This window comes from Streptomyces solicavernae (assembly GCF_029968095.1).
Taxonomy (GTDB): Bacteria; Actinomycetota; Actinomycetes; order Streptomycetales; family Streptomycetaceae; genus Streptomyces; species Streptomyces solicavernae.
The window spans coordinates 57,672-115,040 of the sequence record NZ_JASCIR010000005.1; the positions used below are offsets into that span (position 1 = coordinate 57,672).

The following is a 57,369-nucleotide window of genomic DNA, read 5'->3' on the forward strand; positions in this document are numbered from 1 at the left end:
CCAGTGGACGGTCCTCGGCGAGCGCGACGGCCAGGGCGCCGCAGAAGGAGTCGCCCGCCCCGGTCGTGTCGGTCGGGGTCACCCGGAACGCGGGGATGTGCAGGCTCGACGTGCCTTCGAGGAGCAGCACGCCGTCGCCGCCGAGGGTGACGACGACCGCGCCCGCGCCGGTCAGCTTCCGTGCCGCGGCGACGATCTCGTCGACCGTACGGGCCTCGGCGGTGCCGGTGAGCGCGGCGAGCTCGGTGCGGTTCGGTACGAGCAGGTCCACCTGCGCGGGCGGCACCGCGCCCTCGACCGCCGGGGCCGGGTTGTAGAGGACCAGGCCGCCCGCGAGGCGGGCCGCGGCGTGGTTGGCCGAGTCCGGCACCTCCTGCTGCAGGACGGTGACCTTGGCCGCGCCGAGCGGGCCGACGGCGGCCTCGCAATCGGCGGCCATGAGGCGGGAGTTGGCGCCGGGGCTGACGATGATGGAGTTCTCGCCGTCCGGGTTCACGGCGATCAGCGCACGGCCGGTGGGCACACTCTCGGTACGCAGGATGTGGGTGGTGTCCACACCCTGCGTGCGGGCCGCGTCGACCAGGACGTCGGCGGCGTCGTCGTCGCCCACGCGCCCGACGAACGCGACCGCGCCGCCGAGCCGGGCGGCGGCCACGGCCTGGTTGGCGCCCTTGCCGCCGGGGTGCTGCACGATGTCCCCGCCGAGGACGGTCTCCCCGGGGACGGGGTGGTGCGGCACCGGGGCGATGAGGTCCAGGTTGAGACTTCCGACGACGGCGATCACTGCGCTTCCTCCGGCCTTGCGGTCATGTCCTTCACTGCGCCCACTTCGCTCACTTCGCCCACTTCGGTCACTTCGGCCACTTCGCTCACTTCGCTCGTACCGTGCCCACTCTGCTGCTGCGGCGCGCTGGAGTCCCGTACGACGAGGTCGGGGGCGAGCCGTATGGTGCGGTGCGGGCGGCTGCCGTGCTCGGGCGGGCGGCGGAGCAACCGGGCGGCCTCCGCGGCGAGTTCGGCCACCGGCTGGCGGACCGTCGTGATGCCGGGCGCGGACAGCGCGGCCATCGGGATGTCGTCAAAGCCGGTGACGGCGACCTGGCCCGGCACGTCCGCGCCGCGCTGCTGAAGCCGCTGCAGGGCGCCGACGGCGATCAGGTCGTTGGCGCAGACCAGCGCGTCCGGGCGCTCGTGCCACGCCTCGTCGACGGCGGCCCGGCCCCACTCCACCGAGAAGTCGCCGAGGAACACCCGGCCCGGCGCGTCCGGGTCGAGCGCGCCGGCCCCGGACTCGTACGCGAGGCGTCGCTCGGCGGCCGCGGAGGCGGTGCCGGCGGCGCCGAGGAAGCAGACGCGGCGGCGGCCCGTCGCGGCGAGGTGGTCGAGGACGAGGTCCATGCCCGTGGCGTTGTCGACGGCCACGGAGTCGGCGACGCCCGGGCCGCAGCCGCGGTCCATGAGGACCAGCGGAACCCGTGCGGCGGCCGCGGCGACGGCCTCGCGGCTGCGCCGCTCGTGGGCCGGGATGACGAGCAGGGCGTCGACGCGGCGGGCGAGCAGGTCGGCGATGTGCTCGGCCTCGGCGGCCGGGTCGTCGTCGCAGTCGGCGAGGAGGACGGCGCGGCCGTCGGCGTGCAGGGCGCGCGTCAACTCCCGTACGAGCGTGGGGTAGAAGGGGTTGGTGATCTGCGGCAGGACCAGGCCGACGGTGCCGGTGGCGCGGCTGCGGAGGGCGCGGGCGGCGTGGTTGGGGCGGTAGTCCAGCTGCTCGGCGGCGGCGCGGACGCGCTCGGCGGTCTCGGCGCCGACGGGGCGGGTGCCGGCCAGGACGCGGGAGACGGTGGCGACGGAGCAGCCCGATGCGCGGGCGACGTCGCGCAGCGTTGCATCGGTCATGCCCGGCTCCCGACCGTCCGTCCACACATCCCGGCTGTCCGTCCACACATCTCGGCCACCCGCTCGACCCCCATACCTTCCCCCATGCCTTCCCGCATGCTTTCCCCACACCCGCAAAGTTTCGGAAAACGTTATCAGCACCTGACCCCAACGACCACCGTTTCTCCAGCTCCGCTGACGTGCTCGATCGCGGATCGTCTCGGGAGGCCGCCTCCGGCTGCCATTGACATAATTCGGACGTCTGCTCATCCTCTCCGGAGAACGTTTTCCCAACGCCGCTCCCGCAGGCGGTTCGGCTGGACAAAGAGGTTCCGCGATGCCCCGAAAGATCATTCTCGACTGCGACCCCGGGCACGACGACGCCATCGCCATGCTGCTCGCGCACGGCAACCCGGACGTCGAGCTCGTCGCCGTCACCACCGTCGTCGGCAACCAGACCTTGGAGAAGGTCACCCGCAACGCCCTCTCGGTGGCCCGCATCGCGAACATCACCGGCGTCCCGTTCGCCGCCGGCTGCCCCCGTCCCCTCGTACGCGAGGTCGAGACGGCGCCGGACATCCACGGCGAGTCCGGCATCGACGGCCCCGTCATGCCCGAACCGGTCCTGGAGCTCGACGAGCGGCACGCCGTCGACCTCATCATCGACACGGTGATGAGCCACGAGCCCGGCGAGATCACCCTGGTCCCGACGGCCGGCCTCACCAACATCGCCCTCGCCGTACGCAAGGAGCCGCGCATCGCCGAGCGGGTCCGCGAGGTCGTCCTGATGGGCGGCGGCTACCACGAGGGCAACTGGAGCCCGGTCGCCGAGTTCAACATCAAGATCGACCCGGAGGCGGCGCACATCGTCTTCAACGAGCGCTGGCCGGTCACGATGGTCGGCCTCGACCTCACGCATCAGGCCCTGGCCACCCCCGAGGTGGCCGAGCGGATCGCGAAGGTCGGCACGAAGCCCGCGGAGTTCGTGGGCGAACTCCTGGACTTCTTCGGCCGGATGTACCTGGAGGCGCAGGGCTTCGCGCACCCGCCGGTGCACGACCCGTGCGCGGTCGCGTACGTCATCGACCCGGATGTGATGACGGTCCGCAAGGCGCCCGTCGACATCGAGCTGACCGGCACCCTCACGCTCGGTATGACCGTGACGGACTTCCGCGCCCCGGCCCCCGCCGACTGCCGTACGCAGGTCGCCGTGGACCTGGACCACCGGCGGTTCTGGAACCTGGTCGTGGACGCCCTGGAGCGGATCGGCGAGGTGACCGCATGAACACCGCCTCCTCGGCGACCGCGGATACAGGTACGGGCGGCGGGCGCGGCACCCGGATCGCCGTCCTGGTCACCGCGCTGCTCGCGGCGTGCTTCGCGTTCCAGCTGAACGCGAGCATGCTCAGCCCCGCCCTGAAGAACATCGAGGACTCGCTCGGCGCGACCTCCGCCGAGGTCGGCCTGACGCAGACGGCGTTCTTCACCTCGGCCGCGCTGTTCTCGCTGTTCCTGCCGCGCCTCGGTGACCTCGTCGGCCGCCGCAAGGTGCTCACCGGGATGATGGCCCTGATGGTCGTCGGCTGTGTGATCGCGGCGCTCGCGACCAACGTGCCGTTGCTGTTCGCCGGCCGCGTCGTGCAGGGCGTGTCCGGGCCGACCGTGCCGCTCTGCCTGATCATGCTGCGCCACGAGGTGCACGACCCGAAGCGGTACGGGCTGCTGCTCGGCGTCATCACGGCCGTCAACGGCGGCATCGCGGGCGTCGACTCGATCGCCGGCGGCTGGCTCGCCGACAACTTCGGCTTCCAGTCGGTGTTCTGGGTGATGGCCGTGGTCGCCGCCCTCGCCGCGCTCCTCGTGGCGACGCTCACCCCGGAGTCGGTGGCCTCGCGCGCCGACGTCGACGTGCCGCGGATGGACTGGCCGGGCGTGGCCCTGCTCGTCGTGTCGGTCGGCACCGCCCTGATCGCGCTCAACGAGGCGGGCAAGCTGGCCGCGGCGAACTGGGCTCTGGTGGCGGGCCTGTTCGTGGCGTCGGCGCTCGCCTTCGCCCTGTTCTGGCGTACGGAGGAGCGCAGCCCGCACCCGCTGGTCGCCACCCGGCACCTGCGGCGCCGCTCCACCTGGGCGCTGCTGCTCACCACCGTGCTCACCATGACCGGCGTGTTCGCCGTGATGAACGGCCTCATCCCGGCCTTCGCGCAGGACGCCGACGCCGGTTTCGGCATGACCGCCGAGGCCTCGGCCTGGTGGACGCTCACCCCGTACGCCCTCGCCGGCCTCGCCATGGGCCCGCTCGCCGGGCGCCTCGCCGCGACCTTCGGCTACGGGCGGATCCTGCGCATCGGCCTGATCGGCGCGGCGGCGATGGTGGGCCTGATGATCGTCACGCTGCAGGGCGACTCGAAGGCGCTGCTGCTCACCTCCTCGATCCTCATCGGCATCACGTACGCGGGCATCGGCAACATCGTCCTCAACGGCCTGGGCATCGTGCTCTCGCCCCGCGAGAACCCCGGCTTCCTGCCGGGCCTGAACGCGGGCGCGTTCAACCTGGGCGCGGGCCTCAGCTTCGCGGTCCTGTACGCGGTCCAGACGGCGACGAAGCCGGAGGACGCCACGTCGGCGGCGGGCTACACGGCGGGCATGATCGCGGGCGTCGCCCTGCTCGCGGCGGCGTTCCTGACGTCGTTCCTGATCCCGAAGCCGGTGGAGGCGGAGGCGCACTGAACGTCGTTCCCGATCCCGATCCCGAAGCCGGTGGAGGCGGAGGCGCACTGAGGCGGCGAGCCGTGGGGCGGGGGTGCGGGGTGGTGTGCGGATTCGGTGGGGGCCTGTCCGGCGCGCGGCCCTCAGGGGGGTCCCGTCCGGGAATCCGGCGCCGAGAGGCCCTCGCCGCGTTCGTCGCTGAGGGCGAGCCTGCGGAGCATCTCCAGGACGCGGTCGCGGGACTCGTCGGCGGCGTCGATGGCCTCGACGCAGGTCCAGTAGTGGACTTCGCCCTCGGCCGAGCAGGAGACGCCGACCAGGGCTATGCCCACCTCGCCGAGGAGTCCGCCGAGGCCGGTGAGGGTGGCTCTCGGGTCGTGGATCTCGGTGAGGCGGGCCGCGCGGATCGCCGCCGTGCCGGGGTGGGCGGCGGCGAGGACTCCGCAGCCGCGGCCGCTCACTTCGCTCAGGGCCAGGGCCTCGCCGCGCAGGGCCGGCGGCCCGCCCACCGCGAGGCGGCTGCCGATCGCCTGCGCGAGGGCCTTGGCCTGCCAGGCCTCCGTCAGCACGGACGCCGCGTCGCGCCCGCGCGCCAGCGCGCCTCTGCTCTCCCTGATGAGTTGCAACCCGTCCATCGCCGTCCCCGTCCGCCGTGGTACCGAGGCGCTGGTCCGCCCTGCCGAACTGCCGCTTTCCTCGGGCCCGTTGGGCCGGTGCGGGGCGCTTCGGTCGGTCAGTCCCAGTCACACTCTTCCAGTCCACTACCCAGAGTGAAGGTAATCAGACCAAAAGACCAGGGGAATACGGAAATCTCTGGACAGAATCTCGAATCCGGCTCTTTCGATCACTCCGAAGAGTAACGACGAGGGATCTTCGGCTCGGCCGAACCCACCGGAAAGCGCTGCTCGTTGCGCTCGATCTTCGCAGCCAGCGCGGCCTGCGCGTCGACCCCGAGGACCTCGCAGAACTGCAGCAGATACGCCAGTACGTCGGCCACCTCGTCTCTCACCCGGTGGGCGGACTCGGGGTCGTCCATCACCGCGGCCGACTGCTCGGGCGTCAACCACTGGAAGATCTCGACCAGTTCGGCCGCCTCCACACTGAGGGCGGAGGCCAGGTTCTTGGGGGTGTGGTACGGCTGCCAGTCGCGCGCCGCGGCGAACTCCGCGAGGCGGCGCTGCAGTTCCTTCAGGTCCGGGTCGGTCGTCACGCCCCAGGTCTACCACCCGGGCCGCGGCCCCGGTCAGCCGCGGGGGCGGCCTCCGTCAGCCACGGGGGGCGGTGACTCCGTCCTCCACGAGGCCCTGCACCTCGGTGCCGGGCGGGGTGAGGAGGAAGACGTTCCGGTCGACCCGGTGCATGCCGCTGCCGAGGCCCATGACGACGCCGCTGCTGAAGTCCAGTACGCGCTTGGCGACTTCGCTCTCCGCGCCGGAGAGGTCGAGCAGCACCGGGATCTCGGCCATCAGGGTCTCGGCGACCTCGCGGGCGTCGGCGAAGACGTTGACACGGTGGACGACGAACTGGCGGCGGCTGTCGTGCGCGGCCTCCGGCAGGGCGCGGTGGCCCGGCCAGGACGGCCACTCGGTGCTGCTGCGCAGCGGCACGACCTGGGCCAGCCCCTCCCACTGTTCGTCAGTGGCGTCGTGGCCGTAGCTGTTCATGCCCCACCCCGTCCGGGCTCGCACTGGTCGTCTGTACCGGCCAATTCTTACGCCAACTCACCCGTTCGGCCCAACTGCGACACGGGGGTGGGAGCTGCGGGCGCCTGGTGGCACGGCCCCGAAGCCGACCGCGGCTACTCCTTGCCCCGGCCAAGCAGCTGCAGCGCCCGCAGTCCCGCCTCGATGGCGAACCGGTGGGTGGGGTCCTCCAGTTGGACGCCGAAGTGGGACATCAGGTTGCGCATGCGGTAGCGGACCGTCTGCGCGTGGACGCCCAGGGTGTCGCCGATCTGTTCCGCCGTGCCGCGGGTGGTGAGCCAGGCGTGCAGGGTTTCGACGAGGCGGGTGCGGCGGGTGCCCGTGGCCTTGTCCAGGGGGGCGAGTTCACGGGTCGTCAGCTCGCTGACGAGGGCCGGGTCGGAGAGCAGCCACAGGGTGAGCAGATGGCCGGCGCAGTCCGTGTACGGGGCGTCGGGCACCGCCCCGTCGTCGATGAGCTGTTGCAGCTGGCGGGCCCAGCGCAGCGAGTCCGCGGCCTGCGCGGTCGGCACGGTGAGGCCGACGACGAGCGGGGCGGCGGCGGCCACGACTTCGAGGGAGGCCCGGCGTTCGGCGGTGAAGGGTCCGGGGAGGAGCAGGTGGGGCTGGGGGGCGCCGAGGTCGGCGAGGACGTCGGGGGCGAGGCCGGCCGCCACGTGGTCGGGGACAGGGTCCCGCAGGGCGACGAGCGTGACGTTCCCGGGCAGCGGCCAGCCGCCCTGCTCGCAGAGTTCGCCGATGGTGGAGTGGGTGAGCGGCGTGCCGGCGAGCAGCAGGTGCAGCAACCGTCTTCGGTGCACGTCGGCGGCCGAGCCGACCCGGGCCAGGGCCTCCGTGTAGCCCTCGCGGGAGAGCGCCGCCAGCTCGTCGACGTACGTGAACAGCGTGTCGGCGAAGGTGAGGAGCAGCGTCGGGGAGAGGTCGTAGCGGCGGCCCACGGACTTGGCGCGGCGCAGGGCGACGCGCGCGCCGAGCCGGTAGGCGCCCTGGAGGGTCTCGATGTCGCGGCCCTCGTACGCCTCGACGCGGCCGAAGGTGCGCAGGATCTCGTCGCGGGCGGCCGTGGACGAGGTGGGGTCGGCGATGCGGTCCACGAACGCGGTGAGGCTGCGCTCCACCCCGAGCCGGATCGATCCGGCGTTGGGGCCGTTCAGGAGCTGCGCGTACTCGGGGAAGGCACGGATGACGTCGACCCCGATCTCATGGACGAGGCTGGGCAGTTCGGGCCGCATGATGGCAGCGAACTCCCTGGGGAGGTGCTCCATGGAATCGTCCACGGCCGACGACTGAGCTGGCAGGGACATGAGTCGGTCCTTGCTGTCAGGGCTCCCGGTGGGGGGACGGCGCCCATGGGGCGTTGGGCAGGCCCCCTCGTACGCCGTCAGGTGCGAACCGATGGCAACGTGCTGACGCTAGAGCACCGGTCGAGTGGTGTACACCACACTCGCCGAGGTTTGGCTGTAATGCGCAGGTGGTGGAACGGGGCTCCCCCGTACGTCAGTTGCTCGGCAGGGTCAGACTGGGGAGGGGCGGGACCGCGGCCGGGCAGCCGGGGCGGCCGTTGCCCTCGGGTGAGCAGACGGTGGCCTGGTTCATGGCGATGCTGTTGTCCGGGCCGCTGATGGCCGCGGTGAACAGGGCGTCCAGGTCCTCGCCGCCGGTGCCGCAGCCGGAGAACTCCGGGATGTCGATCTTCGCGGTGAGCAGTCCGCCGAGGAGGACGTTGGTGTAACTGCCCGTTCCGTTCGGGCCGAAGGAGCCGCGGAGCGTCACGTGGTACGGCTTCGCGGTCCCGCACTTCGGGCCCACGTCAAGCCGGGTTCCGTTCACTTTCACGTCGTAGATGCGCAGCCGCTGGTCGAAGCTGGCGAAGGCGAAGTTCTCCGCGGCCTGCCCGCTGCCGATGGTGCCGGTGCCGATGCTGACGGGCCCGGTCTCGAACCGCACCTTCGCCGAGACCGGGGTGAACCCGAAGGCGAGGAAGGTGGATTCGGCGTCCGGCAGGTCGATCGTCGCGGCGGAACCGATGAGCGCGTAGCGCGGGGAGCCGATGGCGCTGAACACGTTGTGCTTGTTGGCCCAGACGTTCATGAGGGCCGGCTTCCGTTCCGGGTCGTTGATGACCATGGACCCGTCCAGCTTGCGGACCGTGCCGTAGCCGACGGCGTAGGCGCAGACCGGGAGGTGCACGCTGGTGGGCGGCCGCAGGACGGTGCCGGGGAGCGGGGGCGGTGCGTCGGAGAGGTCGATCTCGCCGTCCGGCCGCTCGGCGGGGCAGCCGTCCGGCCCGTCCTCGCGGCCCTGTTCCGGGGCGACCTCGATGCCGGCGCCGGGTTGTTCCGCGGGTCCGGTGCCGGGGTCGTCCGTCCCGGGCGCGCCGGTTCCGCCCGTGGCCTCGGCGGTCACCTCGGCGAGGAGGCCGTCCTGGCCGTCGGCGAGGGCGCAGGTGAGGGTAACGGGGGCGGCGGGGCTGGTGGGGTCGGTGGGGTTGGCGGAGGGGGTGGGGTTGGTGGGGTTGGTGGGGTTGGCGGAGGGGGTGGGGTTGGTGGGGTTGGTGGAGTCGGTGGGGTCCGCGGGGTCCGGGGGCTGCTTCTGCTGTTCGCCTGTCCGCGTCAACGGGGTTATTTTCAGGGTGAGTTCACCGGCTACGAGGACGACCCGGCCCGGCGACCCCACGGTGACGGCGGGCACCTGACCGGTGTGGTCGAGCCGCAGCTCCGCGTCGTCGCCGGGCACGCCGGCGGCTGCGGTGAGGGGTGACCAGCGGGTGTCGGCGCTCTCGCCGTTCTGCCGGACGCGCACGTCGAGGGCGGCCTCGCTCGCCAGTGCCGTCGTGCCCTCGGGGAGCGCGGGCGCGAGGTCGTCGTACGGCAGCGCGGCGGCCACGGCGACCGGGCCCGGGGCGATCGGCTCGCCGACCTTCGCGGTCCCGGGCGCCCGGGTCGTGACCTCGACCTCCGTCCGCACGCGCGCGGCGCCGGACGGGGCGCCCTCGGGCAGTACACAGTCGTACGCGAGCATGACCGGGGGGCGGGTCTCGTCGGCCTGGGAGCCGGTTCCCGAGACGAGTCCGGCGACCAGCGCGGCGGCCGCGGCCACCGCGAGGCGCCGGGTGCGGTGGGCGCTGCGGGCCTGCGGGGTCATCGGGCCCTGCCTTTCAGAGACGGCTCGGGGACGGCTCGGTACGGCTCGGGGGACGGCTCCGGGACGGCTGTCCGGGGGCGGGCAACCGGTCCGCCGCCGAGCCGGTCGCTCGGCGGCGGACGGGGGCGCGCACACGGCGGGGGACGGTCCGCGCCCGACGGTGCCGGACGGTCACGGCGAGGTGATCTCCTGCGGGGAGTCCAGCACGTAGTCGCCGACGAAGTCCGCGTGGTCGCCCGGGTTGATGAAGCCGAGGCAGTTCGCCCCGGCCTCCGCGGCGAGCGTACCGCCGCCGGTGACATGCAGGGTGTCGGTGCTGTTCTCGAACCAGCCGTTCACGCTGCCGGAGAACGTCGCGTTGCACGAGAAGCCCTCGATGCTGGCGCGGATCCCGGTGATGGTGCCGTCGGCGCGGTCGGCGCTGCTCATCCCGGTGACATTGATCTTCCACGGGTACGTGGTCTCGTCCGGGACGACCGTGAACTGGATGCCGCCCACCTGGCAGCCCTCGAAGCCGATGCTGCTGATGTCGCCGATGCCCTCGCCGGCCAGGCCGGACCCGCTCTTGAGCGTGCCCGACGCCACCGAACTGGCGCATTCGAGGACCGCGTTGGGCACGGTCAGGGTCGGCCCGGTGGCTGTGCCGGTGAAGGCACCGCCGGGCGTCACGGTGTACGTGGCCTGCGCGGTGGCCGAGGCCGAGCTGACGGTCATACCGAGTGCCGCGGCGAACGCGGCCGCGGTGACGGCGGTCGTTCTGAAGATCTTGCGCACGGTGATTCCTCCATGGGGTGTCTCGCAGGGGACTCGCACAGGAGAGGGAGAAGATTCGCCGGCCGCCGGCGGGACAGGCCTGCCGAACCGCGACGTTACGAGCAAGTAACCCAGCGCCGCAATGGGAGAAGGCCAAATTCCGCGACACCCCGAGAAGTCGTTGAATTGTTTGTCGACCGGCGCACAGTGGATCGCCGCGCCCTTGTCAGCCGGTGAGCGAATTCCCGTACCGCAGGAACAGGGCGCGGCGGACACTCACCAAGTGAGCGTCCTGGAAACGGATTTACTCACCGGCCGACAAACGGCCGAGTAATGTAATAACCGTCAGCAAGGCCATTGCCGTTTACGGTTTCCCGTGAGTAACGTCGCGGTCCTCTCCCCCTCGACTTGCGAAGGGAATTCCGCCATGCCTTCCCTCAGGCGTGCTCCCGTACGGGCCTCCGCCGTCGCGGCCGCGTCCGCCCTCGCCCTGCTCGGCGCCGCGCAGCCCGCCGCCGCGCAGCCCGCCGCCGCGGACGACGTGCAACTCAACGGCGTCTGGGCCCCGTTCACGCGCTGCCCGGTCGACGACCCGGTGATGCTCGCCGCCGACGGCGTGACCGACACCGCCCTGTGCATCTCGTCCCGCTCCGCGTCCGGCAGCATCACGATCGGCAGCAGGACCGTGCCGACCGGCGCGACGGACCTGCAGGCCGGGGTCGTCACCCACCCCGGCGGGAGGTCGACAGTGGTGCCGCCGCCAGGGGGCGCGCTCGTCGCCGACCCGGCCCAACTCCCGGGCGGGCTGCTCGGGTTGATGTGCCCCAGCGACATCCCGCTGGTCAGCGACATCTGCGCCCGGCTCACGGACAGCAGGCTCAACCGGGTCACCGCCACCGTGGAATCCGTGGGCCGCCCCACCGACTTCAACCTGCTCGCCGGGGTGATGGAGGGCCGGCCGATCCTGACGCTGCCGGTGCGGATCAAGCTGGACAACCCGTTCCTCGGCGAGAACTGCTACCTCGGCTCCGCGTCCGAGCCGATCGTGCTGCGCCCGCAGAACACCGCCGTCCCGGCCGTGCGCACCGACCGCTTCGCGGGCGACGGCACCCCGGACCCGGCAGGCCCGCTCAACCGGCTCTCGGCGAGCGGCGCCGACCAGCAGGACACGACGTACGCGGTGCCCGGCGCCGCAGGCTGCGGGCTGCTCGGCTCCCTCGACTGGGCGGTGAACCTCAAGACCGGGCTGCCCGCCGCCGCGGGCACCAACGCGGTGCGGATGACGGGCGCTTCGACCTCCGTCGCCGCGTTCACCTCGCCCGGCAGCGCAGCCCCCGAGCAGGGGAAGCGGCTTTCCGAGTACTGGCATTCCGCGGTGCGCTAGACCCACGCCGGAACGCCGCTCAGCAATTCCGGACAGCGCGTGACAGCGAAGGAGGTGAGCCGAGTTGGGGACCGAAGTGAGGGTCGAAGGACTGACGAAGTCGTTCGGTGCACAGCAGATCTGGCAGGACGTCACACTCACGCTGCCCGCGGGCGAGGTGAGCGTGCTGCTCGGCCCGTCCGGCACGGGAAAGACCGTATTCCTGAAATCACTCATCGGGCTCCTGAAACCCGAGCGGGGCCAGGTACTCGTCGACGGCGTCGACATGGTGAACAGCCGCGAGCGGGACGTCATGGAGGCCCGGAAGCTGTTCGGCCTGATGTTCCAGGACGGCGCCCTGTTCGGGTCGATGTCGCTGTTCGACAACATCGCGTTCCCGCTGCGCGAGCACACCGGCAAGAAGGAGTCCGAGATCCGCCGCATCGTCATGGAGCGGATCGACGTCGTCGGGCTGCTCGGCGCGGAGGGCAAGCTGCCCGGCGAGATCAGCGGCGGTATGCGCAAGCGGGCCGGGCTCGCCCGCGCGCTCGTCCTCGACCCGCAGATCATCCTGTGCGACGAGCCGGACTCCGGCCTCGACCCGGTGCGTACGGCGTTCCTCTCGCAGCTGCTCATCGACCTGAACACGCAGATCGACGCGACCATGCTGATCGTCACGCACAACCTCGACATCGCCGCGACCGTGCCCGACAACATGGGCATGCTCTACCGGCGCAACCTGGTGACGTTCGGCCCCCGCGAGGCGCTGCTCACCAGCGAGGACCCGGTGATCGCGCAATTCCTCACCGCCGGCAGGCACGGCCCGATCGGTATGTCGGAGGAGAAGGACGCGGCGACGCTGGCCGCCGAGGCCGCCAACTCCCCGCCGGGCGACGAGAGTTCCCGGCCGTCCCTGGTGCCGCAGCTCGCCCCCTCCCCCGGGCTCGGACCGCGCGCCGCCGTGGCCCGGCGCCGAGAGCGGGTGCTCGGCATGCTCGACCACCTGCCGCCCGCGGCCCGTACGGCGATCGAGGAGTCGTACGCCCTTGAACCGACCGCCGTCCTGCCGGGCGGGACGACGGGCGGCACGACGGTCGGCGCGCCGGTCGGGACGACGGACGGCACGACAGGCGGCTCGACAGGCGGCACGACGGGCAAGGGCGGTGCGCGGTGAGCCGGGGGCCTGCGGTGCTGCTCGCGCCGCTGCGGCAGACCGGGCAGCTTTTCGCACTCGGGCTCGCGGTGGCGCGGGCGGTGTTCCGGCGGCCGTTCCAGTTCCGGGAGTTCGTCGAGCAGTTCTGGTTCATCGCCGGGGTGACGATCCTGCCCGCGGCCCTGGTGTCCATCCCGTTCGGCGCGGTCATCGCGCTCCAGGTCGGCTCGCTCACCCAGCAGTTGGGGGCGCAGTCGTTCACCGGCGGGGCCAGCGTGCTCGCCGTGATCCAGCAGGCGAGCCCGCTGATCGTGGCGCTGCTGATCGCGGGCGCGGGCGGTTCGGCGATCTGTGCGGACCTGGGCTCGCGCAAGATCCGCGAGGAGCTGGACGCGATGACCGTCATGGGCGTCTCGCCGGTGCAGCGGCTCGTGGTGCCGCGCGTGCTGGCCACGATGTCGGTGGCGGTGCTGCTCAACGGCATGGTGTCGGTGGTGGGCACGCTCGGCGGGTACTTCTTCAACATCGTGCTGCAGAACGGCACCCCGGGCGCGTATCTGCAGAGCTTCTCGGCGCTCGCGCAGCTGCCCGACCTGTACGTCAGCGAGCTCAAGGCGCTGGTCTTCGGGTTCATCGCGGGCATCGTCGCCGCCTACCGGGGGCTCAATCCGCGCGGCGGGCCCAAGGGTGTGGGGGACGCGGTCAACCAGTCCGTGGTCATCACGTTCCTCCTGCTGTTCCTCGTCAACATGATCATGACCGGGATCTACCTCCAGATCGTTCCGCCGAAGGGAGGCTGAGCCGCGATGGCCTCACCGGTCACCGGAACACTCGCCTGGCTGGACCGCTGCGGCGATCAACTCCTGTTCTACATACGGGCGTTGGCGTGGATTCCGCGCACCCTGCGCCGCTACCTCAAGGAGGTGCAGCGGCTGCTCGCCGAGGTGGCGTTCGGCTCCGGCGGGCTCGGCGTGATCGGCGGCACCATCGGCGTGATGATCGCGATGACCGCCGCGACGGGCACGGTCGTCGGACTCCAGGGGTACGCGGCCCTGGACCAGATCGGCACCGCCGCGTTCACCGGGTTCGTCTCCGCGTACTTCAACACCCGCGAGATCGCCCCGCTGGTGGCCGGGCTTGCGCTGTCGGCGACCGTCGGCGCGGGCTTCACGGCGCAGCTCGGCGCGATGCGCATCAACGAGGAGGTCGACGCCCTGGAAGGGATGGGGGTGCGCTCCCTGCCGTATCTGGTGACGACGCGCATCATCGCGGGCGTCGTCGCGATCGTGCCGCTGTACGCGATCGGGCTGCTGTCGTCGTACTTCGCCTCGCGCCTGGTGACCGTCGTCTTCAACGGCCAGTCGCGGGGAACGTACGACCACTACTTCGGGCTGTTCCTGTCCCCCACGGACGTGCGGCTTTCCGTGCTGAAGGTGCTGATCTTCAGCGTCCTCGTCATCCTCGCGCACTGCTACCACGGCTATCGCGCGTCCGGCGGGCCCGCCGGGGTCGGGGTTGCGGTGGGCCGGTCGGTGCGGAACGCGATCGTGCTGATCGCCGTGACCGACTTCTTCCTGTCGCTCGCCGTGTGGGGCGCGACCACGACCGTGAAGGTGGCGGGCTGACGTGGGAGTACTGCGCCGCCGGCTGGCCGGACTGGTGTTCCTGCTGGTGCCGGCCCTGCTGATCTGGCTCGCGATCGCCGTCTACGAGAAGGAGTTCGTGGACTCCGACGAGGTGGTCGTCGAGACCGGCGACGTCGGCAATCAGATGCACCCGGGCGCCGAGGTGAAGCTCCGCGGGGTCGTCCTCGGCGAGGTCCGGGAGATCGAGGCGACCGGCTCCGGGGCCCGGCTGGTCCTGGCCCTGGAACCCGGCTCCCTGGACCGGGTGCCCGACGGGGTGCGCGCCCAGATGCTGCCGACCACCCTGTTCGGCGAACGCTTCGTGGCGCTCGTACCGCCGGACCGGCCCGGTACGGGCACCTTGCAGGCCGGGGCGGTCATCCCGCAGGACCGGTCCGCCAACGCGATCGAGCTGCAGGAGGTCCTGGACGACGTGCTGCCGATGCTCACCGCGGTGCAGCCGCAGAAGCTGTCGTCGACGCTGTCCGCGGTCTCCCGGGCCCTGGAGGGCCGCGGCGACACCCTCGGCGCGACGCTCACCACCCTCGACGCGCACCTGAAGAAGTTCAATCCCCGACTCCCCACCCTGAACGAGGACTTGAAGCAGCTGGTGAAGGTCTCCCACCTGTACGCGGACGCCGCGCCCGGCATCCTCGACGCGCTGCGGGACTTCACCACCACCAGCGGCACCCTCGCCGAGAAGGAGAGCGAGCTGGCCACCGCCTACGGGGCGACCACCGCCTTCGCGCAGGACATGGACGCGTTCCTGCGCGCCCACCGGGACAACATCATCCGGCTCGCCGCGACCTCCCGGCCGACCCTGGAGCTGCTCGCCGAGTACGCGCCGTCCTTCCCGTGCACACTGCGCACCCTCGCCGAGTTCGTGCCGCGCATGGACCGCGCCCTCGGCAAGGGCACGGACGAGCCGGGCCTGCACGTCGACGTGACGACGGTGCCCTCGCGCGGCGCGTACCGGCCGGGCCGGGACGACCCCGCGTACACCTCGGGCGGCGGGCCGCGCTGCTATCCGGTGCCGTACCTCGGCCTGCCCGCGAAGGCCCCGGCGGCCGCGACCGCGTCGGCCGCGCAGAGCCTCGGGCCCGCCAACTCGCCGCAGGAGAACGCCCTGGTGAACGAATTGCTCGCGCCCGCCGCGCAGACGCGGCCCGACGAACTGCCCAGCTGGTCGAGCCTGCTGGCGGGGCCGCTGTACCGGGGCACGGAGGTGAAGCTCAAGTGACCGGAAACACTCAACCGGCGGCGAGCGAAGGCGACTTCGGCGGCGAGGACGACCACGGCGGCGAAAACGACTTCGGCCATGTGCGGCGGCGGTCGCTCGCCGGTCCGCTCGTCAAGTCCCTGGCCTTCGTCGTCGTCACCGCGCTCGCCACGACGCTCCTCGGCCTCGGCATCGCCGGCGGCGGGGGCACCGGCTCCGGCGCCGCCACGTACCGGGCGCTGTTCACCGACGTCACGGGCCTGATCGACGGCGACGACGTACGGATATCCGGCGTGCGGGTCGGCGAGGTCACCGACGTGCGGGTGGTGGACCGGCGCACCGCCCGCGTCACGTTCACCGTCGAGCGGGGCCGGGAGCTGCCGGGCACGACGACGGCCGCGGTGAAGTACCTCAACATGGTCGGCCAGCGGTACGTCGCCCTCGGCCGCGGCACCGGGGCCGCGACGGGAAGCCTGGCGCCGGGCGCGACGATCCCGCTGGACCGGACCACGCCCGCGCTCGATCTGACGCTGCTGTTCAACGGGTTCAAGCCGCTGTTCGAGGGCCTGTCGCCGAAGGACGTCAACGAGCTGGCCGGGTCGATCGTGCAGGTCCTGCAGGGCGAGGGCGGCACCGTGAACAGCCTGATCGAGCACATCGGCTCGCTGTCGTCGACGGTCGCCGCGAAGGACAAGGTGATCGGGCAGGTGGTCGGCAACCTCACCGACGTACTGGACACCGTCAACGACCGCGAGGACCACTTCGACGACCTCGTGACCACGCTGCGCAAGCTGGTCGCCGGCTTCAACGACGACCGGAAACCGCTCGGCGAAGCGGTCGAGGCGATCGGCGACCTGTCCACGGTGACCGCCGGGTTCCTCAAGGACGCCCGGGGCCCGCTGAAGGACGACATCCGCGAACTCGGCCGTCTGTCACGGGAGTTGGAGAAGGGCACGCCGCAGATCGAGAACTTCCTCGACAAGTCCCCGGCCAAGCTGACGGCCCTGTCGCGGCTGTCGTCGTACGGGTCGTGGTTCAACCTCTACCTCTGCGAGGCGAAAGTGGGCGGGCTCGCCATGTCCGACGGATCGAGGCCGCCCACCGGGATCGCGGTCACGGAAGCGAGGTGCCGGTGATGCGCCGGCCCGGCCTGAGCGGCTTCCGGCCGAAGCCGGTCCAGGAGCGCAGTCCGGTGGTCGTGGCCGTGGTCGGCCTGGTCCTCCTCGCGCTGCTCGCGGTGGGCGCGTTCCATGCGGACCGGCTGCCGCTGGTGGGCGGCGGCGTCTCGTACAGCGCCGAGTTCAGCGAGGCCGCGGGGCTCGGCGGCGGGGACGAGGTGCGGATCGCGGGCGTGAAGGTCGGCGAGGTCAGCGAGGTCGCCCTCGACGGGGACCGGGTGCGGGTGACGTTCGCCGTCGAGGACGAGGACACCTGGATCGGCGACCGCACCACCGCGGCCATCGCCATCAAGACGGTCCTCGGCGCGAAGTACGTGGCCCTCGACCCGGTCGGTACCGCCCGCCAGGACCCCGGCAGCCGCATCCCGCTGTCGCGCACCACGTCCCCGTACGACGTCACCGAGGCGTTCAAGGATCTCAGCGGCACCATCGACGAGATCGACACGGAGCAGCTGGCGGAGAGCTTCGAGACGATCTCCGAGACCTTCGAGGACTCCCCGCCGGATGTGCGGGCCGCCGTGAAGGGCCTCTCCGACCTGTCCCGCACGGTCTCGTCCCGGGACACGGAGCTCGCTCAACTCCTCACGGCGAGCAAGAAGCTGACGAAGAGTCTGCAGAACAACAAGTCCGGTTTCGAGACGATCATCGAGGACGGCGGCGAGCTCCTTGGCGAGCTGAAGGGGCGGCGGGCCGCCATCAAGGCCCTGCTCACCGGCAGCCGCGACCTTGGCCGCCAGCTGTCCGGCCTGGTCGCCGACAACGACCGGCAGATCGGCCCGACCCTGAAGGCCCTCGACCGGGTCACCGCGGTCCTGGAACGGAACAAGGGCAAGCTCGACCGCACCCTGTCCCTCCTCGGCCCGTACTACCGGCTGATCGGCAACACCCTCGGCAACGGCCGCTGGTTCGACAGCTATCTGTGCGGCGTCGTCCCCCGGAACTACCTGCCCGAGTCGTCGCTGCCCGCGAGCAGCTGCCGGCCACCGAAGGACGGTTCGTACGGGACCGGCCCCGCCCCGAAGGGAGGCGAACGACGATGACCCGCCCGAGAGAGTCCCGTCCGAGAGAGTCCCGTCCGAAGACGCCCCGCCGCAGGCTGCCAGGGCCTGTCCGGCGACAGGCCCTCGTCGGCGCCCTCGCGCTCGCCGTGCTCGCCGCCGGCGCCCTGGTCGCGGTCCGCGCCCCGGGCTCCCGGGACATGCGCGTCACCGCGTACTTCGACCGTGCGGTTGGCATCTACGCCGGGTCCGACCTGCGGATTCTCGGCGTACGCGTCGGCGAGGTGGAGTCCGTGACGCCGGAGCCGACGCGGGTACGGGTGACGCTCGCCGTCGACGAGGGCGTGCGGGTCCCGGTGGGCGCGCGGGCGGTGGCGGTCGCGCCGAGCATCGTCGCCGACCGGTACGTGCAGCTCACCCCCGCCTACACCGGGGGCCCGGCCCTGAAGGACGGCGCGCGGCTGCCCGAGTCCCGCAACAGCACGCCCGCCGAGATCGACGAGATCTACGACAGCATCACCGAGCTGTCCCGCGCCCTCGGCCCCGGCGGCGCCAACGCCAAGGGCGCGCTCTCGGACCTCCTGGAGACGGGAGCGAAGAACCTCAAGGGCAACGGGGCCGCGATCGGCGAGAGCATCGAGCAGTTCGGGAAGGCCGCGAAGACCCTCAACGGCAGCAGCCGCGACCTGTTCACCACGCTCGCCCAGCTCCAGTCGTTCACCACGATGCTGAAGGAGAAGGACGGCGACGTGCGCACCGCGCAGGAGAACCTCGCCGACGTCACCGGCTACTTCGCCGAGAACAAGGACGACCTGGCGGGCGCCCTGGAAGAGCTCGGCAAGGCCCTCGCGAAGGTGAAGAAGTTCATCGAGGACCACCGGGGCTCCCTGAAGAAGAACGTGTCCCGGCTCGTGCCGATCACCCGCACCCTCGTCGACCAGCGCGCCTCCCTCGCCGAGGCCCTGGACACGGCGCCGCTCGCCGCCGGCAACGTGGTGTCCGCGTACAACCCGCGCACCCGCACCCTGGACGGCCGGGCGAACCTCAACGAGCTGAGCATGGGCGGGCCGCTGCTGCCGCTGCCCGCGACGGGCGGTGGCCGGTGAGCGGGGGCCGCCGCCGCAGGGCGGTCGTCGGGGCCGGGGGCTCGGCCGCCGTGATCGTGGCGTTCTGCCTGACGATCGGCGGGTTCTCGCTGCCCGTGCCGGAGTTCGGCGGCCTTGAGGACCTGCCGCTGCCCGGCGGGGCCGACCTCGGCGAGCACCCGTACACCGTCACCGCCGACATGGCGGACGTGCTCAGCCTGGTGCCGCACTCGGCGGTCAAGGTCAACGACGTGTCCGTGGGGCGGGTCACCGACGTCCGGCTCGCGCCCGGCGACAGCTGGACGGCCCGCGTCACGATGCGCGTCAACGGCGACGTGGAGCTGCCCGCCGACGCCTCGGCCCGGCTGGAACAGTCCAGCCTGCTCGGTGAGAAGTACGTCCAGCTCGTCGCGCCCCCGAAGAGCGGCGGCGGCACCCTGCGCGACGGGGACCGCATCCCGCTGTCCCGCACCGGGCGCAACACCGAGGTCGAGGAGGTCTTCGGGGCGCTGTCGCTGCTCCTCAACGGCGGCGGGCTGAACCAGCTCAAAACGATCACGAAGGAGCTCAACGCGGCCATCGGCGGGCGCGAACCGCAGGTCCGCTCGGCGCTGCGCCGCGTCGACACGCTAGTCACGAACCTGGACGAGCACCGCGGCGACATCACCGCCGCGCTCGACGGCGTCAACCGCCTCGCGGCGACCCTCTCGCACCGCAAGAAGGATGTGGGGACCGTGCTCACCGACCTCTCCCCCGGCCTCAAGACCCTGGAGAAGCAGCGGGGTTCGCTGCTGGCGATGCTGCGCGCCCTGGACCGCCTCCAGGGCGTCGCCGTCGACACGATCGACCGGAGCAAGGAGGACATGGTCGCCGACCTGAAGGCGATCGCCCCGACGCTCAGGGCCCTCGCGGACTCCGGCCGGGATCTGCCCGACTCGCTGCAGGTGCTGCTCACGTACCCGTTCACGGACGAGGTGCTGCGCGGCGTGAAGGGCGACTACCTGAACGTGTATCTGAACGTGGCGGCGGCGCCGGGAACGGTGCTCGTGCCTCCGTTGCAGGAGCCGTCTTCCGGCGCGTCTTCCGGGGCGTCTTCCGGGGCGTCTTCCGGCGCGTCTTCCGGCGCGGGGAAACCTGCCGCGAAGTCGTCCGCGAAGTCGTCCGCGCTCCCCCTGCCCTCCGTGCCGTCGCAGAAGGGCGGTGGCCGGTGATCACGCTCGCGGTCCGCCTCAAGAACCTCGCGTTCCTCGTGATCGCCGTGCTCGTCCTCACCCACCTCGGCATCCGCTACGCCGACCTGGGCCGGTTCGTCGGGGCCGCCGACTACTACACGGTCCGGGTCCATCTCCCGCGTACGGGCGGCCTGTTCCCGCACTCGGCGGTCACCTACCGGGGGGTGTCGGTGGGCCGGGTCGGGCCGATCGGGCTCACCGCGGACGGGGTCGTCGCCGAGTTGCGCATCGACCGGTCGGCGCCGCCCGTGCCGGACGACGTACGGGCGGTGGTGGCGAGCCTGTCGGCGGTCGGCGAGCAGTACATCGACCTGCGGCCGGAGCGGGACGAGGGCCCGTACCTCGGTGACGGCTCCCGCGTCGAGGCGGCCGCGACTCAGGTGCCGCGCCCGGTGACCGACGTGCTGACCAGCGTGGACGACCTCACCACGTCCGTGCCCCTGGACGATCTGCGCACCGTCGTCGACGAGTTCGGCAAGGCCTTCGAGGGCCGGGGCGACGACCTGGAGCTGCTGATGGACAACGGCACCGCGTTCGTGGAGGCCGCCGACCGGGCCCTGCCGAGCACCACCAAGCTGATGGAGGACGCCGCGGTCGTCCTGCGCACCCAGGCCGAGGAGGGCAAGGCGATCCGGGACTTCGCCTCGGGCGCGCAGGATCTCGCGGCCACCCTGAAGGGCTCGGACGCCGACCTGCGCAAGCTGATCATGGCCGCGCCCGAGGCGGCGACGCAGGTCAGCGGCCTGCTGCGGGACCTGGACCCGGAGCTGGGCGTGGTCCTCGCCAACCTCCTCACCACGTCCGAGATCGCCGTGACCCGGCAGCGCGGCACCGAGGAACTGCTCGTCAAGCTGCCGGCGGCGGTCGCGGCCGGGGCGAGCGCGGTCGACGGGAAGCGGGTCGACCTCGGCATGGCCCTCACGTTCTTCCAGCCGCTGCCGTGCACGTCCGGCTACGACGCCACCCGCTACCGTCTCGGCACCGACCTCTCCGCCGCCCCGCCCCTCAACCGTTCGGCCCGCTGCACGGCGGACCCGGCGAGCGGCGTCAACGTCCGCGGCTCCGGCAACGCCCCCTCGGGCGGCGGCGTGCCGGACCCGGCCCGCCCCGGCGCGCTGTCGCTGCCCACGGTGGACGACGGCGCGCGCGGCGGGTCCGCCGACGACATGGCGGGGCTGCTCGGCCTCGACTCCGGTTCCGGGGAGGGCAGATGAGTCCTGAGAGTTCCGGTACGCGCACCGCGCCGGGGTTGCGGGCGCGGCTGCTGTGGGGCGCGGTCCTGGTCTGCGCGCTCGCCCTGTGCGCGGCGGGCGCCTGGTCGTACGCGCGGGCGCGGGGCGACGCGGACCTCGCGTACGGGCGGGCGCGCGACACGGCGCTCGCGCAGGGGCGCACGGCGATCGCCGCGCTCTCCACGCTCGACGCGTCCACCGAGCGCCGCGCCCGCGCGGGCGTCGAACGCTGGCAGGCGGTCACGACGGGCCCGCTGCGCACGCGCCTCGGCAAGGAGAAGCCCGAGACCGGGCCGGTGTCCCGGGGTGTCGTCACGGATGCGGCGGTCACGGCGCTCGACGACCGGGCGGGCACGGCGAAGCTCATCGCCACGGTCCGCGTGGAGACGAAGGCCGAGGGCACCGGCTCCCCGTCGGCGGACCGGCGGCGCCTGGAGGCGGTCCTGGCGCGCACGGCCGACGGCACCTGGAAGGTCAAGTCGCTGAACGCGGTGCCGGTGACGGGGGTTGCGGGGGCTTCGGGGGCTTCGGGGGCTTCGGAGGCTTCGGAGGCCCCGCGGGCTTCGGGGGTGTCCGGATGAGGCGGTTCGCACGACGGTTCGCAGAGCGGTTCGCAGAGCGGTTCGCAAGGCGGTTCCATTTCCTCGCCACGGCGCTCGTCCTGCTCCTCGCCGTGTCCGGCGGCGTACTCCTGTACCAGGCGCGGGAGTTGCGCGCCGCGCCCGCCGTGAGCAACCGGGCCCTGACGGACGCGGCGGCCACCAGCCGGGTCAACGCGGACGTCGGCGTGGCGCTCGCGAAGGTGTTCTCGTACGAGCCGCAGGGCACCGAGGCCACGGAGCGCTCGGCGCGCGAGGCGCTGTCGGGACGGGCCGCACGCCAGTACCGGAAGCTGTTCGGGCAGGTCAGGGAGGGCGTACGGGACCAGGAGCTGTCGCTGTCCACGCAGGCCGTGCGGGTCGGGACGGTGAGCCTGCGGGGTGACACGGCGCAGCTCCTGGTGTTCCTCGACCAGACGGCCCGGCGCGGCAAGGGCAAGCCCGCGACGTCGGCGGCGCAGCTGTCGGTCACGGCGCGGCTGCGGAACGACGTGTGGCGGATCGTCGAGATCGAGGCGAGGTGAGTCAAGTGCCGTGGAAAAAAGCGAAGTTGAGCACTGATCAGGGGGCTGCGCGCAGGCGCAGGGCGCCACGGCCGCTGCTCGCCGCCGCCCTCGCCCTGACCCTCCTGGCGGGCGGGGCGGCCGGATGGGCGGGCGTGTCCTGGTACGGGGCGGCGCACGACGCGTCCGCGCGCTACTCCGCGACCCGCGACGAGGCGCTGGCGGCGGCCGAGCAGTCCGTGCAGAACCTCAGCACCCTCGACCACCGCCGCCTCGACTCGGGCCTCGACCTCTGGGAGGAGTCGACCACCGGCGAGCTGCACGCCCAACTCGTCGAGGGGCGCGAGGAGTTCGAGCGTCAGGTGCGCAAGGCGCGGACGGTCAGCACGGCGAAGGTGCTGTCCGGGGCGGTCACGGAGCTGGACGAGCGCGCGGGCCGGGCGCGGGTCATGGTCGCGCTGCGCGTGACGGTACGGGCGGAGGGCCGGAAGCCGGCGGACAAGAACAGCCGCATGCTCGGCGAGCTCACGCGCGCGGACGGCCGCTGGAAGCTGGCGGCCCTCACCCAGGCCCCGGTCGGCGACACCGCCGCGACGCCCTGACGACCGGCCGGGAGGCCCCGTATGTCCACGACCCGCCACCACATCAACCGCACCCGCCGCCTGGCGACGACCCGCCAGACCGTACGCACGCCGCCCCCGGGGCAGTCCAACCGGACCGTCACATCCCGTACGCCGAAGACGCGTCCGGTTCCCAGGCGCGGGCGCGGGCGCCTACTCCTCTCCGCCCTCGTCCTTCTCACCCTCGCCCTCGGCGCGTTCGCGGGCTGGGCGCGGGCGGAGACGCGCGCGCTGGCCGAGAACCCCGCGGCCCGGAACACCGCGCTCACCGACCCGGCCCGTACGAGCGAGGTGAAGGGCGCGGCGACGAAGGCGGTGAACGCGCTGTTCTCGTACGACCACGCCGCGCCGGAGCGGCACCGCAAGGCGGCGTCGGCGCTGCTCACCGGCAAGGCGGTCGAGCGGCACCGTGAGCTGCTCGCGCCGGTGCTGCGGCAGGCGAAGGACCAGAAGTCGGTGGTCACGACGAGCGTCACGGACAGCGCGGTGGAGCGCATCGACGGCGACCGCGCCCGGGTCCTCGTCTTCGCCGACCAGAGCAGCACCGGCACGGCGGCGAAGGCGAAGGGCGGCGCCAACTACGCGGGCGCGATGCTCGCCGTGGACCTGGTCGAGCGGGACGGGCGCTGGCTGGTCTCGGCGATCGACACGTTCACCGACTGACCCGCCCATTCTCCTGGCCGTACCTCCCATCCACGCCCGCGAAAGGGGCCTCCATGCCTTCCCGTACGCGTCGGTTGCGCCGTGTGTTGCGCGGTACGAGCCTGGCCGTGGCGGCGACGGCCGTCCTGAGCGCGTCCCAAGCACCGCAAGCGCTGAGGGAGTTGGGCGGTGACGGCGACGGCCGGGCGCGCTCGGCGGCCGACGGCGACCCGCACCCCGGCGTCGGCGCATCGCAGGGCGACGACTCGTACCACACGGAGCTGCCGCCGCTCGCGAAGCGCGAAGGGCCCGGCGGCGGCTCCCCGGCGCCCTCGGCCCGGACGCGCGCCGAGTCCGGGATTCCGGCGACGGTGCTCGCGGCGTACCGGCGCGCCGAGGCGTCCGTGGCCCGCACCGACCCGGCGTGCCGACTGCCGTGGCAACTCCTCGCGGCGATCGGCAAGGTGGAGTCGGGCCAGGCGCGCGGCGGCGACGTGGACGCGCGCGGCACGACCCGGCACCGGATCACCGGACCGCCCCTGAACGGCGACGGTTTCGCGCTGATCCGGGACACGGAGAACGGCGCTTGGGACGGCGACGCGGTGTACGACCGGGCGGTCGGGCCGATGCAGTTCCTGCCCGGCACGTGGCGCCGCTGGGGCGCGGACGGCAACGGCGACGGGCGCGCCGACCCGAACAACATCTTCGACGCCGCCCTGGCCGCCGGGCACTACCTGTGCGCGGGCCCGCGCGACCTCCGCGAGCACGCCGACCTGGAGCGGGCGATCCTCAGCTACAACCACTCCCGGGACTATCTCCGACTCGTGCTGCGCTGGCTGGAGTTCTACCGCGAGGGCGTGCACGCGGTGCCGGACGGCACGGGCGTACGGCCGAGGAGTCCGGGCGCGGGCTCCGACACCCCGGCGACGGCTCCGGTGGGCGGGGGCGGCGGGCGCGGTGGCATCGTGATCGGCCCCACCCCGGGCGGCGGCCCGACGACGACCCCGACGCCCCGCCCGACCCCGACGCCCCGCCCGACCCCGACGCCCCGCCCGAGCCCGAGTCCGAGCCCCGGTACGACGGGCGGCCCGTCCCCCGACCCCACGGACACCCCCGCCCCGACCACGCCCCCGCCGACGGACGGCGGAACCCCGACCGCCCCGTGCCCGACGGACGGCGAGTCCCCCACGCAACCTCCGCCGGAGACGCCGACGCCGACGCCCACGCAGACGCCGACCGAGACCCCGTCCGCACCCCCGCCCTCCCCGTCCCCGTGCGCCCCGCTGCCTACGGCCTGACCGGCTCGGAAACACCCTCCCGCACCATCGGCGGCTCCGTCGGCGCGGGCACGACCGGCCCGAACAGGACGCGTCCGGCCACGCGCGGGGCGAACAGGGACGTGAGCGGGGCGGTGAGGGTGAGGACGGAGCGGAAGGCGTCGCCGACGACGGGGTCGGTGCCGCACCGCTCGATGACCCGCCCCAGGTACCAGCCGGCGGGCCGGTCGAGCACGCCCGCCGCGACCGCGTTCCCGTCCGCGCCCGGCATCTTCCGGTCCGCGCCCGCCGAGATGTCCCAGGCCTGCCCGGAGGAGGCGAGCACGGCGCGCTGGACGCGGCGGGTGGTCGGGGTGCGGCGCGGGTCGGCGAGCGCGTCGCGCAGGGCGAGCGCGTTGCGCGCGGCGACGGACATGCCCTGCCCGTAGATCGGGTTGAACGTGCACAGCGCGTCGCCCGTCGCGAGGAACCCGGCGGGGCGACGGCCCGGCAGGTCGTACCGGCGGCGCACGTTGGCGGTGCGCCGGAAGCCGTACGCGGGGGTGAGCGGTTCGGCGTCGCGCAGCCAGCGGTGCACGACCGGGTGCGGGAGGAGCTTCGCGAACGCCGTGAACTCCTCGTCGTCCGTGGGCGGTTCGGCCCCGCGCAGGCCGGAGAGCGTGACCATGCAGGTGCCGTCCTCCAGCGGGGCTACGACGGCGCCGTACGGCTGCGTGGGGTCGGCCACGATGTTGAAACCGCGCGCGTGTTCGCCGAGGCGGCCGCTCCGGTCGCGGTAGACGCGGGAGGCGTAGGCGAGTCCGGTGTCGATGGTCTCCTCGTACGGCGCGTCCGCCCCGATCCCGGCCAGCCACTGCGGGGCCCGGCTGCCGCGCCCGGAGGCGTCCACGACGAGGTCGGCGGCCAATGGCTCGGCCCCCTCCGCCCCACGGGCACCGCGTTCCTGCCCGCCCGCGCCACGCTCCCGCAGCAGCACGCCGCGTACGCGTGCGGCATTCCCGAGCAGTCCGACGGCTTCGGCGCCCTCGACGACCTCGATCGCCGGGTTGGCCAACACCCTCTGCCGTACGAGGAGTTCGAGCTGCGGGCGGGTGCCGGTGTGGATGTACATGGACGCCGTCGTCCGCCGGAACCAGCGGCCGCCCTGCCACTGCACCATGTCCTCGGGCATGCCGACGCGCGGCGAGCCCGCGGCGCGGAGCTCGTCCATGAAGCCGGGAAGCAGCTCGTCGAGGGCGCGCTGGCCGCCGTCGACCAGGACGTGCGTGTGTCTGCTCTGCGGGACGCCGGGGCGCGGCACGGGTTCGCTGTGCAGCCGGTCTCTTTCCACGACGGTGACGCGGTCGGCGTGCTCCGTCAGCACGTGCGCGGCGAGGAGCCCGGCGAGGCTCCCTCCGACGACCACGGCCCGCTTCTGTCCCACCGGCTGGGTCACCGATGCTCACGCCCCTTCGTTCTGCCCGGGCCGAACGGTCCTCGGTCCTCGGCCTGTCTGTCGACTGCCAGGATCCCAGGTCCAGTTGGGTTCCGCTCCAGGCGCGACCGGTTCCGCCGGGGTTCGGGGCGAGTCCGCCGGGGTTCGGGGGCGCGTCCGCCGGTGCGGTCGGGCCCGGGTCCCGGGTGGAGCGCCCCGGAAACCCGGGCCGTCCGCTCAGGACAGCCTCTCGACGTCCCGTTCCGGACGGATCCACCCCACCGCGACCGCCCCGAACAGCACCATCACCGCCGCGGCGACGAGAAACGCCACCCGATACCCCTGCGCCGCCGTCGCCCCCGCGTCGATCAGACGCCCCGTCAGGAACGGCGCGACAAGGCCCGGCAGCGTCCCCGCCGCCGCCACGATGCCGAACACCGCGCCCCGCTGCCCGGCCGGAACCACCTCCGCCGCCGTCATGTAGTGCAGCGGAATCGCGACCGCCGACCCGCCGAAGGCCAGACCGACGAGTACGAGCCGTACCCCCGGCGCGGCCACGAACGGGAACGCCGCCATCGCGCACCCGGCCACCACGACCGCGACGCCCTGCGTCGCCCCCGTCGACCATCGGCTGCTCACCCCGCGGGACTTGAGCGCGTCCATCAGCGGCGACACGGACAGCAGCAGCACGAGCCCGAACGCCGAGATCACGCTGATCGCCGTAGCGGCGGCGGACGCCGACATGCCGAGCTGCGTCCGCAGGTACACGGGCAGCCAGGCATGGCTGACGGTGAGCGCCCAATGCGCCCCCAGCGCGCTGGCGATGCTCCCGAGCACGGTCCCGGTCAGCAGAACCCGCCGATACGGCAACCACCCCATCGCACCCCGGTCCACCGCACCCCCGTCCACCGCACCGTCACCCACCGCCCCGGCCGAGGGCGCCGAGGACTTCGAGGGCCGCGCCCCCTCCCCGTACGGCCCGTCCGTCCCGATGTGCCACCACAGGACGCCCCAGGCCGCGCTGACCACCGCGAGCGTCGCGTACGCGGAGCGCCAGCCGAAGGCCGTGATCAGCCAGGTGACCAGGGGCGCGGCGATCAGCGTGCCGAGGGCGGCGCCGCCGATCTGCAGGGCGGACGGCAGCCCGCGGCGCCCCGCCGGGAACCACTTGTACAGGGCGTGCATCGACATCGACGCCGCCGGCCCCTCCGCCGCCCCGAGCAGCACCCGGCTGGCGAGCAGCGTCCCGGCCGACGCGAACGCGAGCACGGGCAGTTGGGCGACGGCCCACATCAGCGTCATGCCGAACAGCAGCACGCGGCTGGACATCCGCGAGGAGAGGAACCCGACGACGAGCCCGGAGAGGCTGAACAGGAAGTAGAAGGAGCTGGAGATCAGGCCGTACGTGCTGTTGCTGAGGCCCAGTTCGTCCATGATCGGGACGGCGGCGAGGCCGAGTACGGACTTGTCCGCGTAGTTGACGACCATGAACGCGACGATCACGACGGTGACCAGCCAGGCCCGCCGCCGCTCGGCCTTGGAGCCGAGCCCGCCGACCGCCGCGGACGAGGCCCCGGAGCCGGCCGCGAGCAGGGCGGCCCCACTCCCCCCGGGCCCGCTCGCCCGCCCTCCTCCCCCACTTCCCGGCTCACTCACTCGCCCGCCCCCGGGCCCGCTCATACCAGCGCCTTGACGATCGCGTTCTTGTGGATCTCGGTCGTCCCGGTGACGATCCGGAACATCCGCAGGCTGCGGAAGATCTGCTCGACCTCGTGCCCGCGCGTGAGCCCCGCCTTGCCGTGGATCTGGACGGCCTGGTCGGCGACGCGGAAGCAGGCCTCGGAGGTGAACAGCTTGCACATATTGGCCTCGACGGCGATGTTCCCGCCCCGGTCGGCGCGGACCGCCGTCGCCGTCACCATGGAGCGCGCCGCGTACAGCTCGGTGGCCATGTCGGCCAGCTTGTGCTGGATCGCCTGCAGGGCGAGCAGCGGCTGCCCGAACGCGACGCGTTCCTTGGCGTACGCGACGGACAGGTCCCAGGCGCGGCGGGCGGCGCCGATCAGGGACGGGCAGTGCAGCAGCCGGTTGAGGGTGATGCGGCCGATGCCGATGCGCAGGCCCTGGCCGATCTCGCCGAGCAGGTTGGCGGCGGGCACCCGGCAGCCGTCGAGGACGATGTCGCCCTCCATCCGCTGCCCGGACATGGGAACTTCGCCGTCGAGGACGCGGCAGCCGGGGCTGTCCAGGTCGACGAGGAAGGCGCTGTAGGCCTCGTCGCTCCCGGCCATCCGCGCGACGACGATCGCGAAGTCCGCGAAGGGCGCGGCGGACGAGAACACCTTGTGGCCGTCGAGGACGTACGCGTCGCCGTCGGGGGTCGGCGTCGCGGTGGTGGTCATCCGGCGCACGTCGGAGCCCGCGTCCTGTTCCGTGATCGAGAAGCAGCAGGCGCGTTCACCGCGTACGACGGGCAGCAGATAGCGCTCCAGCTGCTCCTCGGTCGCGTACTTCACGATCGCGCCGACGCGCAGCGGCCCGCCCATGTCGCCGAGCACGGAGTGCGAGAGCGCGGCGCCGGAGGCCGTCAACTCCTCCTTGAGGGCGCAGAGTTCCGTGAGGCTCAGGTCCTGCCCGCCGAGCTCCGCGGGCAGGCTGACGCCGTAGAAGCCCAGCTCCCGGCTGCGCTTCCACACCTTTTCGAGGGTGGCCCGGTCGAGCGGGCTCTCCGGGGTGATGCCGTGCTGCCGCTCGTACGGGACGAGCTCGTCGGCGAGGTAGGCGCGGAGGCGTACGACCAGGTCCTGGAGGCGGGGGTTGTCGTCGTAGGAGGGTTCGAGGGTGTACGGCATGGGATGTTCCTCTTCGTTTTCGTTCGGGTGCGGGGTGGAGGGGGTTCAGTGGACGCGGCGGGCGGCGCCGTCCCAGTACGGTTCGCGGATCGCGCGGCGGTCGATCTTGCCGTTGGGGTTGTGCGGGAGGGCCGCGACGAAGTCGACGGAACGGGGCTTCTTCATGCGGGCCAGGCGCGCCGCGCAGAAGTCGACGACCTCCGCCTCGTCGAGCACGGCGCCCGCGCGCGGCACGACGACGGCCTTGACGGCCTCGCCCCACTGCTCGTCGGGGACGCCGACGACGGCGGCCTCGTACACGTCGGGGTGCTGGTGCAGGACGGACTCGACCTCGACGGCGTAGATGTTGAACCCGCCGGAGATGATCATGTCCTTCTTGCGGTCGACGATGAAGACATAGCCGTCGGGTCGGCGCCGGGCCAGGTCCCCGGTGCGGAACCAGCCGTCGCGGAACGACTCGGCGGTCAGCTCGGGCGCGCCCAGGTAGCCGGGGACGACGTCGGGTCCGCGGACGACGATCTCGCCGATCTCCCCGTCCGGTACGGGAGTTCCGGCGTCGTCGACGATCGCGACCTCGGCCTCGGCCTGTGCGCGGCCGCAGGAGAGCAGCAGTTCCTCGTCGTCGCCCTCGATGGCGCGGCGGTGGTCGTCGGTGGTGAGGAACAGGACGCCGGAGGTGGTCTCGCCGCAGCCGTAGCCCTGCGCGAGGACCGGCCCGAACAGCTCCCACGCCTCGCGGATGCGGCGGGGCGACATGGGCGCGGCCCCGTAGATGAGCCGCCGCAGGCTGGAGAGGTCATAGTCCCCGGCGTTCGGCAGCGCGAGCACGGTGTTGACCATGGTGGGCACGACGAACGCGTGCGTGGCGCGCTCGCGTTGGACGGTGGCGAGGAACTCCTCCGCGTCCCAGTGGGGCAGCACGATCGCGCAGCCGCCCGCGAAGAAGATCCCCATGAGCGGCATGCCGGAGGCGTGTGTGACGGGCCCGGCGAGTATCTGCCGGTCGCCGCTGCCGACGCGGGCCTCGGCGCTCATCACGGACTTCCGCATCAGAGCGAGGCGGTTGCCGTACGTCTGGGTCGCGGCCTTGAGTCGGCCGGTGGAGCCGGAGGTGAAGTGCAGGACGGCGATGTCGTCCTCCGCGCACTCCACGTCCACGGGCTCCGCCTCGTTACGAGACAGAGTGTCCAGGTATCCGGGGCCGAGGTCGCTCTCCCCGTCGTACCCGATGACCGTCTTCACGCCGCTGCCCGGCACCGCCTCGCGCGCCGCGTCCAGGTGGCCGGAGTCGAGCAGCAGGGCGGCGGCGTCGGACTCGCGCAGCAGGTGGGCGACCTCGGCGGCGCCGAGCCGTGCGTTGATCGGCACGCGGGTCAACCCGGCCTTGTAGAGCGCGATTTCGGTGACGACCAGCTCGATCCGGTTGGCGGCCAGGGTCGCGACGCGGCCTCCGGGTCCGACGCCGAGCTCGCGCAGGGCGACGGCGAGGCGGTCGCTCTGCTCGTCGAGTTCGGCGTAGCCGAGCCTGCTCGTGCCGCAGACGACGGCTTCGGCTTCGGGCTGGTGGCTGGCGGTGCGGCGCAGGTATCGACCCAGGTTCATCGCGGCTCTCCATCGATTTACATCGAGTTACCGAACAGACTGTCTTGTAACTAGCTTGGCGTGTGGCAACGTAAGGCCGGCGTTAGGGTCGGGTCAACGGCTCGTACAACGACTCGGTCAACGACCCCGGACAACGACCCCGGACAACGACCCGGTCAGCACGAGAAATCAGCGAAAGCGAAGAGGAATCAGGAATCGACGTGCAGAAGAAGCACGCAGCCGAAGCGGACCGGCCACAGGCGACGACCAGGCCCACCGTCGACCGCCGCGTACGCAGGACCCGCGCCGCCCTGCGCACGGCCCTGGTCGAACTCGTCCTGGAGAAGGGGTTCCACGCGATCACGGTCGAGGAGATCACCGACCGCGCGGACATCGGCAGGGCCACGTTCTACGCGCACTACCGCGACAAGGAGGACCTGCTGATCGGCATCGTGCGGGACCTCGCCCAGGACCGCGAACGCCTGCTGCCCGCCGTCGAACAGGCCAGGGAGCAGGGCTTCACGGGCCTGCCGGTGCTGTACATCTTCCAGCACGCCGAACAGGAGCGCCCCGTCTACCGGGTGATCCTCCGCGGCGAGGGCGACGGCCGCGCGCTGCGCGAGTTCACCGACCTGATCCGCGCCAAGGCGGAGGCCCTCTTCCGTGAACGCACCGAACAGCGCGGCGTGACACCCCGCGTCCCCCTGGACGTGGTGGCCCGCGCCTGGACCGGCGAGCTGATCGCCCTCCTGTCGTGGTGGGTCGAGTCGGACACGGGCTACTCGGCGGAGCAGATCACGGCCCACCTGCGGGACCTGTCGGTGTACGGGCGCGTGTGGGCGACGGGGCTTACGCCGGTGGACGCGCCGGGGGCGATGGATCTGTCTCGGTGAGGTGGGGACGGGGCAGCGTGGGCGGGGCCCGGCCAGCGCCCTGCCCGCCAGCCCTGCCCTGCCCTGCCCGCCAGCCCTGCCTTACGGGCCCGTCGACGGCCCGTCGAGGTCCAACCGGATCAGCCGGATCAGAGTGAGCGCCTCCGCGATCTCCACCCTCACGGTCGGTCGTACTCTGCCCAGACGGTCTTGCCCGGGCCGCCGCAGGTGCGCGGGTGCCGGCCCCAGCGGGTGGCGAGGCAGGCCACGAGGAGGAGACCCCGTCCGCCGGTTCCGAGCAGACCAGTGACATCGCTTGCGGGTTCCGGCAATTGATCGCCGCGGGTGTCGGTGACTTCGATCCGTACGGCGTCCGTGTGGGCGGCGAGCCGGAGGCGGAAGTCCCGGCCGGGAACGCGGCCGTGGAGCGCTGCGTTCGCTGCGAGCTCGGCCACGAGCAGAGTGAGGGCGTCGTGCTCGTCGGTGCCGTACGGGAAACCCCACGCGTGCAGCCGCTCGCCGCTGAGGCGACGGGCCAGCCGGGCGCCGCGCGGGGTGGAGGTGAACCGCATCTCGAACTGGGCTTCCAGGGTGCCGAGTTGAGCGGCCCGGACTTCCGTTGTGAGGTTGGTCGTCATGGCTCCACGGTGCGGCCCGGTGGCCTAGCGTGACTATGGGTGGCGCGCTGTCACGACGGCTCTGCACGCGGGGGCAGTGCGCGTTGTACGCGGTGGGAAGGGCGGGCGCGATGGAGCACGAGGAACAGGGCGGGGAGCTGGGCGAGCACCCTGAGGACGAGCCCGGCTCGGGTGTGGTGGTGGCGTTCGGGCGGCAGTTGAAGGCGCTGCGGTTGCGGGCGGGGCTCGACCGCGCGGAGTTCGGAAGGCGCGTGGGGTACGCGGCCCAGTCGGTGGCGTCGTTCGAGCAGGGGCGGAGGATTCCGCCGCCGGGGTTCATCGATCGGGCGGATGAAGTCCTGGATGCGCGGGGGGTGTTGACCGCGATGAAGGAGGAGGTGGGACGGGCTCAGTATCCGGCGTTCTTCCGGGATGCGGCACGCCTGGAGGCCGAAGCGGACGAATTGTTCTTGTACGCGGTGCAAGCCGTGCCCGGCCTCCTGCAGACCGAGGAGTACATGCGGGCCCTCCTCGCGATGCGTCGCCCACTGTTGGACGAGGACACGATCGAACAGCGAGTCACCGCTCGCATCAGCCGCCAAGACATCTTCAGCAGGTGGCCTGCACCGCTCATGAGCTTCGTTGTCGAGGAAGCAGTGCTCCGACGCCCGTTCGGAGGGAGGCCTGTGCTGCGCGGAGTACTTGAGCAGATCCTTCTGGTCAGCCACAAACGCAACGTCGAGATCCAGGCCATGCCGACCGATCGCGAGGACAACGCAGGCGTGGACGGGCCGTTCACCCTGATCACCCGCAAGAACGGCGACCAGTTCGCGTATCTGGAGGTGCAGGGCCGCAGCATCCTGCTCACCGACCGCAACGAGGTCCGTTCCGTGGCTGCGCGTTATGGGATCATCCGATCCCAGGCCCTCACGCCAGGCGAGACCACAGATTTCATCGAGAAGTTGCTGGGAGAGCTATGAACGCCGAACCCTTCCCGTCCGCTGCATCGGAACTCACCTGGCGCAAGAGCAGTTACAGCGGGGCCGAAGGCGGCGAATGCGTCGAGGTGGCCGCCACCGGCAGCGGGGTACACATCAGGGACTCCAAGCGAACCCTGGACAGCCCCATCCTCACCGTCGGACACGACGCATGGGCCGGGTTCATCGACCTGGCTTCGTCGCGACAGGCTTAGGGAGAGCGATGAACGCTGGACGCTCCTCGTCCACCACACCGGAACTCACCTGGCGCAAGAGCAGCTACAGCACGGGCGGAGGCGGCGAATGCGTGGAGGTCGCGACCACCGGCAGCGCCGTGCACATCAGGGACTCGAAGAGAGCCCTCGATGGCCCCGTCCTCACCGTTGGATACGACGCATGGGCCGGGTTCGTCGACCTGGCATCGACGCGGCAAGCCCAGGGAGAGCTATGAACGCCAAACATTCCCTGTCCACTACACCGGAACTCACCTGGCGAAAGAGCAGCTACAGCGGGGCCGAAGGCGGCCAATGTGTCGAGGTGGCCGCCACCCCCGATGCCGTGCACATCCGGGACTCCAAGAGGCCACTTACCCGCCCCACCCTGGCCGTTGGACGCGAAGCATGGGCCGGATTCGTCAACCTGGCCACCAAGTCGCCGCCGTAAAGCGAACGCACCGCGGGCCCGCGTACACCACCCGGTGTACGCGGGCCCGCGCACGACTCACTCCCCCTCGGCCAGCCCCGTCTCCCGCCGGATCATGCGCCAAGCAGCACGGCGCGCGCTGCGGTCGAGGTTGGACTTGAAGCTCTGGTCAGCACCGAAGTAACGCTTGCCGAGGCTGTCCACGGTGGAGACGTGATCCATCAAGGACGACCTTGCCCTTGCGGTCCGGCGACTTCCGGTTCGTGAGGATCCAGAACCCTTGTACAGCAGGTCCGAGCTGTCGAGCCGCTTGATCTGCTGCGCGAACTCGCACTTCTCCAGGACCTCGCGGGCGTTCTCCGAGAAGGCACCCACGTACACCTGAAGGTTCTTGGCCGCGTTCTTCGGGTCGTCGGCGATCTTCTTCAGGGTGAGGCCGGACCGGTTGTGACGGGCTGCGGCACCAGGCCCACCGGCACAGGCCGCACCCCGTCACCGCGGCTCCGCTCAAGCCCCGGCAGCCAGCAGCGCGAGGCCGCCCCATGCCCCACGCCCACTCACGCCCACTCACGGCCATCAGGGCCTGGACGAATCCATCGGGGTTAATTAGGTTAGCCTTACCTCACCGATCGGGGGAGGTCGCTTCGGTGGCCCCTCCCAGGGGAAAGGGCCGCCCCAGCGCCCCTCCCCCGCCCCAACCTGCCCCGCCCCGCAAGGAGTTCACCTTGAGCGCCGCCGCAGACCTCGAACTGCCCGAGCAGACCGCCGCGGAGCGCGTACGCTCCCTCCTCGCCCAGGCCGTCTCCCTGTCCCTGACCACGGACGGGCAGGACTACGACCTCATCGGCATGCACTCCGTCGGCAGCAAGGGGCAGATCACCCTGCACCCGCAGCCCGACACCCCGCTCGCCGCGCAGATCGCCGCGGCGCCCCGTGGCACGCTCGCCGCGCTCCTCGACTTCACCGACATCGCCCCGACCGCGCTCCGCGACCGCGTACGGGCCCGCGTCACGATCTCCGGCTGGCTGGCCCCGGCCGACGACGGCTCGCTCCGCCTCGACCTGGCCCGCGTCACCCTGCGCACGCCGACCGGCACGCACGAGGTGGGCCTGGACGAGTACGCCCTCGCGGAGGCCGACCCGCTCGCCGTCGAGGAAGCGGCGATGCTCACCCATCTCGCCGACGCGCACGACGACATGGTCGTCGACCTGCTCCTCCGCTCCGGCTCCCGCCTCCCCTACGGCGTCCAACGCACCCTCCCCCTCGCCGTGGACCGGTACGGCATCACGCTGCGCTGCGAGTACCGCGAGGGCCACTGCGACCTGCGCCTCCTCTTCCCGGCCACGGCCCGCGACGCGGTCCACGCGGGCGAACAGGTCAGGCGGCTGCTGACCCTGCCCCCGCCGTCCCCGAACTGCGACCACCGGCACCGCGGTTGGTCCTCGGTCAAGGGCTGAGGCCCGGTGCGCGCGCCGGCGCAGGCGACGACCGCGGAGAGCAACAAGTGACCGTTCCCACCACGGTCGTGGCCCTGATCAATCCCAACACCTCGCAGGCCACCACCGACATGATGGCCGCCGTCGCCCGCCGCACCCTGCGCCCCGACGACGGCTACGACGTACGCGGCCTCACCGTCGCCGAGGGCCCCGCGATGCTGGTGACCGAGGACCGGCTGCTCGCCTCGGCACCCCAGGTCGTACGGGCCGCGCAGCGGGCGCTCGCCGGGCCGGACGGCGCGCGCGTCGGGGCGTTCGTGGTGAGCGCGTTCGGCGACCCGGGCGTGCCGGCACTGCGCGCGCTCACGGACGTGCCGGTCGTCGGCATCGCCGAGGCCGCCATGGCCGAGGCCGCCGCGTCCGGCCGCCGCTTCGGCATCGCCACGACCACCCCGGACCTGACCGCCGCGATCGCCGAACGCGTCGACCGGCTCGGCTGGTCCGGCCAGTACACCGGCATCCGCCTCACCCCCGGCGATCCGCTCCGGCTCGCCGCGTCCCCGGACGAGATGACGGACCGTCTGGCGGCGGCTGTCGAGGCCTGCGTCACGGAGGACGGCGCCGAAGCGGTCGTCATCGGCGGCGGCCCGCTCGGCGAGTCCGCCGAGGCCCTCCGCGACCGTTTCCCGGTCCCGGTGATCGGCCCGATCCCGGCGGCGTGCGCGCGCGTACGGGCGTTGCTCGAAGGGGGAGGGCAGAACTCGCCATGAACAGGCCCCGACCAGCCCCGACCAACCCCGAATAGCCCTGAACAGGGTGGCCCCCGACGGCCCGCCCCCACGCACGCGGGGCGGGCCGTCGGGTCTGTGCGTCTCAGGCCGAAGCCGTGACCAGGCGGTCGAGTGCGCCGTCCTTGGCCTGGGCCACCAGGTCGGCGAACTGGTCCTCGCTCATCTGCACCTGCTGACCGAAGTCGTCGGTGATGCGCACGCGCTTGTCCGCGGGCGCGTCGGCGTCGACGAACAGCTGCGGGCAGCCGCAGTCGCATTTGCCGCAGAAGGTCGCGATCGGTTCCGGGGTCCTGTCGGGCATCAGTGCCACCTCGTCGTTTCGGGGTGTGGGGTGGATGTCTCGCGTACCGGCTGGTCGTACCGGCACGACAAAGACTGCCCAACTGCCCGCGCGGGCCAAACGGCTTGCGCTCCCGTGCGCCGGTCGAGCTCCGGCGTGCGACGCGCCGGACCCCTTACGCCGGAACGGGGTCCGGCGCGGGGAGGAGTTCCCGCGCCACCTGCTCCACCAGCAGCTCCCGCATGGTGCTCACCGTCATGCCGCGCACCCCGGTCAGGACCTGGATCGCCGCCCCGTCGGTGAGGGCGGTCAGCCGCAGCGCGACCACGTCCGGGTCAGCGTCCTCGCGGAAGACGCCCTGGCGCTGTCCGCGCCGCGCGATCCGGCGGACCGTGTCCTGCCAGCGGTCGTAGTACTCGTTGTGCGCCGGGCGGAACTCGGGGCGGATCGCCGCCTCCGCCCAGTACTGCAGCCAGATCGACCACTCGTCGCGGACCTGGCCGAGGCGCGGCAGCTGCAGGTCGATGAGTTTCAGCATCCGCGCGTGCGCGTCGTCGATGGCCCGCAGTTCCGTGCTCTGCCGCGCGAAGGCCCGGCTCACGCAGTACTTCAGGGCCTCCGCGAGGACGTCGTTCTTGCCGGGGAAGTGGTAGTGCACCGTGCCCGTGCTGGTGCCGCAGGCGCGCGCGATGTCCGCGATGCGTACGGAGTGGAAGCCGCGCTCGGCGATGAGCTGCCAGGTCGCCTCCAGAATGCGGCGCCGCCGGTCGTCGTCCCCCGCGCCGGGGCCGGGGCCGCTTCCGGCACCCGTGGCGTTCCCGGCACCTGTGGCGTTCCCATCGCCCGTGGCGTTCCCGGTGCCCGTGGCGTTCCCGGTGCTCCGCGTGGTCATCGAACCGCTCCGTTTCTCGTCCTGCGCCCTCTCCGCCGCACGGGCGGAGGTCATCATCGCAGAGCCGGGCGATCCGGCCGGAGTCTGACCGGTGCGTCAGTTCGCCTCCGCATGGTGGGGCATCCCCAATCCCCTTGGCAAGAGCGGAAATCAATCTCGCCTCACCCCTTGACGGCCGATGTGTTGCGGTGGCTGACTGACGCATCAGTCAATCGCAACATCGGTGGCCCGCAGACCCTCAGGAGGCGCTGTGCGCATCAACTCCCCCCTGCCGTACTCCCTGCCGTACTCCGGCGTCCTCAGGCCGGACGTGCACACCGGCCGCACGGCCCTGGTGACCGGCGGCGGCACCGGCATCGGCCGGGCAACGGCCCTGGCCCTGGCGGCGGCCGGCGCGCGGGTCCTGGTGTGCGGCCGACGGCCCGAACCGCTGGCCCAGGTCGTCGAGGAGATCGAGTCCTTCGGCGGCACGGCCCTCGCGATGCCGGCCGACATCCGGGACCCGGAGCAGGTCACCGCGGTGGTCGACCGGGCCCTCGACGCCTTCGGCCGGATCGACGTCCTGGTCAACAACGCAGGCGGCCAGTTCTCCGCCCCCGCCGAGGAGATCACCCCGAACGGCTGGCGCGCGGTGCACCGCCTGGCCGTCGACGCGACCTGGGCCGTGACCCGCGAGGTGGCCCGGCGCGCGATGATCCCGCAGGGCGGCGGCGCGGTGTTCTTCATCGCGTTCTCGCCGCGCCGCGGCATCCCCGGCTTCGCGCACGCCGCCGCGGCGCGGGCCGCGGTGGAGAACCTGGCGGCGGGCCTGAGCCTGGAGTGGAGCCGGTACGGCATCCGTACGGTGTGCGTGGCCCCCGGCACGATCGCCACCGACGGGCTCGACGGCAACTACTCCGCCGAGGACCGCGAGCGCTGGGCCCGTTCCGTGCCGCTCGGCCGCCTCGGCACCCCGGACGACGTGGCCGGCGTGCTGTCCTTCCTCGCCTCGCCGGGCGGCGCGTACGTCACGGGCACCACGGTCGTCGTGGACGGCGGCGCGGACGCGTGGGGCGCGGGCCATCCGGTGCCGGACCTCGCTAAGGAGCCGGAGCCGGGGACGGTGCCCGAGCCGGTGTGAGCCGCGCGGGCCTCGGGGTCCGCTTCCTCGCCGCTCCACCCGTCGCCCCTCCGGCCCGCACGCAGCACGCCGTACGCCGTACCCCCGCAGCCGTACGTCCGTAGGCCCGTAAGCCCGCACGCACCACCCAGCCCCACCCAGCCCTGCCCTGCCCTGCCCTGCCCTGCCCTGCCCTGCCCTGCCCCGCACCCGCCGCCCCCGGAGGCCCTCATGACCGTCGACGCAGCGCACCCGACACCGCCCCTTCCCGACCACCGGCCCCACCCGGGCCCCGGCACGCCCCGCGATCTGCGCGCCCTGTTCACGCCCAACGCCGTCGCCGTCGTCGGGGCCAGCAACGACACCTCCAAGTGGGGCAACTGGATCAGCGTGCAGGCGCTGCGGATGCGTGAGCGCCGGCCGGTGTTCCTGGTCAACCGGCGCGGTGAGCCCGTGCTCGGGCAGCCCGTGTACCCGTCGATGGCCGCGCTGCCCCAGCAGGTGGACCTCGCCGTGATCGCCGTACCGGCCGCCGGGTTCGAGGCCGCCGTCGACGACGCGCTCGGGGCCGGTGCCAAGGCCGTCGTGGCGATCACCGCCGGGTTCGCGGAGACCGGGCGGGAGGGCCGGGAGCTGCAGACGCGGCTCGCGGAACGTGTGCGCGCCGCCGGAGCCGTACTGCTCGGGCCCAACTGCCTCGGGGTGCTCGACAGCAGCAGCGGGCTCCACCTGTCGTCCAACGCGCTGCCGCCCGGACCCGTGGGCCTCATCTCGCAGAGCGGCAACATGGCCCTGGAACTCAGCCGCATCCTCGCCGAACGCGGCCTCGGCTTCTCCCGGTTCGCCTCCCTCGGCAACCAGGCCGACCTCACCGTCGCCGACCTGATCCGCGCCTACACCGTGCACCCCGAGACCGAGCTGATCGCCGTCTACAGCGAGGACTTCGGGGACGGCCGGGACTTCGTCGCCGCGGCCGCCGAGGCCAACGCCGTCGGCAAACCCGTCGTCCTGCTCACCATCGGGGCCAGCGCCGCCTCCGTACGCGGCGCCCAGTCCCACACGGGGGCCCTGGCCAGCGACAGCTCCGTCATCGATGCCGCCTGCCGGGCGGGCGGCATCGACCGGGTGGCCAGCCCGCGCCAGATGGCCGGACTGCTGGAATCCCTGCACCTGTTCGGCGCCGCCCCGGCCCGCCGTACCGCCGTGCTCGCCGACGGCGGCGGGCACGCCTCCGTCGCCAGCGACCTCGCCGAGGCGCACGGACTGACCGTCCCGGAGTTCTCCCCCGGCCTCGCCGCCGGCCTGCGCGCCGAGATCGGCCCGTCCGCGGGCGTCGGCAACCCCGTCGACCTCGCGGGCGCGGGCGAGCGGGACATCACCTCGTTCGCCCGCACCCTGCGCGTACTCCTCGACGCCCCCGAGGTCGAATCGGTCCTGGTCACCGGCTACTTCGGCGGATACGGCGAGTACGGGCCAGACCTTGCCGCCGCCGAACTCGCGGCCGCCGCCGAGATGGGCGAGCTTGTCCGGCACCGCGCCAAGCCGGTCGCCGTGCACACGATGTACCACCAGAGCGCCGCCGCCGAGGAGTTGCAGCGGCTCGGCGTCCCCGTGTTCCGGGCCGTGGAGGAGGCCGCGCGCAGCCTCGGCATGCTCGTCCGGCACGCCCCCGTCGCCCCGGCGATCCGCGAACTGCCCGCCCCCGCCGCACCGTTGACGGACGACGGCTACTGGACCGCCCGCGAACTGATGCGCACCGCGGGCGTCGACTTCCCGGCGGCCCGTCTCGTCGGCACGCCCGACGAGGCGGTCGAGGCGGCCCGCGCGATCGGCGGCCCTGTCGTCGTCAAGGCGCTCGGGCTGCTGCACAAGTCGGACGCGGGCGGCGTCGCCCTCGGCCTGAGCACCCCGGAGGCCGTGCACGCGGCCGTCGCCGACATGGCCGACCGTCTCGCCCCGCCCGGCTACTGCGTCGAGGCGATGGCCGACCTGAGCGAGGGCGTCGAACTCATCGTCGGCGTACGGCAGGACCCGCGCTTCGGGCCCGTCGCGATGGTCGGCCTCGGCGGGATCACCACCGAGGTGCTGCGCGACGTCGCCTTCGGCCTCGCCCCGCTCACCCCCGCCGCCGCCCGCCGGCTCCTGGACGAGCTGCACGCGAAGGCCCTGCTCTACGGGGTGCGCGGCCGTCCTGCGGTCGACCTGGACGCGGTCGCCCGTACCGTCGCCGCGATCACCGAGGCCGCCGCCGCGCACCCGGAGGTCGCCGAGCTGGAAGTCAACCCGCTGCTCGCCACCCCGCACGGCTGCCTCGGCCTGGACGCCCGGGTCGTCCTGGCCTGAGCCCCCACCCGAACCCGTATCCGTACGCCCGTACGCCCGTACGCCCGTAAGCCCGTAAGCCCGTAAACCTCAACTCAGGAGGACACCGTGGAGTTCGCCCTCACCCCCCGGCTCGCCGAGCTCAAGGAGCGCGCCGCCTCGCTCACCGGCAAGATCATGCCGTACGAGGACGCCTGCGAGAACGACAACGGCCTCTCGCCGGAAGCCCACGCCGCGATCCGCGAGGAGGTGCTCGCGCACGGTCTGCAGGCCGTCAACATGCCCGTCGAGTGGGGTGGCGCCGGGCTGTCCGTCCTGGAGCAGGTCGTCGTCCAGGACGAGCTCGGCAAGCTCACCAACGCCCTGTGGGACGCGGTCTGGCGGCCCGCCAACTGCCTGCGCGCCTGCACCCCGGAGCAGCGGGAGCGCTATCTGGTCCCGGACATCCTCGGCAACCGCCGCGACGCCGTCGCCATCACCGAGGAGCACGCGGGATCGGACCCGTCCCGGATCACCACGACCGCCACCCGGGACGGCGACGGGTACGTCATCAACGGCGAGAAGTGGTTCGTCACCGTCGGCGACGTCGCGGACTTCCTGATCGTCCTCGCCTACGTGCGACCGGACGACCAGCCGACGATGTTCCTCGTCGACAAGGACACCCCCGGCATCTCCGTGAAGCGCACCCCGCGCTACACCCACACCTTCGTGTACGAGCACCCGGAGTTCGTCTTCGAGGACGTCCGCGTCGGACCGGAGGCCGTGCTCGGGCGGATCGGCGAGGGCTACGACCTGACGCGCGACTGGTTCACCGAGGAGCGCCTGATGATCGCGGCCCGCACCATCGGCGCCGCGGAGCGCGCGCTGCGCCTCGCCGTCGACTGGGCCAAGGAGCGCGAGCAGGGCGGCGACCTCCTCATCAACCGCCAGATGATCCAGGCGTACATCGCCGACTCGGTCACCGAGATCGCCACCAACCGGGCGTTCACGCACCAGGTGGCCTGGGAGTTCGACCAGGGCGGCGACCGCAAGACGCTGCACGCCAAGGCGGCCACCGCGAAGCTCGCCGCGTCCGAGGCGTCCAACCGGATCGTGGACCGCTGCCTGCAGATCTTCGGCGGCCGCGGCTACATGCGGGAGAACGCGGTCGAGCGGCTGTGGCGCGAGCTGCGCGTCGACCGCATCTGGGAGGGCACCTCCGAGGTCCAGCGCCTGGTCATCGCGAACGAGACCGCCAAGCGCGGCCTGGACGACCTGCTGTCCTTCACCACCGGCTGACCCGCCCGTCCGACCTCGGGGCCGCCGCCCTTCTCGTACGGCGGCGTCCCCCGTCCCACGACCGGAGACGCCCCGCCATGGCTTCCACCACCACCGCACCCGCCGTGACCGACGGCACCGTCACCGTCCGACTCCTCGGTGAACAGCGGGACATCGCGCTGCTCACCCTCGACCGCCCGCGCAAGCTCAACGCGCTCTCCACGCACATGGAGGCCGCGCTCCTCGACGCCCTGCGCAGCAGTGATGTCACAGAGTGTCGTGCCGTCGTCGTCACCGGCACCGAGCGCGCCTTCTCGGCCGGTGCCGACACGGGCGAGCTGCGCGACATGACGCCGCAGGCGATCGCCGCGTACTACCGCGGGTCGGGCGCGGTGTACGAGGAGTTCGCGGCGCTCCCGCAGCCCACGGTCGCCGCGATCAGCGGCTACTGCATGGGCGGCGGCCTCGAACTCGCCCTCGCCGCCGACTTCCGGATCGCCGCACCCGGCGCCGTGTTCGCCCTGCCCGAGGTGGGCCTCGGCATCCTGCCCGGCTCCGGCGGCATCGCCCGTCTCGTACGCGAGGTCGGCCCGGCCCGCACCCGCGACCTGGTGCTGCGCGGCCGCCGCTTCGACGCTCAGGAGGCGTACGCCTGGGGCCTGTTGACCGAGGTCGCCGAAGGCCCCGGGGCCGTGACCGAGCGCGCCCTGGCCCTCGCCGCCGAGCTCACCGCCCACACGCCGCTCACCCTCGCCCTCGCCAAGCAGGTCGTGGACGCGGCGGCGGACGCCCCGAAGGAGACGGCGCTGCTCCTCGAACACCTCGCGTACGCGGCCCTCAACCGCACCGGCTGAGCCGCGCCGCACCGCACAACAGGGGGACCCAGCCACCGAACGCGACCACGACCACCGCACCGCCCGACGCCCGTCCGACGCCCGCCCGATGCCCGTCCGCCGCCCGCCCGATGCCCGTCCGCCGCCCAGGAGGTCCACCCCATGACAGTCGCCACATCGAGCACGGGGCAGTCCCCGCAGCAACCGGAACCCGGACCCACGTCCACGTCCACGGGCACGGGCAAGCGGCCCGTCGTCGAGACCCGGTCCATCGACTACGTACCGCTCGCCGAGCGCCACGGAAAAGTCTGGCACCTCTTCCCGGTGTGGTTCGCTGGCGACGCGCACCTGGCCACCGTCGCCACCGGCGCGATCGGCGTCGCCCTCGGCGGCAACCTCATCTGGACGGCGATCGCCATCGTCCTCGGCAACGCCCTCGGCACGTTCTTCATGGCGTTCCACTCCACGCAGGGGCCGCAGCTGGGACTGCCCCAAATGGTGCAGTCCCGGCCGCAGTTCGGCTTCGTGGGGGCGCTGCTCGTCTGGATCGTCGCGCTGGTCACGTACATCGGCTACACGGCGTTCAACCAGGTGCTCGTCGGCTCCACCATGGAGCACCTGGCCGGCACGCCCGCGGGCGTCAGCTACATCGCGTACGCGGCGATCGCCATCGTCCTGGCGATCGTCGGCTACGACTTCATCCACCGGGCGTCGCGCTGGCTGACGTATCTGATGACGGCGGGCCTCGTCGTCTTCTCCGTGGGTGTCCTGGTCGTGGCGCCGTTCTCCGCCGACCAGCTGGACCTCGGCGCCTTCGCGCTCGCCCCGTTCCTGATCCAGCTGTTCCACGCGGCGGTGTACCAGCTGTCCTGGTCGATCTACGTGTCCGACTACTCCCGCTATCTCCCGCCGACCGTGGGCGTGCGCTCCTCGTTCTGGTGGACGTATCTCGGCGCGGGTTTCGGCGGTACGTGGATGATGCTGGTCGGCGCGGTCGCGGCGGGGCTGTTCCCGAAGCTGGGGCTCGTGGAGCAGATCATCCACGCCGGTGACACCGTGCTCCCCGGCCTCGGCGTGACGCTGCTGCTGATGTCCGTCGCCCCGCTCATCACCATCGGCACCCTCAACTTCTACGGCGGCAGCCTGACCCTGCTGTCCTCCGTCGACTCGGTGAAGCGCATCCCGCTCACCCTGACGTCCCGGATCGTGACGCTGCTCGTCCTCGGCGTGGCCTCCACCGCCCTGGCGTTCAGCTCCAACGACGACTTCCTCACCACATTCGGGCACTTCCTGATCGTGCTCGGCATGCTGTTCACGCCGTGGACCGCCGTGAACCTGGTCGACTTCTACGTGGTGCGCCGCGGCCACTACTCGATCCGCGAGATCTTCAACCCCCAGGGAATCTACGGCCGTTGGAACTGGCGCGGCCTCACCGCGTACGGCGTCGGCTTCGTCGCCATGCTGCCGTTCGCGGTCATCGGCGACCTGCAGGGGCCGCTCGCCCACTGGGTGCGCGGCGCCGACGTCACGATGCTCGTCGGCCTCGCCGTGTCGGCCGTCCTGTACCTCGTCCTGTGCCGCTCCCTCGACATCGACGCCGAACGCGCGGCGGTCGAGGCGGCCGACGAGGGCCTGGAGCCGGGCCCCGTACACCCCAACTGACCGTGGACCGCAAGGAAGGAGCGAACCCCGTGGCGCACACAGCGTCGGACACCGTGGAACGCATCGGCGTCGTAGGAGCAGGACTGATGGGCGCGGGCATCGCGGAGGTGTGCGCCCGGGCGGGCCTGGACGTCCTGGTCGCCGAGGCCGGCCGGGACGCGGCCCGCGCCGCCCGCACCCGGATCGAGACGTCGCTGCGCCGCGCCGCCGGCCGCGGCAAACTCACCGCGGACGAGGCCGACGCCGCCCTCGCCCGCCTCCACCTCACCACCGACCTGGGCGACTTCGCCGACCGGGACCTGGTCGTCGAGGCGGTGGCCGAGCGGGAGGACGTGAAGACCTCGGTGTTCGCGACGCTCGACAAGGTGGTGGAGCGCGAGGACGCGGTGCTCGCCTCCAACACCTCCTCGATCCCCGTCATGCGGCTCGGCACGGCCACCACCCGCGCCGACCGGGTCATCGGCATCCACTTCTTCAACCCGGTCCCGGTGCTCCCGCTGGTCGAGCTGGTCCCGTCCCTCCTGACCGGCCCGGCCACGCAGGACCGCGCCCGCGCCTTCGCCGAGAACCGCCTCGGCAAGCGCGTGGTCCTGGCGGCGGACCGCGCGGGCTTCGTGGTCAACGCGCTGCTTGTCCCGTACCTCCTCGCGGCCGTACGCATGCTGGAATCCGGCACCGCCTCCGCCACGGACATCGACGACGGCATGGTGCAGGGCTGCGCCCACCCCCTGGGCCCCCTCGCCCTCGCGGACCTCATCGGCCTGGACACGGTCACCGCGATCGCCGAGTCCCTCTACGCGGAACACAAGGAACCCCTGTACGCCCCGCCGCCACTGCTGCTGCGCATGACGGAGGCGGGGTTGCTGGGGCGGAAGTCGGGGCGGGGGTTCTACCGGTACGGACCCAGCGGGACCGGCGTGAACAGGGGCGGTTCCTCGTCCGGTGTCAGCGCGGTCGGGCCGTAGAGCAAACCTCACGCGGTCCTCGTACCGCACGGCCCGGCGTTCCTGTCCTTCGCGTACCGCTTCGACACGGAGTACTCGGGTCTTTCGACGCCCCGGCGGGCATTCGGGCAGCCGAACGCCCGCCGGAGTCGGGAGCCGTGGAGACGGGACCCCTTACGTCAGAACGCCAGGGCCGCGCTCTTCGCGAGGACCGCGTTCAGGGTGCAGCCGTTGGCGAACGTCGCCGACCAGTCGACCCGTCTGCCTTCCCAGAGCCCCGTCGCGAAGACCGTCACGGGCGCCCACTGCTTGGTACACACGGCGTCCGTGGTGGGGCGCGCCAGGTCACCGAACCGGCCGTCGGCAGCCCGCAGTTCGGCGCAGGCCGCACGCGCGTCGGGGTGGGTGCCGGAGGGCCGCGGAGCGCAGGTGAGCGTGACCGAGCGCTCCACGGCGACCGTCGTGGCGTCGGCACCCCGGCCCATGGCCAGGACGAGGTCGGTCGGCGCGTAGAGCCCCTTTTCCCGGGCCGGTGCTGAGGGGCGGTCGGAGCGGTCCTGGGCCACAGCCGGTGCGGCCGTCGCGGTCAGCAGACAAGCGGCGGCGGTGGCGGCTGCGGCCACCGTCCCGAGTACATGGCGCATGAAGGTTCCCTCTCTCCTTGAACTCCGCGGGGTTCCCGCGGAGTTCTCTCGGACTTCCCGAACGGACGACGCGGGTGCTCGTCGCGGTGAGGAGTCTCGCCTGTGCGGAGAGTGAGCGCCAAGCGGGGCGTCGACTACCGGACGGCTCTGTTCGGTCAACGGTGACCAAGCGGCAAACTCCGCTGGCCAGCGCGGAGAGTCAGGCCCTGGGGTGCGCGCCCAGCATGCGGGTGCCACCCGGTGGTTTAACGCATAACGACGGCCTGACCTGGGCAGACAGAGGTTCACGTCTCAACCTCGTCAACCAGCGGTTACCGTCAACGACCGGAAATTGCTCCTGCGCTCGGTGAGGGCCGGCAGTTCGGGCTCAGCCCATGTGCGGATAGTCGATACCGACAGGGGCATTCCAGGTTTCCTTGATGGCCCGCGGGCTGGTCCAGCGCTGGATGTTCATCAGCGACCCGGCCTTGTCGTTGGTGCCGGAGGCCCGGCTGCCGCCGAAGGGCTGGCGGGACACGATCGAGCCGGTGGGCTTGTCGTTGACGTAGAAGTTGCCGGCCGCGCCGCGCAGCTTCCGGTGCGCCTGGTCGATCGCGCCGCGGTCCGTGGCGAACACCGCGCCGGTCAGCGCGTACGGGCTGGAGGAGTCGACCACGTCGAGGATCTCGGCGTACTTGGCGTCCTCGTAGACATGCACGGCGATGATCGGCCCGAAGTACTCGGTGGTGAACACCTCGTCGGCCGGGTCGTCGCACACCAGGACGGTGGGCTCGACGAAGTAGCCGGTCGAGTCGGAGCAGCCGCCGCCGGCGAGCACCTCGATGGAGCCGGTGCGTGCCGCGCGGTCCAGGGCGGCCTTGTGCTTGGCGAAGGCGCGGGCGTCGATGACGGCGCCGCCGAAGAAGGAGAAGTCGGCGACGTCGCCGTACCGGATGGAGCGGGTCAGGTCGGCCAGTTCGTCCCGCAGGCCGCCCTCCCAGAGCGAGCGCGGCGCGTACGCGCGGGACGCCGCGGAGCACTTCTGGCCCTGGTACTCGAAGGCGCCGCGGGCGAACGCGGTGGCCAGCGGTCCCGGGTGGGCCGAGGGGTGCACGACGATGAAGTCCTTGCCGCCGGTCTCGCCGACGATGCGCGGGTAGCTGCGGTAGCGGTCGAGGTTGTCGCCGATGGTGCGCCACAGCTTCTTGAACGTGGCGGTGGAGCCGGTGAAGTGCAGCCCGCCGAAGCCCGGGTCGGCGAGCGCCACCTCACTGACGGCCCGGCCGTCGCCGGTGACGAGGTTGATCACGCCGTCGGGCAGCCCGGCCGCCTCAAGGAGCCGCATCGTGAAGTGCGCGGCGAGCTGTTGCGAGGGGGTCGGCTTCCACACCACCGTGTTGCCCATCAGTGCGGGGGCGGTGGGCAGGTTGCCCGCGATGGCGGTGAAGTTGAACGGGGTGATCGCGGTGACGAAGCCGTCCAGGGGGCGGTAGTCCATACGGTTCCACTCACCGGGAACCGAGCGCGGCTGTTCGGCCATGATCTGCCGCGCGTAGTGCACGTTGAACCGCAGGAAGTCGATGAGTTCGCAGGCGGCGTCGATCTCGGCCTGCTGCACCGACTTGGACTGGCCCAGGATGGTGGCGGCGTTGATGGTGTCCCGCCACGGCCCGGAGAGCAGGTCGGCGGCGCGGAGCAGGATCGCGGCGCGGTCGTCGAACGACATGGCGGCCCAGTCGGGGGCGGCGTCCTTGGCCGCCTGCACGGCATCGGCCACGTCCCGGGAGGTGGCCTGGGCCGCGGTGCCGAGGACGTGACGGTGGTCGTGCGGCTGCACCACGTCGAACCGCTCGCCTTCGCCGCGCCGCTGCACGCCGCCGATGGTCTGCGTGAGGTCGATGCGCTCGGACTTCAGCTGCGCGATCCGCTCCTGCAGCGACTCCCGCTCCGCCGAGCCGGGCGCGTATCCCTTGATGGGCTCGTTGTGAGGCTCCGGTACCGAAGTGATGGCATCCATGAGGGTCCTCCTTGGGACGGTCGTCCGGGAGCGCCCGATCGCCTCGGTCATCGCGGTGGCCGAGGCTGAGGGGAGCACGTCGGCAGTGGCGAGCCGCTCGACGGTCCGCACCTGTCAGGACCAGCATGGCAGCCCCTGGCCAACCACGCCGGTGGCTCGTCGAGACCGGCGTCCGTCGACTCGGCGCCCCGGCACCCCGCCACCCCGGCACCCCGGCACCCCGGCGACGTACCCTGCGAAATGGTGCACAGGGGCTCGCCGAGCACGGGGACACTCCGCGTACGGCGCGGGGTCGGCCTCTTGCCGTCATCGTCGCCCCGGGCAACGTCAACGACGGCTTGCAGCTCGATCACCGCCGTTCAATGACCGCGTCGAACCTCGGCTCCGTACGCAGCAGTTCGGACTTCTCCCCTCACAACTCGCTCCTCGGCCAGTCCAGGAGTCGGGCGCCGATGACCGCGGTCTGCAGGGTGTAGCGGTGCAGTGGGTCGGCGGGGTTGGTGCCGGTGAGGTGGTGGATGCGCTCCAGGCGGTAGGTCAGCGCGCGCACGCTCAGCGAGAGGCTGCGCGCCGCCTGGGCCGCCACGCAGCCGGCGTCGAAGTACGCCGTCAGCGTGTCGAGGAGCGGCCCCGCTCCGCCGCGCGCTTCGCGCAGCGGTCCCAGGGCGCTGGTCACCAGGTCGGCCATGGCCTGGCGGTCACGGGTGAGCACGGGGTAGACCAGCTGGTCCGCGGAGTGCAGGACCGGTGCGTCGAGCCCCATGCGTGCGGCCAGATCGAGGGTGCTCAGCGCCTCCTCATAGGACTGCACGACGCCTCCCGCGCCCGCGTGCTGGCGGCCGATGGCCACCTGCCCGCCGTCGGTTGCGGCGTGCGCCTGCTTGGCGAAGTGGACCAGCACGTCCTTGTCGTCGCCCGGCGCGATGCAGATGAGGCGGCCTTCCTTGGTCGTCAACAGGATGCTGCGCTCTCCGAACCGGCCGTGCATGGCGTCGTCCACCCGACGGGCCACTGGGTCGGTCTCGCTGTACGCCCGGCTGCCCTGGGCGACGGCGACCGCGTGTTCGCGGGCCAGGCGGAGGCCGAATCGCTCGGCCCGCTCGGCGAGTCGGCCGAGCGAGCTGCGGCCGTGGAGCAGGTCGTCGATGAACTCGCGGCGGAAGGACTCCTCCTCGCGAACGGCAAGGCGCTGCGCCCGTTCGTAGCCTTCGGCCAGTGCGTCGACGACCTGTTCCACCGCCGCCAGCGCCCGGTCCGCCGAGTCCCACGCCTCCGTACGCGGCCATGCGGCGCGCATCTTCACGACGTGGTCGCGGATGGCGGAGCGCAGGCTCTGCCCTGCCGCGGCGGCGGCCTCTCCCACCGCGCGGCGGGAGTCCACCTCGTCGCGGGTCAGCCGACGCCCGGTGCGGGCGACTTCGGACACGAGCTCGGAGTACCCGTCGAGGCCCTGCTCCTGAGTGTTCTGCTTCGTCACCTGAGGCCCCCGCGCTTGCCGTCCGTGCACCGCCTGTGTGCCGCCGCGCCGGTCAACACGCCCCCTTGGTGTGCCGCCCCGACGGGTTGGCCAGGACGTTGCGCGGATCGGTGGCGCGGCTGATGGCCGACTCTACGGCGGCGAGCCGGTCGGCCACCAGGTCGAGCGCGGCCACCGCGTGGGTGACCGGATCGTCGCCACGGCCGCCGAGACGGGCCGCGCGGACATGGGCCGCCTTGATCTCGGCCCAGCGTGCCGCTCCCTGCGGGGTGAGCGTGGAGCGGAGCTCGGCGAGCTTGAGCAGGTTGCCCTCTGCGCCGGTGGTCAGGGTCTGGGCCTCGGCGGTGTAGTGGTCGTCGATGAGGGCGGCGAGCTCGGCGTCGTTCATCACCGGGTCGATACGTGCCGCGATCTTGTTCATGTCGCGGTACGAGCCCTGGAGCCGGAAGGGCGGTTCGGTCCGGGACTCGTCGGACTGTGCCGCCGAGGCGATGTAGGCGGCGTTGACCGCGAGGACCGTCGCCCGTGCGGTGAGCAGGTGACGCAGTACGGCGACGATGCGGTCGAGCTCGGCGTGCGCGTACGGATGACCCAACTGGTCGCGGCGCGCCGTGGGGTCGCCATCGGCAAGGCGGAGCAGCAGGTCCAGGTCGGCGCGGTCGCGTCCGGCGAGCGGGGCGAGGACGGGGTTGGCGGTCAGGGCGTTCTCGACGAAGCTGCTTGCGCACGCGTCCTCCTTGCCCGTCAGGACCTCGCCGAGGTTCCACACGTCGGCGCGGTTGGCGAGCATGTCGGGGATGCGGAAACGGGCGCCGGACTCGGTGTAGGGGTTGCCTGCCATGCAGACGGCGAAGCGTTTGCCGCGCAGGTCGTACGTGCGTGAGGCGCCGTTCCAGACGCCTTCCATGCGGCGTTGGGCGTCGCAGAGCGAGATGAACTTCTGCAGGAGTTCCGGCGAGGTGTGCTGGATGTCGTCGAGGTACAGCAGGACGTTGTTGCCCGCCTCCAGGGCGAAGTTGACCTTGTCGATCTCCAGGCGTGAGGTGGCGTTCGGGGCCTCGGCCGGGTCGAGCGAGGTGACGTCGTGCCCGAGGGAGGGGCCGCTGACCTTCACCAGGATCATGCCGAGCCGGTCGGCGACGTACTCCATGAGGGTCGTCTTGCCGTAGCCGGGCGGGGAGACCAGGAGCAACAGGCCGCCCGCGGACCCCAGTTGCTTGCTGAGGCTGTCGCCGATCAGGGGCAGGTAGACCTCGTCGATGAGCCGGTTGCGGACGAAGGCGGACATGACCTTGGGGCGGTATTCGTCGAGGCGCAGCCGGGCCCGTTCGGCGGCTGCGAGGTCCGTCCGGAGGGACTGGTAGGCGCGGAAGCCGGGGACGGTGGCGGTGCGGAACCGTCGGGTGCGGTCGAGGAGTTCGTCGATGCGTGCGGTGAGGGCGCGGCCCTCGATGCGCGGGTGGGCGCCGAGGAGCCCGTCGACGGTCGCGGTCAGCGGTGCGGCGCTGTCGTAGCGCGGCAGGTCGCGGCAGAGCTCGACGGCGACCGCCTCGTCCAGGTCGCCGCTCTCCCCCGTGGCCGTCAGGTAGGAGCTCAGCCAGGCTTCGGCAAGCTGGCGTCGGGCATGCGGGGCCGTGACGGCGTCGAGATCGTCCTCGTAGGCCGAACTGTCCGTGGCGTGACGGAACTTGTCGAGGAGCGTGCGGCTCGCCGTGGAGGTGACGAAGCCTTCGGGTCCGGTGGTGAGCTCGTCGAAGAGGTACGCGGCGGCGTCCCCGTCGCCGGTCCTGGCGGCGAGTTCGGCGCGGAAGTCGTCGATGGCGGGGGCGAGTCCGAAGGTGTCGCGGGCGCGGGCCAGGGACACGGCGCGGCGGGTGATGAGCGCGCGCTCGTCCGCCGTGGTGTCGTGCGCCCAGTGGAACTGGGCGGCGGCGCGGGCGCGCGGGGTGTACCGCAGCAGTCCGGCGTCACCGTGCAGGCGCAGCAGCGCGCGCAGGACGAGCGTCGCGTCGTGGTCGTGGACACCGCGTTCGTACCCCTCGTCGTACGCGGTCTCGGCAGCCGCCCGCACGAAGGCGGGCAGGTCGTCCACGGCGAGCAGGGCCTCGGCGCCGTGTTCGTCCAGGAGGCGGGCGGCGAGGTGTTCTCCGCGGTAGACCTGCGGGTTCTCGGAGGGCAGGGGCTGGTTCCAGTAGGGGCGCAGCTCGGCGAAGGCCGGGTCGGTGATGGGTGCGCGGTAGTCGGTGCCCGTCAGGGCGAAGGCCATGCCGTCGCCGTGCGGGACGATGGTGAGGTCGAGGGGCTGGGTGTTCACGGCGAACCGGTGGCGGCCGAGCCGGAGCGTGTCACCGCCGTCGGCGTACAGCTCGGTGCGGTCGCGCAGGGAGCGGGCGGCCTCCTGGCGGGCCGCGCCGATGCGGGCCTCCAGTTCCTCCGCCCGTACCTGGTCGCCGAGTTCGCGGAGTTCGTCGACGGTGCGGCGGACCTTGCCGACCATCGGGTCGGAGGCGAAGTAGGTGTTGATCTCGTCGACGGAGGCGAGGCCGGCGAGGCGTCGGGTGACGGTGTCCAGGACACGGCCCGCTGAGGTCGCCAGGCGTTCGGCGTGCCGGGCGCGGGTGTCGGCGAGCGACTGCTTGCGGGCGGCGAGCGCCTCGTACAGCTCGGTACGCCTGGTGTCGATCTCGCCGAGGAACGCGTCCGATTCGGCGAACCTGGCGTCCAGGTTCTCCAGTTGGAGCAGGAGGCGGGCCAGCTGTTCGTCGCAGCTCTCCGGCGTGGTCGCGGCGGCGAGCGCGCCGGTGACGGCCTGGCTGAGCAGGGCGAGTTCCGCCGCGAATTCGGCCCGGTCCTCGTGCATCGTGAGTTCACGCCGTCGCGCGTCCAGTCCGGCACGGGCCCGGTTCACGTCCGCGAGGACCTCGGCGATCCGCTCCAGGACGGCGGTACGGACGGTCGCGTCGCCGACGTCGAGCCCCGCGACGACCTCGGTGACGGTCTGCAGCCGCTCGGTGAGCTGCCGCAGCCGGTCGGCGAGGGATTCGGCCTCGGCGGCGGTGGTGATCGCCTCCGTGTCGGCGGCCAGCTGTGCCACGTCGGCGTGGTGGGCGGCGAACGCGTCGGGGCGCTGCAGGAAGGCGACGGCGCGCCGCCCGGCCGACGCGAGGTCGTCCGCGAGGTCGGCGGCGAGTGCGTCGATGCGGTCGGTGTCCGCGTACCGCAGATCCTTCAGCGTCAGCAACTGCCCCTGCGCGAAGCGGAGTTCGGTCAGACGGTCGATCCATTCGGTGGCCTCGTGCGGGGACTCGCCGCGGATGCGCCGTACGAGGGCGGTGATGCGTGCGGCCGACTCCTCCAGGGCGTCCGCGGCCTGCCGGGTGAGGGCCTGGACGGTCGCGAACTCGGCCAGGACCTGCTCGGCGGTGGCGCGCACGGCTTCCAACGGGGTGCGCAGGTCGCCGACTTCGTCCTCGCCCAGCCAGTGGTGGGAGTCGGCCGTGCGGACGCAGGACGCGAGCAGCGCTTCGTAGACACCGGTGGTGGGAGTGGTCCCGGTGACGGCGCGGGCGACGGACAGGCAGTCGGAGATGCCGCGCACCAGGTCGGCGTTGCCGATGCGGGCCGGCGGGCCGTCGTCGGCCGTCCGGGCCGCGGCGTGGGTGTCGGCGTGGGTGTCGGCGACGAACGGGGACCGCCAGATCTGCACGGGGTGCACCCGCGCGGGCTCAGCGGCCCCGGTCCGCAGCACGCTCAGCGTGCCGTCGTCGAGGAGCGCGTACCCGTGGCAGGGCAGCGGGTTGGCGATCTCCTTGCGGATCAGGTTGTACGGCAGGAGCAGGCTGCGGCCGTCCTCGCGGGCGCGGAAGGCGTAGAGGACGTCCTCGCCGTTGGGTGAGCGCACCGTGCGCTCGAACTCCAGGCCGTCGGTGTCCGTACCGTCGAAGGTCTTGTACGCGCCGCTCGCGAGGCAGTAGCCGCCGGGGAAGACGATGCCCTGGTCCTCGGGCAGCCGTCGGCACGCCTGCCCGATGCCGTCAAGCCGGATCACAGCCTGAGTCAAGGTGTGGAAGACCAGGTGCCGCGAGGCGGTCTCCTTGTACGGCCGGACGCGCAGCAGGATCAGCGGGCCCACGCGCGCGTGCTCCACGTCGGCGTCCGCGAGGGACTGCAGGGGCTCCTGCACCGGCTCCGCGTGGATGCCTCGGCCGGTCTCGGTGTCGTCCTCCACTTTGACGGTGAGCTGTCCGCCGACCGTCGAGACGAACACTTCGCCGCCGACGGAGACGTGCGGGTGCCGGCCCTGTACATGGTCGTCGCGGGTCGCGGCCGTCCACGTGAAGTCGTGGGCCGGGGGTGCGGCGTGGTCCCGGTCGCCGCGTGCGTCCAGGAACTCGGCGCGTCCGTCGGCGGCGAGGGCCCAGCGCAGCACCCGGATGTCCTCGGCCCGTTCGCCGGTCTGGAAGACGGCGAGCAGCTTGCCGTCGACGTGCCGGAGCCGCAGCAGTCGGGCCTGGCGGTAGTAGCGGAACAGGGCGTCGAACTCGCGGACGAAGCCGAGGTCGTCAAGGAGCCCGGGGACGGTGTCGTCGGGCTGCCGGTTCAGGTCCCGGTCGAGGAGGGCGAAGACGTCGGCGACCGTGGTCTGCGACGTCGACTCCGCTCCGGGAGCGCGGTCGCTGCCGAGGAGCAGGGTGTCGCCGATGGCGACGACGTCGCGCGGGGTGCACGGGCAGTCAGTGCGCAGGCTCCTGGTGTCGGCGAGGGCCAGTTCCGTGGAGCCGAAGGCCGCCACGCGCTGTTCGTTGAGGGCGGAGGCTCGGTCGGCCAACTGCCGTGCTTCCTTGGCCAACCGGGCACGCAGCACCTCATACGTTCCCGCGTCCAACCCGGCCTCGACTCCAGGCCCGGTCCCGGGCTCGGTTCCGGCCTCGGGCCCGGGCCCGGCCTCGGTTCCGGGCGCGGTTCCGCTCCTGGTCTCCATGGTGTCCGGCGTCCTTCCGTGTGGTGCCTTGTGGTGTCGCATGGCGCGTACGTCCGTGGGGGGGCGCGGCGGGGCGTACGGGGCCGGGGCCGCTGCCCCCCGTGCAGCAGCCCCGGCCGGACCGGGTCAGCCCGCGGGCGTGCTCTTGCGGGCGCCGTTCAGCTCGACGATCGGCATGTCGGCGATGCCCAACTGGCCTGCTTTGTCAAGGAGCTCACGTACGGGCCCCGTCTGCCCGCCCTTCATGAGCTTCATCAGCAGTGCGGACACCGTGAGGTTCTGCACGTCGGCCGTGGAGACCGAGCCGAGTACCTTGGCCAGGTCGTCGGTGAAGCTCGCGGTGCCGTCCAGCCACGGTCCCGCGAGGGTCTGGGCGGTGTCGGAGTTCTGGACGAAGGCGTCGACTCCCTTGCCGAGCGCGATCGACGACACAAGCCGGTCGAAGAAGACGGACTCGCCCCCGACGATGCTGATGTCGGCGTTCTCCAGGCCGGTGGCCAGCACCGTGGCCTGTGCCTCGGCGACCTGCCGCTGCACGTCGATACCGGCGATGCGGATGTCCTTCTCGGCTTCCAGACGCAGCCGGTACTCCTCGTGCGTACGGGACGCCTCATCGAGCGCGGCCATCGCAGCCGCCTTCTCCGTCAGGCCCGCGGCCTCCGCCTTCAGCTTGGCCTCGACGCCCTCGGCCTCCGCGCGCATCCGCGCCTCGATGGCCTGCGCCTCGGCGCGGCCCGCCTTCTCGATCGCGTCGGCGTCCTTCTCCCGGACCTGCACGGCCGCGAGGCCCTCGGCCGCGCACTCCGCCTGGACGCCTTCGGCCATCCGCAGCTTGGCCTGGGCGTCCAGGTCGGATGCCTTCAACCGGGCCTCGGCCAGGGTGAGTTCCTCCGCGGCACGGTGGGTGGCGGCCTGCTCGGCGGCCTCCGCCGCCTTGATGCTCTTGACCAGACCCTCCTGCGCCTGCGCCTCGGCGGCGATGATCACGGCCTGCCGCTGCCGCTCCGCCTCCTCGACGGCCCGCAGCTTCAGAATCGACTCCTCCTGCTCGGCGACCGTACGGTCCACGGCCACGCGCTCCCGGATGACGTCGGCGATCTCCCGCTTCTCCGCCTCGACCTCCTTCTGGGCGGCGATCCGGGTCAGTTCGGTCTCCCGGTCGCGGGCGATGACTTCGAGGAGGCGGTCCTTCTCGATGCGCTCGCTCTCGACGGCGATGACCCGCTCGCGGTTCTTCTGCGCGACGGCAACCTCGCGGGCCTGGTTCTCGCGCTGCACGCCGAGCTTCTCCTCGGTCGCGAGGAACGCTCCCTGCGCCCGCAGCCGCTCCTCCTCCACCACTCGCGCGGTCTCGGCCTCCTCACGCGCCCGTACGGTGTCGACCTCGCGCTTCTGCTTGATCTCGGCGTCCGCCTGCCGGCGCTCCAGCTCCAGAATCGCCTCGCGGGCGTCGACGTTCTGCCGGGTGATCTCCTTCTCCTCGTGCCGCGTGAACTCGTTGGTGCGCACGTGCTCCACGGCCGTGAGCTCGGTGATCTTCCGGATACCCTGGGCGTCGAGGACGTTGGACGGGTCGAGCTGGCTCAGCGGCGTCTGCTCCAGGTAGTCGATCGCCGCGTCCTCCAGGCTGTAGCCGTTGAGGTCGGTGCCGATCAACTGGATGATGCGGTCCCGGAGTTCGTCGCGCTTGGTGTAGAGGTCGGCGAAGTCCATCTGCTTGCCGACCGTCTTGAGCGCCTCGGAGAACTTGGCGTTGAACAGCTCCTGCAGCGTGTTCTGGTCGCTGGCCCGGGCCGTGCCGATGGCCTGGGCCACCCGGATCACGTCCTCCACGGTCTTGTTGACCCGTACGAAGAACGAGATGCGGATGTCTGCGCGGATGTTGTCCTGGCAGATCAGGCCGTCCCGGCCGGTGCGGACGATGTCGATGGTCTTCACCGAGATGTCCATGACCTCGGCCTTGTGCAGGACGGGCAGGACGACCTGCCCGGTGAAGGTCACATCGACCTTGCGCATCTTGGAGACGATCAGCGCCTTGCCCTGCTCGACCTTGCGGAAGAGCCGTGTGACCACGAGCAGGACGGCGACGACTACGAGCAGGACAACGGCGACGGACACGCCGATGCCCAGGGTGATGGCATCCATGTGAAGTCCTTTGGAGCGGTGAGAAGTTGAGACGGCGAGCAGCCGTGAAGCGACGTATGGGAGCGGGTGTGCGTGCTCAGGGCCTGCGGATGCGCGGGGCTCGATCCAGCGGCGCGGAACCGAGCTCCGCGTCATGGGCCGCCACCCAGAAGAACTCGCCGGTGTCGTCGTAGGCGTACAGCAGACCCGTACTGCCGCCCGACAGCGCGTCGGACCCGTACTGCCGGACCTGGACGATCGCGGTGGACCCGTCCCGCGCGGCGACCTCGGCCTGGCCGAACTCCGCGTCCACCCGCCCCGTGCGGATGGTGCAGAGCGCCCCGACGAAGTCCTGCCGGGACGGGCCGGGTTCGTCGGGGAACAACTTGGCCATCGGCCGCACGAGGGCCCGTGCCGCGCACCAGGCGACGGCGAGGGACAGCAGCAACACCACGGCATCGGCGGCGATATGGGCGAATCCGCCCAGTGCGGCCCGCCCGGCGAGCACCGACCCGGTCACGCCGGTGAGCCAGCCGACCACGATCACCAGCGACGCGGCAACCGTGACGGGCACACCGCCGAGCCCCAGAGCGCCGAGGTCGACGTCCCCGTCGAAGCCGTCAGCGTCGAGACCGCCGAGCAGCACCAGCAACCAGAAGGCGACGACGACCAACAGGGCGGAGCTGAAGACGACGCCCGGAAAACCCACGGCCGCACCGAGAAGTTCCCCCATGCCCGTCCTCCCCCGTGTACTCGGTTGCATCGG

General features: G+C 72.3%; 51 protein-coding genes and 1 pseudogene (1 of these 52 cut by a window edge). 30 read left to right on the plus strand and 22 right to left on the minus strand.

Translation table 11 applies throughout. The features are described 5' to 3' along the window. Window positions 1-784, minus strand: partial view of a ribokinase gene (locus QIS99_RS08450; protein ID WP_282512050.1) — the 5' portion only. 116 nt of this gene lie to the left of the window's left edge; the window shows 784 of its 900 coding nt (coding positions 1-784); its start codon is at window positions 782-784; the stop codon falls past the left edge of the window. Continuing rightward, the gene (locus QIS99_RS08455; protein WP_282512051.1) at window positions 781-1,896 is read right to left on the minus strand and encodes a LacI family DNA-binding transcriptional regulator; all 1,116 of its coding nucleotides are present in this window, start codon (window positions 1,894-1,896) and stop codon (window positions 781-783) included. Before QIS99_RS08455 ends, QIS99_RS08450 begins: the two co-directional genes overlap by 4 nt. A 316-nt stretch (window positions 1,897-2,212) precedes the next feature. Here QIS99_RS08455 and uriH point away from each other — a divergent pair, with 316 nt between their 5' ends. Next, a complete protein-coding gene (gene uriH / locus QIS99_RS08460) occupies window positions 2,213-3,160 on the plus strand; it encodes a uridine-preferring nucleoside hydrolase UriH (protein WP_282512052.1) in 948 nt (315 codons plus the stop codon). Then, window positions 3,157-4,605 (plus strand): uridine transporter UriT, encoded by a 1,449-nt coding sequence (gene uriT / locus QIS99_RS08465; protein ID WP_282512053.1) that lies wholly within the window; start codon window positions 3,157-3,159, stop codon window positions 4,603-4,605. Before uriH ends, uriT begins: the two co-directional genes overlap by 4 nt. A gap of 122 nt (window positions 4,606-4,727) precedes the next feature. Here uriT and QIS99_RS08470 read toward each other — a convergent pair whose 3' ends face one another. The 6 genes from QIS99_RS08470 to QIS99_RS08495 form a co-directional block, all read right to left on the minus strand. Continuing rightward, window positions 4,728-5,219 (minus strand): DUF6099 family protein, encoded by a 492-nt coding sequence (locus tag QIS99_RS08470; RefSeq protein WP_282512054.1) that lies wholly within the window; start codon window positions 5,217-5,219, stop codon window positions 4,728-4,730. A 209-nt stretch (window positions 5,220-5,428) separates the two neighbouring features. Continuing rightward, window positions 5,429-5,794, minus strand: a complete 366-nt coding sequence (locus QIS99_RS08475) for a nucleotide pyrophosphohydrolase (RefSeq protein WP_282512055.1) — start codon at window positions 5,792-5,794, stop codon at window positions 5,429-5,431. Window positions 5,795-5,849: 55 nt separating this feature from the next. Further along, window positions 5,850-6,248 (minus strand): cell division protein SepF, encoded by a 399-nt coding sequence (locus tag QIS99_RS08480; RefSeq protein WP_282512056.1) that lies wholly within the window; start codon window positions 6,246-6,248, stop codon window positions 5,850-5,852. Between the two features lie 134 nt (window positions 6,249-6,382). Then, window positions 6,383-7,591, minus strand: coding sequence for a helix-turn-helix domain-containing protein (locus QIS99_RS08485; protein WP_282512057.1), 1,209 nt, complete (start codon window positions 7,589-7,591; stop codon window positions 6,383-6,385). 193 nt (window positions 7,592-7,784) lie between these two features. After that, window positions 7,785-9,431: a hypothetical protein gene (locus tag QIS99_RS08490; protein ID WP_282512058.1), complete on the minus strand. Its 1,647-nt coding sequence runs from the start codon at window positions 9,429-9,431 to the stop codon at window positions 7,785-7,787. Between the two features lie 171 nt (window positions 9,432-9,602). Further along, window positions 9,603-10,205, minus strand: coding sequence for a hypothetical protein (locus QIS99_RS08495; RefSeq protein WP_282512059.1), 603 nt, complete (start codon window positions 10,203-10,205; stop codon window positions 9,603-9,605). A 406-nt stretch (window positions 10,206-10,611) separates the two neighbouring features. Between QIS99_RS08495 and QIS99_RS08500 the strand changes: the two genes are divergently transcribed. The 15 genes from QIS99_RS08500 to QIS99_RS08570 all read left to right on the plus strand — a co-directional run bounded on the left by QIS99_RS08500 (window position 10,612) and on the right by QIS99_RS08570 (window position 24,931). Then, window positions 10,612-11,568, plus strand: coding sequence for a hypothetical protein (locus QIS99_RS08500; RefSeq protein WP_282512060.1), 957 nt, complete (start codon window positions 10,612-10,614; stop codon window positions 11,566-11,568). A gap of 64 nt (window positions 11,569-11,632) precedes the next feature. Further along, the gene (locus QIS99_RS08505) at window positions 11,633-12,721 is read left to right on the plus strand and encodes an ABC transporter ATP-binding protein (protein ID WP_282512061.1); all 1,089 of its coding nucleotides are present in this window, start codon (window positions 11,633-11,635) and stop codon (window positions 12,719-12,721) included. After that, window positions 12,718-13,500, plus strand: a complete 783-nt coding sequence (locus QIS99_RS08510) for an MlaE family ABC transporter permease (RefSeq protein ID WP_282512062.1) — start codon at window positions 12,718-12,720, stop codon at window positions 13,498-13,500. Before QIS99_RS08505 ends, QIS99_RS08510 begins: the two co-directional genes overlap by 4 nt. A gap of 6 nt (window positions 13,501-13,506) precedes the next feature. Next, window positions 13,507-14,325, plus strand: coding sequence for an MlaE family ABC transporter permease (locus QIS99_RS08515; protein WP_282512063.1), 819 nt, complete (start codon window positions 13,507-13,509; stop codon window positions 14,323-14,325). A 1-nt stretch (window position 14,326) separates the two neighbouring features. After that, window positions 14,327-15,565: an MCE family protein gene (locus QIS99_RS08520; protein WP_282512064.1), complete on the plus strand. Its 1,239-nt coding sequence runs from the start codon at window positions 14,327-14,329 to the stop codon at window positions 15,563-15,565. An 80-nt stretch (window positions 15,566-15,645) separates the two neighbouring features. Continuing rightward, window positions 15,646-16,680: an MCE family protein gene (locus QIS99_RS08525; protein ID WP_282512329.1), complete on the plus strand. Its 1,035-nt coding sequence runs from the start codon at window positions 15,646-15,648 to the stop codon at window positions 16,678-16,680. Beyond that, a complete protein-coding gene (locus QIS99_RS08530; RefSeq protein WP_282512065.1) occupies window positions 16,680-17,762 on the plus strand; it encodes an MCE family protein in 1,083 nt (360 codons plus the stop codon). Before QIS99_RS08525 ends, QIS99_RS08530 begins: the two co-directional genes overlap by 1 nt. Further along, a complete protein-coding gene (locus tag QIS99_RS08535; protein WP_282512066.1) occupies window positions 17,759-18,826 on the plus strand; it encodes an MCE family protein in 1,068 nt (355 codons plus the stop codon). The genes QIS99_RS08530 and QIS99_RS08535 overlap by 4 nt, the downstream gene beginning before the upstream one ends. After that, window positions 18,823-20,016, plus strand: a complete 1,194-nt coding sequence (locus QIS99_RS08540; protein ID WP_282512067.1) for an MCE family protein — start codon at window positions 18,823-18,825, stop codon at window positions 20,014-20,016. The genes QIS99_RS08535 and QIS99_RS08540 overlap by 4 nt, the downstream gene beginning before the upstream one ends. Then, a complete protein-coding gene (locus QIS99_RS08545) occupies window positions 20,013-21,251 on the plus strand; it encodes an MCE family protein (RefSeq protein ID WP_282512068.1) in 1,239 nt (412 codons plus the stop codon). Before QIS99_RS08540 ends, QIS99_RS08545 begins: the two co-directional genes overlap by 4 nt. Further along, complete coding sequence (locus QIS99_RS08550; RefSeq protein ID WP_282512069.1) at window positions 21,248-21,850, plus strand: hypothetical protein; 603 nt, start codon at window positions 21,248-21,250, stop codon at window positions 21,848-21,850. The genes QIS99_RS08545 and QIS99_RS08550 overlap by 4 nt, the downstream gene beginning before the upstream one ends. Next, a complete protein-coding gene (locus QIS99_RS08555; RefSeq protein WP_282512070.1) occupies window positions 21,847-22,392 on the plus strand; it encodes a hypothetical protein in 546 nt (181 codons plus the stop codon). The genes QIS99_RS08550 and QIS99_RS08555 overlap by 4 nt, the downstream gene beginning before the upstream one ends. A 26-nt stretch (window positions 22,393-22,418) precedes the next feature. Continuing rightward, window positions 22,419-22,973 carry a nuclear transport factor 2 family protein gene (locus QIS99_RS08560; protein WP_282512071.1) on the plus strand — a complete coding sequence of 185 codons (555 nt, stop codon included), beginning with the start codon at window positions 22,419-22,421 and terminating at the stop codon, window positions 22,971-22,973. 21 nt (window positions 22,974-22,994) lie between these two features. Beyond that, window positions 22,995-23,654 carry a hypothetical protein gene (locus tag QIS99_RS08565; RefSeq protein ID WP_282512072.1) on the plus strand — a complete coding sequence of 220 codons (660 nt, stop codon included), beginning with the start codon at window positions 22,995-22,997 and terminating at the stop codon, window positions 23,652-23,654. 53 nt (window positions 23,655-23,707) lie between these two features. After that, on the plus strand, window positions 23,708-24,931 hold the full coding sequence (locus QIS99_RS08570; protein WP_282512073.1) for a lytic transglycosylase domain-containing protein: 1,224 nt from the start codon (window positions 23,708-23,710) through the stop codon (window positions 24,929-24,931). On the opposite strand, the gene QIS99_RS08575 is transcribed toward QIS99_RS08570, so the two are convergent. From QIS99_RS08575 to QIS99_RS08590, 4 genes are all read right to left on the minus strand, one after another. Further along, window positions 24,921-26,345, minus strand: coding sequence for an FAD-dependent oxidoreductase (locus QIS99_RS08575; RefSeq protein WP_282512074.1), 1,425 nt, complete (start codon window positions 26,343-26,345; stop codon window positions 24,921-24,923). The genes QIS99_RS08570 and QIS99_RS08575 overlap by 11 nt on opposite strands. A 216-nt stretch (window positions 26,346-26,561) precedes the next feature. Then, window positions 26,562-27,980, minus strand: a complete 1,419-nt coding sequence (locus QIS99_RS08580; protein ID WP_282512075.1) for an MFS transporter — start codon at window positions 27,978-27,980, stop codon at window positions 26,562-26,564. Between the two features lie 20 nt (window positions 27,981-28,000). Then, the gene (locus QIS99_RS08585; protein WP_282512076.1) at window positions 28,001-29,176 is read right to left on the minus strand and encodes an acyl-CoA dehydrogenase family protein; all 1,176 of its coding nucleotides are present in this window, start codon (window positions 29,174-29,176) and stop codon (window positions 28,001-28,003) included. Between the two features lie 45 nt (window positions 29,177-29,221). Then, window positions 29,222-30,778 carry an acyl-CoA synthetase gene (locus QIS99_RS08590; protein WP_282512077.1) on the minus strand — a complete coding sequence of 519 codons (1,557 nt, stop codon included), beginning with the start codon at window positions 30,776-30,778 and terminating at the stop codon, window positions 29,222-29,224. 200 nt (window positions 30,779-30,978) lie between these two features. On the opposite strand from QIS99_RS08590, the gene QIS99_RS08595 reads away from it, so the two are divergent. Then, the gene (locus tag QIS99_RS08595) at window positions 30,979-31,650 is read left to right on the plus strand and encodes a TetR/AcrR family transcriptional regulator (protein WP_282512078.1); all 672 of its coding nucleotides are present in this window, start codon (window positions 30,979-30,981) and stop codon (window positions 31,648-31,650) included. Between the two features lie 158 nt (window positions 31,651-31,808). Here QIS99_RS08595 and QIS99_RS08600 read toward each other — a convergent pair whose 3' ends face one another. After that, window positions 31,809-32,267 (minus strand): ATP-binding protein, encoded by a 459-nt coding sequence (locus QIS99_RS08600; RefSeq protein ID WP_282512079.1) that lies wholly within the window; start codon window positions 32,265-32,267, stop codon window positions 31,809-31,811. 110 nt (window positions 32,268-32,377) lie between these two features. Between QIS99_RS08600 and QIS99_RS08605 the strand changes: the two genes are divergently transcribed. From QIS99_RS08605 to QIS99_RS08620, 4 genes are read left to right on the plus strand one after another with little or no spacing between them, the layout of a single operon-like run. Next, on the plus strand, window positions 32,378-33,226 hold the full coding sequence (locus QIS99_RS08605; protein WP_282512080.1) for a helix-turn-helix domain-containing protein: 849 nt from the start codon (window positions 32,378-32,380) through the stop codon (window positions 33,224-33,226). Then, window positions 33,223-33,438 (plus strand): DUF397 domain-containing protein, encoded by a 216-nt coding sequence (locus QIS99_RS08610; protein WP_282512081.1) that lies wholly within the window; start codon window positions 33,223-33,225, stop codon window positions 33,436-33,438. The genes QIS99_RS08605 and QIS99_RS08610 overlap by 4 nt, the downstream gene beginning before the upstream one ends. Window positions 33,439-33,446: 8 nt before the next feature. Next, on the plus strand, window positions 33,447-33,674 hold the full coding sequence (locus QIS99_RS08615; protein WP_282512082.1) for a DUF397 domain-containing protein: 228 nt from the start codon (window positions 33,447-33,449) through the stop codon (window positions 33,672-33,674). Further along, entirely contained in the window at window positions 33,671-33,886 is a 216-nt protein-coding gene (locus QIS99_RS08620) for a DUF397 domain-containing protein (RefSeq protein WP_282512083.1), read from the plus strand. Before QIS99_RS08615 ends, QIS99_RS08620 begins: the two co-directional genes overlap by 4 nt. Before the next feature lie 249 nt (window positions 33,887-34,135). Here QIS99_RS08620 and QIS99_RS32305 read toward each other — a convergent pair. Then, window positions 34,136-34,315 (minus strand): annotated as a pseudogene (locus QIS99_RS32305) (hypothetical protein); the annotation flags it as partial. A 275-nt stretch (window positions 34,316-34,590) separates the two neighbouring features. Here QIS99_RS32305 and QIS99_RS08630 point away from each other — a divergent pair. Continuing rightward, complete coding sequence (locus QIS99_RS08630; protein WP_282512085.1) at window positions 34,591-35,322, plus strand: DUF2470 domain-containing protein; 732 nt, start codon at window positions 34,591-34,593, stop codon at window positions 35,320-35,322. A 47-nt stretch (window positions 35,323-35,369) separates the two neighbouring features. Then, window positions 35,370-36,071 carry an aspartate/glutamate racemase family protein gene (locus QIS99_RS08635; protein WP_282512086.1) on the plus strand — a complete coding sequence of 234 codons (702 nt, stop codon included), beginning with the start codon at window positions 35,370-35,372 and terminating at the stop codon, window positions 36,069-36,071. A gap of 103 nt (window positions 36,072-36,174) precedes the next feature. Here QIS99_RS08635 and QIS99_RS08640 read toward each other — a convergent pair whose 3' ends face one another. Together QIS99_RS08640 and QIS99_RS08645 are read right to left on the minus strand one after the other, a co-directional pair. Continuing rightward, on the minus strand, window positions 36,175-36,393 hold the full coding sequence (locus QIS99_RS08640) for a hypothetical protein (RefSeq protein ID WP_282512087.1): 219 nt from the start codon (window positions 36,391-36,393) through the stop codon (window positions 36,175-36,177). A gap of 154 nt (window positions 36,394-36,547) precedes the next feature. Continuing rightward, window positions 36,548-37,264 carry a TetR/AcrR family transcriptional regulator gene (locus QIS99_RS08645; protein WP_282512088.1) on the minus strand — a complete coding sequence of 239 codons (717 nt, stop codon included), beginning with the start codon at window positions 37,262-37,264 and terminating at the stop codon, window positions 36,548-36,550. Window positions 37,265-37,514: 250 nt separating this feature from the next. Between QIS99_RS08645 and QIS99_RS08650 the strand changes: the two genes are divergently transcribed. From QIS99_RS08650 to QIS99_RS08675, 6 genes are all read left to right on the plus strand, one after another. Beyond that, complete coding sequence (locus QIS99_RS08650; RefSeq protein WP_282512089.1) at window positions 37,515-38,384, plus strand: SDR family NAD(P)-dependent oxidoreductase; 870 nt, start codon at window positions 37,515-37,517, stop codon at window positions 38,382-38,384. A gap of 210 nt (window positions 38,385-38,594) precedes the next feature. Then, the gene (locus QIS99_RS08655; protein ID WP_282512090.1) at window positions 38,595-40,706 is read left to right on the plus strand and encodes an acetate--CoA ligase family protein; all 2,112 of its coding nucleotides are present in this window, start codon (window positions 38,595-38,597) and stop codon (window positions 40,704-40,706) included. Between the two features lie 87 nt (window positions 40,707-40,793). Then, window positions 40,794-41,963 carry an acyl-CoA dehydrogenase family protein gene (locus tag QIS99_RS08660; RefSeq protein ID WP_282512091.1) on the plus strand — a complete coding sequence of 390 codons (1,170 nt, stop codon included), beginning with the start codon at window positions 40,794-40,796 and terminating at the stop codon, window positions 41,961-41,963. A 77-nt stretch (window positions 41,964-42,040) separates the two neighbouring features. After that, window positions 42,041-42,796: an enoyl-CoA hydratase/isomerase family protein gene (locus QIS99_RS08665; protein ID WP_282512092.1), complete on the plus strand. Its 756-nt coding sequence runs from the start codon at window positions 42,041-42,043 to the stop codon at window positions 42,794-42,796. 141 nt (window positions 42,797-42,937) lie between these two features. Then, complete coding sequence (locus QIS99_RS08670) at window positions 42,938-44,437, plus strand: purine-cytosine permease family protein (protein WP_282512093.1); 1,500 nt, start codon at window positions 42,938-42,940, stop codon at window positions 44,435-44,437. Between the two features lie 29 nt (window positions 44,438-44,466). Then, complete coding sequence (locus QIS99_RS08675) at window positions 44,467-45,402, plus strand: 3-hydroxybutyryl-CoA dehydrogenase (protein ID WP_282512094.1); 936 nt, start codon at window positions 44,467-44,469, stop codon at window positions 45,400-45,402. Window positions 45,403-45,560: 158 nt separating this feature from the next. On the opposite strand, the gene QIS99_RS08680 is transcribed toward QIS99_RS08675, so the two are convergent. From QIS99_RS08680 to QIS99_RS08705, 6 genes are all read right to left on the minus strand, one after another. Beyond that, window positions 45,561-46,025 (minus strand): subtilase-type protease inhibitor, encoded by a 465-nt coding sequence (locus QIS99_RS08680; RefSeq protein WP_282512095.1) that lies wholly within the window; start codon window positions 46,023-46,025, stop codon window positions 45,561-45,563. A gap of 367 nt (window positions 46,026-46,392) precedes the next feature. Further along, window positions 46,393-48,021: an L-glutamate gamma-semialdehyde dehydrogenase gene (pruA, locus tag QIS99_RS08685; protein ID WP_282512096.1), complete on the minus strand. Its 1,629-nt coding sequence runs from the start codon at window positions 48,019-48,021 to the stop codon at window positions 46,393-46,395. 412 nt (window positions 48,022-48,433) lie between these two features. Next, on the minus strand, window positions 48,434-49,498 hold the full coding sequence (locus tag QIS99_RS08690; RefSeq protein ID WP_282512097.1) for a PucR family transcriptional regulator: 1,065 nt from the start codon (window positions 49,496-49,498) through the stop codon (window positions 48,434-48,436). Between the two features lie 52 nt (window positions 49,499-49,550). After that, the gene (locus QIS99_RS08695) at window positions 49,551-54,479 is read right to left on the minus strand and encodes a DNA repair ATPase (protein ID WP_282512098.1); all 4,929 of its coding nucleotides are present in this window, start codon (window positions 54,477-54,479) and stop codon (window positions 49,551-49,553) included. Between the two features lie 126 nt (window positions 54,480-54,605). Continuing rightward, window positions 54,606-56,624, minus strand: a complete 2,019-nt coding sequence (locus QIS99_RS08700) for an SPFH domain-containing protein (RefSeq protein ID WP_282512099.1) — start codon at window positions 56,622-56,624, stop codon at window positions 54,606-54,608. A 76-nt stretch (window positions 56,625-56,700) separates the two neighbouring features. Then, window positions 56,701-57,336 (minus strand): hypothetical protein, encoded by a 636-nt coding sequence (locus tag QIS99_RS08705; RefSeq protein WP_282512100.1) that lies wholly within the window; start codon window positions 57,334-57,336, stop codon window positions 56,701-56,703. Between the last annotated feature and the right edge of the window lie 33 nt (window positions 57,337-57,369).

Bases quoted from the DNA above. Each gene is read 5' to 3' on its own strand.
- uriT (WP_282512053.1), top strand. From the start codon at position 3,157: ATGAACACCGCCTCCTCGGCGACCGCGGATACAGGTACGGGCGGCGGG.
- QIS99_RS08670 (WP_282512093.1), top strand. From the start codon at position 42,938: ATGACAGTCGCCACATCGAGCACGGGGCAGTCCCCGCAGCAACCGGAA.
- QIS99_RS08680 (WP_282512095.1), bottom strand. From the start codon at position 46,025: ATGCGCCATGTACTCGGGACGGTGGCCGCAGCCGCCACCGCCGCCGCT.
- QIS99_RS08480 (WP_282512056.1), bottom strand. From the start codon at position 6,248: ATGAACAGCTACGGCCACGACGCCACTGACGAACAGTGGGAGGGGCTG.
- pruA (WP_282512096.1), bottom strand. From the start codon at position 48,021: ATGGATGCCATCACTTCGGTACCGGAGCCTCACAACGAGCCCATCAAG.
- QIS99_RS08610 (WP_282512081.1), top strand. From the start codon at position 33,223: ATGAACGCCGAACCCTTCCCGTCCGCTGCATCGGAACTCACCTGGCGC.
- QIS99_RS08700 (WP_282512099.1), bottom strand. From the start codon at position 56,624: ATGGATGCCATCACCCTGGGCATCGGCGTGTCCGTCGCCGTTGTCCTG.
- uriH (WP_282512052.1), top strand. From the start codon at position 2,213: ATGCCCCGAAAGATCATTCTCGACTGCGACCCCGGGCACGACGACGCC.
- QIS99_RS08605 (WP_282512080.1), top strand. From the start codon at position 32,378: ATGGAGCACGAGGAACAGGGCGGGGAGCTGGGCGAGCACCCTGAGGAC.
- QIS99_RS08485 (WP_282512057.1), bottom strand. From the start codon at position 7,591: ATGTCCCTGCCAGCTCAGTCGTCGGCCGTGGACGATTCCATGGAGCAC.
- QIS99_RS08515 (WP_282512063.1), top strand. From the start codon at position 13,507: ATGGCCTCACCGGTCACCGGAACACTCGCCTGGCTGGACCGCTGCGGC.
- QIS99_RS08570 (WP_282512073.1), top strand. From the start codon at position 23,708: ATGCCTTCCCGTACGCGTCGGTTGCGCCGTGTGTTGCGCGGTACGAGC.
- QIS99_RS08470 (WP_282512054.1), bottom strand. From the start codon at position 5,219: ATGGACGGGTTGCAACTCATCAGGGAGAGCAGAGGCGCGCTGGCGCGC.
- QIS99_RS08550 (WP_282512069.1), top strand. From the start codon at position 21,248: ATGAGTCCTGAGAGTTCCGGTACGCGCACCGCGCCGGGGTTGCGGGCG.
- QIS99_RS08665 (WP_282512092.1), top strand. From the start codon at position 42,041: ATGGCTTCCACCACCACCGCACCCGCCGTGACCGACGGCACCGTCACC.
- QIS99_RS08695 (WP_282512098.1), bottom strand. From the start codon at position 54,479: ATGGAGACCAGGAGCGGAACCGCGCCCGGAACCGAGGCCGGGCCCGGG.
- QIS99_RS08490 (WP_282512058.1), bottom strand. From the start codon at position 9,431: ATGACCCCGCAGGCCCGCAGCGCCCACCGCACCCGGCGCCTCGCGGTG.
- QIS99_RS08615 (WP_282512082.1), top strand. From the start codon at position 33,447: ATGAACGCTGGACGCTCCTCGTCCACCACACCGGAACTCACCTGGCGC.
- QIS99_RS08640 (WP_282512087.1), bottom strand. From the start codon at position 36,393: ATGCCCGACAGGACCCCGGAACCGATCGCGACCTTCTGCGGCAAATGC.
- QIS99_RS08585 (WP_282512076.1), bottom strand. From the start codon at position 29,176: ATGCCGTACACCCTCGAACCCTCCTACGACGACAACCCCCGCCTCCAG.
- QIS99_RS08500 (WP_282512060.1), top strand. From the start codon at position 10,612: ATGCCTTCCCTCAGGCGTGCTCCCGTACGGGCCTCCGCCGTCGCGGCC.
- QIS99_RS08620 (WP_282512083.1), top strand. From the start codon at position 33,671: ATGAACGCCAAACATTCCCTGTCCACTACACCGGAACTCACCTGGCGA.
- QIS99_RS08555 (WP_282512070.1), top strand. From the start codon at position 21,847: ATGAGGCGGTTCGCACGACGGTTCGCAGAGCGGTTCGCAGAGCGGTTC.
- QIS99_RS08455 (WP_282512051.1), bottom strand. From the start codon at position 1,896: ATGACCGATGCAACGCTGCGCGACGTCGCCCGCGCATCGGGCTGCTCC.
- QIS99_RS08565 (WP_282512072.1), top strand. From the start codon at position 22,995: ATGTCCACGACCCGCCACCACATCAACCGCACCCGCCGCCTGGCGACG.
- QIS99_RS08705 (WP_282512100.1), bottom strand. From the start codon at position 57,336: ATGGGGGAACTTCTCGGTGCGGCCGTGGGTTTTCCGGGCGTCGTCTTC.
- QIS99_RS08655 (WP_282512090.1), top strand. From the start codon at position 38,595: ATGACCGTCGACGCAGCGCACCCGACACCGCCCCTTCCCGACCACCGG.
- QIS99_RS08600 (WP_282512079.1), bottom strand. From the start codon at position 32,267: ATGACGACCAACCTCACAACGGAAGTCCGGGCCGCTCAACTCGGCACC.
- QIS99_RS08530 (WP_282512065.1), top strand. From the start codon at position 16,680: ATGCGCCGGCCCGGCCTGAGCGGCTTCCGGCCGAAGCCGGTCCAGGAG.
- QIS99_RS08590 (WP_282512077.1), bottom strand. From the start codon at position 30,778: ATGAACCTGGGTCGATACCTGCGCCGCACCGCCAGCCACCAGCCCGAA.
- QIS99_RS08645 (WP_282512088.1), bottom strand. From the start codon at position 37,264: ATGACCACGCGGAGCACCGGGAACGCCACGGGCACCGGGAACGCCACG.
- QIS99_RS08535 (WP_282512066.1), top strand. From the start codon at position 17,759: ATGACCCGCCCGAGAGAGTCCCGTCCGAGAGAGTCCCGTCCGAAGACG.